We start from the raw sequence: 43,846 nt of genomic DNA on the forward strand, positions 1-43,846 counted from the left end.
GCCCTGCCGCCTGCTGCGGCGTCGTCGGCCTGAAGCCGACCCTTGGCGCGGTCCCGTACGACACGACCCGCGACGCCTTCGGCAACAACATCTATGCCGGCCCCCTCGCCCGCACCGTCACGGACGCAGCGGTGATGCATGCCGTGCTGACCGGAACGACGGCGAAGGACCCCTGGACGCAGGGCGGAACGGACCGGCGGCAGCTCTCGCCGGCCCTTGTCGGCGCGGATCTCTCCGCCATCCGGATCGGCTACATCGAGCGCTGCGCCAACCCGCGCGTCGCCGCCGACGTCGCTGCCAACACCCGGGCCGCGCTCGCCGCCTTTGCCGATCTCGGCGCCGAGGTGGAGGACGTCACCGACGCGGTCGACTGGATCGAGCTGGAGGGCCGCATCCTCTACCAGTCGAACTTCTCCGTCTTCTGCGCCCCTTTCCTGCCGAAGTGGCAGAACCAGATGGACCCGGTGACGCTCGCCTTCATGCAGCGCGGCGGCACCTTCTCCCTCGCGGACTTCCGCAATGCCCAGTTCGCCCGTACGCGCCTGTTCCGCCAGATCCAGGCGCTGTTCGAGCGCTACGACTTCCTCGTCATGCCGACGAACACCCGCAGCGCGCTGCCCGTCGGTTTCGACGCCGCCAACGACGAGGTGGAGGTCGACGGCGTGAAGTGCGGCATCACCCGCCAGGGCTGGACCTCCTACCAGTACCCCTTCAACCTGACCGGCCATCCCGCCGTCTCGGTGCCGTCCGGCTTCGCCGAAGACGGGCTGCCGACGGGGTTGCAGATCGTCGCGCGGTGGGGCGCCGACACCGACATGCTGCGGCTCGCCTCGCTCCTCGAACTGACGCGTCCCTGGGCCCAGCATCGCCCGCCCGCCCCATGAGGCAGCCATGATCGAAACCGACTGCTTCCTGACCATCGCGGAGCTCGGCGAGCGCTATGCCGCGGGCGCGACGACGCCGTCGGCCATCGCCGAACTGCATCTCCAGCGCCTCAGCCGCATCGATCCGGTCATCAATGCCATGCAGGTGGTCGATGCCGAGGGCGCGCTTGGCGCGGCAGAGGCGAGCGCCCTCCGCTGGCGCGAGGGCGCGCCGCTCGGGCCCCTCGACGGCATCACCGTCACGATCAAGGACAATGTCGACGTCGCCGGATTTCCGACACGCCACGGCTCGCTGACGACGCCAGACACGCCGGCAGCGAATGATTCACCCGTGGTGGCCCGGCTGCGCGAGGCCGGCGCGGTCATTCTCGGCAAGACGCGCCTCCCCGAGTTCGGTTGGAAAGGCCTGACTGACGGGCCGCTGCAGGACGGCCCCACCCGCAATCCGTGGAACACGGCGGTGTCGCCGGGCGGCTCCAGCGGCGGTGCGGCAGCCTGCGTCGCCGCCGGCATCGGCACCATCGCCTTCGGCAACGACGGTGGCGGCTCGATCCGCATTCCGGCCAATCTGTGCGGCCTCTACGGGATCAAGCCGACCTTCGGACGCGTTCCGCATCATCTGCAGGAGGGCATGTTCGCGACCCTCGTGTCCGGCGGGCCAATCGCGCGCACGGTCGCCGATGCCGTCACCACCCTCGGCGTGATGGCCCGGCCCGACGACCGCGACTGGTTCGCGCTGCCGCCCGTTCCGGACGACTGGCTCGCCGGCCTGACGCCGCGGCTCGAGGGCCTGCGCATCGCCTATGCCCCGGTCCTCGGCGGCATCGGCGCCGACGACGAGGTTCGGGCGATCGTCGATGGCGCCGTCGAGACGCTGCGGCGACAGGGCGCCACCATCACCGAGGTGCCCTCGCCCATCGGCGAGCTCAAGGGGCGCTTCGAGGCCTACTGGATCGGCGCCTTCGCGCGGCGCATGCGGCTGATCCCGCGCGAGCGCTGGGGCGAGCTCGACCCGACCTTCCGGGATGTCGCGGAGCGCGGCATGGCGGTGACGACCGACCAGCTCCTCGATGCCGAGGCCGCGCGCGCCGCCTTGGGGCGCGAGTTCGCGATGTTCCACCGCGACTGGGACCTTCTCCTGACGCCCACCATGCCGCATGTCGCCCCGCCGGTGGAGACGATCTACCATTGCCAGGCCTATGACCGCTGGCGCGACAGCGTGCCCTTCACGCTCCCCTTCAACCTGACGGGCCAGCCGGCCTCGACCGCGCCGTGTGGCCTCTCGGCCTCGGGCCTGCCGGTAGGGCTCCAGGTGGTCGGGCCGAAATACGCGGAGCGGCTCATCCTCGAGGCGGGACTCGCCATCGAGGCTGCACTCGGTTTCGCCCAGCCCCATCCCGTGCTGCTGAAGGCGCTCGGCTGATCTCAGCCGAGCCGCGCGACCGCGGCGAAACCTTCGTCTGCCGCCTCCAGCGCCCGGTCGATGTCCGCCTCGGTATGGGCGCAGGACAGGAACATGTTGTGCCGGGGGTGGAAATAGGCCCCGGCCCGCAGCGCCGCCGAACAGAAGGCGGATCCCCTGGCGAAACCCGCGTCCTCTGCGAACAGCACCAGCGGCATCTGCGGCGGCCCGCTCTGGCTGATCGGAACGCCGTGCCGGCCGGCGAGCCTGTCGAGCCCGTCGCGCAGGCGCTGGCCCATGCGGCCCATCAATGCGGGCCCGTCGATGCGGGCAAGTTCGGTCAGCGTGGCATGGGCCGCGGCCATGGGCACCGCCTCGCACCAGAACGAGCCGGTGGTGAAGATCTTCGTCGCCGCCTCGCGCCAGCGCTCGCCCCCCGTGATGGCGCCGAGCGGATAGCCGTTGGCGATGGCCTTGCTGAAGGCGGAGAGATCGGGCCGCACGCCGACCGTCTCCCACGAGCCGCCGAGGGCGAGGCGGAAGCCCGCGCGCACGTCGTCGAGGATCAGCGCCGCGTCGGCGTCGTCGCAGAGTTCGCGCATGCGCCGCGCGAAGGCGGCATCGGGCAGGTCCAGCGCCCGCCCCATGTCGTGCCGGAAGGCGGTGACGATGATCGCCGCGAGATCGCCGCCGGCCTGGTCCACTGCGGCCTCGAGGCTCGCGACGTCGTTGTAGTCGTAGTGGAGGATGTGGGCGCGATCCTCCGCCGTCACCCCCGCCAGGGACGGCGAGCACCACGGGACGGCGCCGTGATAGCTGCCGCGGGCGACGAGGAGCTTGCGCCGGCCGGTGCCCGCGCGCGCGATGGTGACGGCGGCCGTCGTCGCGTCGCCGCCGTTCTTCTCGAACATGCACCAGGCGGCGTGGGGGATCATCGCCACCATCAGCTCGGCGAGATCGACGAGGACCGGCGCCGGTCCGTTCAGCGTGTCGCCGAGCGCCGCCTGGCGCCGGGCCGCGGTCTCCACGGCGGGATGGTGGTGGCCGAGCACGATCGGCCCCCAGGAGCACATGAAGTCGACGAACTCCCGCCCGTCGACGTCGACGATGCGGCACCCCTCGCCCCGCTCGAAATACTGCGGGTAGCCGTCGGGAAGGCCGGCGGCGTTGAGGTGGCCCCATAGGCCACCGGGGATCACGCTGCGCGCCCGGCGGCGCAGGTCCGCATCGCGCGAATTGTCATGTGGGCGCGGTGTCGATGCGGACATGGCGGGTCCTTCCGGAAGCAGGCCGACGTTGGCCGAGCCTAGAGGAGATGGCGCGGCGCGACCATGGACCCCGTCGGGACGCCGGCCGGCGGGGCGCGCAGGGCAGGCCCGCCGCAACGCTGTCCCCCGACGGCCGCGATTGCGATGTGCGGGCCTCTGCCGCAGCATCGCCGCCCGTGCCGCGAAGGACCGTCGCCATGCCCAGTGAAGACCTGAAGGCCGAGGCCGCGGGCTGGCTCTCCACCCTCGAGCGCAGCCTCTCGGGGCCGGAGCCAAAGGGCGTCGCAGCGCTCTTCCGCGAGGATTGCCACTGGCGGGACTTCCTTGCCTTCACCTGGACGATCGTGACGCTCGACGGGCGGGACGAGATCGCCGCGATGGCGGCGGCCCGCGCGGCCGAGGCCGGCGCCCATGGCTTCGCCCTCGACGGCGAGCCGAAGCGGACGGCGGGCGGCCTCGAATTCTGGTTCACCCTGTCGACCGCAGCCGGCCGTGGCCGCGGTCATGCGCGCCTGCGCGAGGGTCGATGCTGGACCCTGCTGACGACGCTGCGGGAGCTGACCGGCCACGAGGAAAAGCGCGGCGATACGCGCCCCCTCGGCACCGTCCACGGCGCCGTCCGCGACCGCCGGACCTGGGCCGACGCGCGGGCCGAAGACGCCCGCCTCGGCCTCGACCGGCAGCCCTATGTGCTCATCGTCGGCGGCGGCCAGGGCGGCCTCGGCCTCGCGGCGCGGCTGAAGCAGATCGGCGTGCCCGCCCTCGTCGTCGATCGCCACGCGCGCCCGGGCGATGCCTGGCGCAGCCGCTACCGCTCGCTGTGCCTGCACGATCCGGTCTGGTTCGACCACATGCCCTACCTGCCCTTCCCGGACCACTGGCCCGTCTTCACGCCCAAGGACAAGATGGGCGACTGGCTGGAAGCCTACAGCACCATCATGGAGCTGGACCTGTGGAGCAGCACCGCCTGTCGCGGGGCGCGTTACGACGCGGCGCTCGGCCGTTGGACGGTGGAGGTCGACCGGGACGGCACGCCCGTCACGCTGCATCCGCAGCACCTCGTTCTGGCGACCGGCATGTCGGGCAAGCCGAACCTGCCCCGCGTGCCCGGGCAGGACCTGTTCCGCGGCGTGCAGCATCATTCGAGCGCCCATCCCGGCGGCGAAGCCTTCGCCGGCCAGCGCTGCGTCGTCATCGGCGCCAACAACTCCGCGCACGACATCGCCGCCGACCTCTGGGAGCATGGGGCCGACGTCACCATGGTCCAGCGCTCCCCAACCCTGGTGGTGCGGTCGGAGACGGTCCAGCGGCTCGGCTGGGCCCTCTATTCGGAGGCCGCGCTCAGGGCTGGCATCAGCGTCGACGACGCCGACCTCATCGTCGCCTCGACGCCCTTTGCGGTGCTGCCGCAGATGCTGAAGCCCGTCGTGCAGCGGATGAAGGAGGAGGATGCCGACTTCTACGAAAGCCTGCGCGCCGTTGGCTTCATGCTGACTTTCGGCGAGGACGAGACCGGGCTCGGCCTCATGTATCCGCGGCGGGGCTCCGGCTACTACATCGACGTCGGCGCGTCCGGCCTGATCGCCGGCCGCGAGATCGCCCTGCGCAGCGGCGTCGGCCTCGCCGGCCTGACGGAAGATTCGGTCGTCCTGGACGATGGCTCGACCCTGCCCGCCGACCTCGTCGTCTATGCCACCGGCTACGGCTCCATGACCACTTGGGCCGCCGAGCTCATTTCGCAGGAGGTCGCAGACAAGGTCGGGCCCTGCTGGGGCATGGGATCGGGAACGGCACGCGATCCCGGCCCCTGGATCGGCGAGTTGCGCAACATGTGGAAGCCCACGACCCAGGAGGGGCTATGGTTCCATGGCGGCAACCTTGCCCAGTCCCGCCACTACTCCCGCTACCTCGCGATCCAGCTGAAGGCACGCTTCGAGGGCATGCCCGTGACCGTCTTCGACCGGCCGGGTCTTTCCGCCTGAGAGGCCCTTGGGCGAGCGCCGGAGGTCACGTCCGGCCGGCGCCGCTCACCACATAGGTCGGCATTTCCATGCAGTCCCGGGCGCCCCAGCCGGCGGCGCTGGCCTCGTCGAAGACCTCCAGCGTGGCGGCGGCCACGGGCAGGTCGAAGCCGCGCGACTGCGCCTCGGCGATCATCGTGCGGAGGTCCTTGCGCATGCCGTCGCAGTCGAAGAGCCCGGACCCCAGCGACTTGCCGTCGAGCGCCTGCGCCACCGTCGCGCCGCGCGCGCGAAGGACGTTGGGAGCCCCCGACGTCTCCTGGAAGATCTCGATCATCTTGGCGCGGTCGATGGGCAGGTGCCTGCAGAGCGCGAAGGCCTCGCCCAGCGCCTGCCAGTAGATCGCCAGCGGCAGGTTGATCGCGAGCTTGAAGCTCGAGCCCGCCCCTACAGGCCCGACGTGGTCGAAACGGCGGCAGAGCGTCTCGAGCACCGGCCGCGCGCGGTCGATCGCAGCCGCGTCACCGCCGGCGAAACCGATCAACTGCCCCTTCAGCGCCGGCCCGACCGTCCCGCCGACGGGACACTCGACGAAATCGGCGCCCTTGCCCGCCACCGCGGCAGAGAGCTGCTCCTCCGTCTCCGGGCGCACGGTGCTCATCTCGACGAAGAGCTTGCCGGCGACCGCTGCCGTAAGGAGGCCCGCCGGACCCCGATAGACCTCGTCGATGGCCGCCGCATCGGTGAGAATGGTGATGACGACGTCGCAGGCGGCGGCCAGTTCGGACGGCGACGACGCGACCGTCGCGCCCATCGCCCGCAGCGTCTCCGCACGGGCCGCGGTGCGGTTCCACACCGTCACCGCATGTCCCGTCTCGACGAGGCGCTGCGCGATGGCGGCGCCCATCCGGCCGAGGCCTGCTACTCCGATGCTGGTCATGCGTTCTCTCCGGAATGCCGTTGCGGGGTGTGAAACGTCCGGGTCAGTTGCACAGACCGGAGACGAGAAGGATGGTCATGGTCGCCGTGAGATGCGCCCGCGTGGCCTCGACCGCATCGTCCGCCCGCCGGTCGAGCACGGCCTGCATGATGGCCCGGTGCTCCGCGTCGAGGTCGCGGATGGGGTTCTGCATGGGCACGGACAAGCGCCGGTAGCGCTCCGACTGGGCGAAGAGGAAGTCGCGGGTCTTCAGCAGCCAATGGTTGTCGCAGGCCGCGACCAACACGGCGTGGAACGTCGTATGGGCGTCGGCGTAGTCGTCGCTCAGGCGCTTGGCATCGTCCGGTGCGCGCTCGGGAACACGTGAGAGACGGTGATAGGCGGCGATGATTTCCGACTCCCAGGCCACGTCGCCGCGGGCGATGGCGAGGCGCAGGCAGCTCGCCTCGATCTCGATGCGGGCCTCGGTGATGGCCCTGAGATCGGCGGCCGCTATCGGCGGCACGCGGAAACCCTTCTGGGCCTCCATGGCGACGAGACCCTCGGCGGCGAGGCGCGAGAGGGCTTCGCGGATGACCCCGCTGCTGACCCCGGTTTCGGCGGCGATGTCCGCGATCTTCAGCTTGGCCCCGGGTGCCAGGCGGCACGACAGGAGATCGGCCCGCAGGCGATCATAGGCCCCTTCCGTCAGGCTGGCGGAGGGGCTGAGCGGGCGCAGGAGGGCGGCGGTGCGAGGCGACACGTGAAATCGATAGCACGCCAGAAAATTTGTTTCTTCTGGAAAATCGATTTTTGTGGTCTCCTGATGCGAGAGGCTCCGGGACAGGAGCCCATGTGAACGATCAGGGAGATGACAAATGCTCAATCGTCGCGGGCTTCTCGGCGCCGGCCTGTCGCTGGCCGCCATGACAGGGGCCGGCCAGGCCCAGACCGCCTACCCCAACCGCTCGGTGCGCATCATCGTCCCCTTCCCCGCCGGGGGTACGACCGACCTCCTGGCCCGGCTTCTCGCCGAACGGCTGCAGTCCTATTGGGGCCAGGCCTTCGTGGTGGAGAATGCCGGCGGTGCCGGCGGATCGCTCGGCGCCGACCGCGTCGCCAAGGCCGCAGCCGACGGGTACACCCTGCTCTTCCACAACCTGACCTTCTCGACCACCAGCGTCTCGCTGGAGCTCGCCGGCCGCGCAAACCACGACATGTTCCGCGATTTCCGTCCGGTCTCGCTCGCCGCCCACGTGCCGATGATCGTCCTCGGCAGCAAGGCGACCCCGGAGGGAACCCTCGCCGATTTCGTCGCGGCGGCGCGGAAATCCCCCGACAGCTCGCTCTACGGCTCCACCGGGCCGGGCAGCGTCATGAACTTCGCCATGGAGGTGTTCCGCCGGGACTCCGGCCTCAAGCTCGACCATGTGCCGTTCCGTGGCGCGGCCCCTCTCCTCCAGGAACTCGTCGCCGGGCGCCTCCACCTGGGCGGCGACCAGCTCTCCACCTCCCTCGAGTTCATCAGGTCGGGCGCCGTCCGCCCCCTGGCGACGCTGTCCTCGGAACGGCCGACGGCGCTGCCCAACGTGCCCACGGTCCGCGAACTCGGCTTCCCCAACATGGAGATGCAGGGCTGGAACGGCCTCTTCGCGCCCGCGGCGACGCCCGACGACATCGTCGCCAAGCTGACGGAGGGTGTCGCACGGGCCATGAAGGAGCCCGAACTGAGGGCCCGACTGACGGCGCTGGGGGCCGATCCCATCGGTTCCACCCCCGCCGAGTTCGCCGCCGTCCTCAAGCGCCAGGTCGACGGGGTGCGGCCGCTGATCGCGGAGCTCAAGCTCGTCGTCCAGTGACGCCGGGCGGGCCCGCTCCGAAGACAGTCCGGGGGTGGTTTCCCCGCCCGGGCGCTACTCCGAGAGTTGAACCTGCGTGCCGACCACGCCGATGGCGCTCGGAACCGGCACGTCGGTGGCCCCGTAGCGCGCGTTCATGACGAGGTTCGGGCCGGCGTCGAGTTCCATCCAGCGGGTGACGATGATGGTGTAGGCCGACTGGTCGGCGACCGGCTTGTTGGCGTCGACCCTCAGCCGCCCGTTGGGCAGGTAGATGGTGCCCAGCAGCATGCGCGCGTCGTCGCTGCTGATCAGGTGCCGCCGGCCGACGGGCGCCGAGCGGTCCTCGAAGAACAGCAGCGAGGCCAGGGCGCCGTCGCGCGGAGCGGACAGGCTGATGGTGCTGCGCGCCGTGAAGTTGATGACGCTCGCAGCCCCGGACAGGTAGAAGCCGACATAGGTCCCGCTCAGCGAAGCGCCCCCGTCGACCCGAAGCGGGCCGTCCTTGATGACGTATTCGCCCGGTGCCAGCCGCACGACGGCGCCTTGGGTGATCTTCAGACCGCCGCAATAGACCCCTGGCCGCAGCGTGGTCGTCGTGCCGGAGATGACCATGTTTGTCTGGTTGCAGCCACCGACGTGCGGCGGCGTGCGGGCGGCGAGCGGGTCGCGCAGCTGGGGGCAGTTGGTGATGGGATCGGGCGTGAAGTGGGCTTTCGCCCCCACCTTGCCCCCGGACGAGCAGATCACCTGCGCCGAGAGATTCGAGTAGTTGGCGCCGACCAGACCCTGTGTGTGGGCCGAGTTGGAATAGACCGCGCAGCCCGGAGCCGTCAGGTGGGCGCGGTTCTTCAGCCAGACGGAATGCGCCTGCGACGGCTCGAGGCCGATCAGGCAGATCGGCACGCCGGAGCCCACCTTGCCTACCGCGCGGACCTGCAGCTGTGCGGGGACAGGAATCACCGAAAGGCCGAAGACCGCGGCATAGGGCCTGCTGATCACCACCTCGACCGCCGTGCGGGCGGGGTCGATGGCGGGTTTGACGTCGGAACCGTCGGTGCCGAATTGCGAGACGATCTGGGTGCGCGCGAACCGCGCGGTGGTGTTGATGACCGCCGTCAGGTCGGCGTTCGCAAACCGCAACTCGCGTGCGCCGGCCAGCACCGCGGCATCGGCGGCGGCCTGGAGCTTGCCGCGTTCGCTGGCCATGGATGCGTATTCGGTGGCCGCACCGCCCGCGACGAGCAGCACCGGCATGCTCAGGGCGGCGATCGTGCCGACGCTCGCGTCGGCCCGGCGCCAGAACCCTGCGAGGCATCGTCTCAGCCGGCTCATGCCGCCGCCTCGGCGGCGCGGCGCAGCAGACGGCTCGCGGGAAGGCGGATGCTCACGAGGCCGCCGGCACCGCCACCGCTCTCGATGACCAGCGAGCCGCCGTGCAGCTCCGCCACCCGCTTGGCCAGCGGCAGCCCGAGGCCGAGGCCGCCGGCCTGCCGCGCCAGCCCGGCGCTCTGCTGGTGGAACGGCTCCAGGCAGGCGGCGACCTGCTCGTCCGTGAGTCCGGGGCCGCGGTCGCGCACGGCGATCACCAGCGATCCGTCCGCCGACGTCGCCACCGACACCGCCGCCAGCCCGCCGCCGTGCACGGCCGCGTTGCTCACGAGATGGAAGATCGCCCGCTCGAGCAGATCACGGTCGGCGATCACTTGCAGCCCCGCCTCGCAGTCACAGAGGCCGTGCAGCGGGCCATGTTTTTTCTCGACCTCGGCAACGGCGCGCCGGGTAATCGTGCCGAGCGCGTAGTCGTCCTCCCGCAGGTCCCGCTCCTGCGAGGACAGCGCGGCGTAGAGCATCAGGTCGCTGAACAGTCCCAGCAGCCCCTCCCCTGCGGTGCGGACGAACCGGGCATGCTCGACATAGCCGCTGGTCCCGACCGGCCCGATCGCCTGCGTCTCGATCATGTTGGAGAAGCCGATGATCGCGTTCAGCGGCGTGCGGAACTCGTGGCGCATCAGCGTCAGGATCTCGGACTTCATCCGGCTGACGTTGACCGCTTCATCGCGGGCATGCCGGGCCTCGCGCTCGTGGCGGGCGGCGCGCACCACGTAGCGGACGTGATGGCTGAGCTGCCGCCAGTTGACGGGTTTCACCGTGAAGGAATTGGCGCCGACGTCGAAGGCGCGGTCGATCGAGACGGCGTCCTCGCGGCCGGTGACCATGATGACCGGCAGGTCGCCCAGCCGCGCGTCGCTGCGGATGCGCGCCAGCAGTTCGTAGCCGTCGAGGCGCGGCATCTCGATGTCGATGAGAGCGATGTCGTAGGCGCCCGCGGCGAGCCGCGCCCACCCCTCCTCGCCGTCGGCCGCTGTGTCGATGGTGACATGCGGCGCCGAGAGATAGACGCAGGCGAACTCGCGCAGGATCGGATCGTCGTCGACGACGAGCACGCGCAGCGGCTCGTCGAGCACGAAACTCCAGCGTCCTGCGGCAGTGTGGGCCTCGCTCATGGCCGCACCTTCGACGCGGAAGATTAAAATCACGCTGACGGGTTGCAGTTAAGATCGCTTTCAGTCGGCGGCGTTAGCTTTCCCTTACCTAGGGCGGGGACAGACCGGCGAATGCAGGCACACCGATCGATCGGCCGGAAGCTCGGCCTGTTGGCGTTGCTGTCGGTCGCCGTCGCCGTGGTCATCGGCACGGCCTTCGCTCTGACCCAGGAAACCCGCCGCTACGTGGAGGCCAAGAGCGAGGCCTTCATCGCCACTGCCCAGGTCTTCGCCGCGGCCGTGGCGGACGCGGCCGCCGCAGGTGACGAGCAGGCGGCGCTGCGGGCGATGCGCGCCATCGCCTCGATGAACGGCATGCTGACGGCGCGCATCGAAACCGCCGGCGGCGCCGTGCTGGCCTCCATCGGCCTCGCCGCGCGCCTGGAACGGGACGCGCGCCTGACGCCCACCGAGCGCCCGAGTGCCTGGACCATCCTGGCGAGCGGCACCATCGAAACGACCGTGCCCATCCATCACAACGGCCGCGACATCGGCCAGTTCGTCATGGTTGCCGAGGCGAACGACCTGCTGCAGCGGCTGCTCGTCACGCTCGCGGTGACCCTGGCCGGCGCCGTCCTGGCCATTGCCGCCGGACTCGCCGTCGCGCGCAGGCTCGGAGGGTCGATCGTCCGGCCCATCACCGGGCTGACCACGGCGATGCAGGAGATCAGGGAACGCCACGACTTCTCCAGCAACGTCGCCGTCACCTCAGACGACGAGGTCGGCGCGATGGTCGAGGGCTTCAACGGGCTTCTCGCCGAGATCCGCGCCCGTGACGCGCGCCTCGCGGAGCACCTCAGGGACCTCGAGCGCCAGGTCGCCGACCGCACCGCGGACTTCCGCGCGGCGCGCGACGCCGCGGAGCGGGCCAACAGGGCCAAGAGCGACTTCCTCGCCGCGATGAGCCACGAGATCCGCACCCCGATGAACGGCATGATGGTCATGGCCGAGCTCGTTGCCGGGAGCGCGCTCGACGAACGGCCGAAGCGCCATGCGCAGACCATCGTCCGCTCGGGCCGCAATCTGCTCACCATCATCAACGACATCCTGGACCTCTCCAAGATCGAGGCCGGCCAGCTGACGCTCGAGGAGATTGCCTTCGATCCCGCCGAGATCATCGACCAGACGGTCGCCCTCTTCGCGGAGCGGGCGCGCGAGAAGGGCCTCGAGCTCTGCGCCTTCATCGACCCGGCCCTGTCAGGGACCATCACCGGCGACCCGGTGCGGGTGCAGCAGGTGGTGGCCAACCTCGTCAACAATGCGGTGAAATTCACCGAAAGCGGCTCGGTGCTGGTTGTGGCCGAGGCCGTCGAAGGGCCGGCACCCGCCCTGCGCATCAGCGTCGCAGATACCGGCATCGGCATTCCCGCCGATACGATCGGCACGCTCTTTACCGCCTTCTCCCAGGCCGACCAGTCGATCACCCGCCGCTTCGGCGGAACGGGGCTGGGCCTCGCCATCTGCCGGAAGATCGCCGACGCCATGGGCGCGACGGTGAGCGTCGAGAGCACGCCTGGCGCCGGCTCCACCTTCACCTTCACCCTGCCGACGGGCGCCCGTGGCCGCGGCGAGCTCTGGCCGCATGCGAAAGCTGCGCGGACCGCGATCGTCGGCATCGGCGGCCGCGACGGCGACGTCCTCGCGCTCTACCTCACGGCGGCGGGCTACCGGGTGGTGCGGGACATGCCGGACGCAACCGCCGACGTCGCGGCGGGCACGATCGTCTTCGCCACCATGGACAGGGTCTCGATCGACCGCCCCGGCGTCTCCCTCGTCCGCTGCGCGCCGCTTGCCGCGGGAGAAGACCAGCAGGGGGTGGCGCGGCTCGACCTTCCCGTCCAGCGCGGCGAGCTCCGCCGCCTCCTCGCCCGGCACCTCGCCGGCGAGGCGCTGGTCGAAGCCTCGGCGCCCGTCGTCGCCGAACAGCCGCGGCCGGACTTCGGCCATGTCCGCATCCTCGTCGCCGACGACAGTGCGGTGAACCGGGAGGTTGCACTGGCGGCCCTCGCCCATTTCGGAGCGACCGCCGACTGCGTCGAGGACGGGCTCCAGGCGATGAAGGCCGTTGCCGGCGGCACCTACGACCTCGTCTTCATGGACGGCAGCATGCCGGTGCTGGACGGCTTCGAGGCGAGCCGCCGCATCCGCGCCGAGGAGGCGGCGCGGGGCGTCGCGCGCATCCCCATCGTGGCGCTGACCGCCGACGTCATCGGGACGGCCGGCGAGGCCTGGCGGACCTGCGGCATGGACGACCTCCTCCTCAAGCCCTTCAGCCTCGACGACCTCGCCGCCATCCTGCGGCGTTGGGCCCCCGAGGGATCCGCGCCTGCCCTCAGCGCGGCAACGCCCCGCCCGCCCCTCCCCGAGCCTGGCGTGGCCCCCGCCGCCAGCGACGAGATCGACCTCCTCGCCCCAGCGAAGCTCACCGAGTTCGCCGAGATGGCGTCCCTCGGGCGGACGGATTTCGCGCAGCGCATCCTCGGGCTGTGGAAGACCCATGCCGGGCCCGCCCGTATCGCCGTCGACGAGGCCATGGCTGCGGGCGACCACCAAGCCTTGGGCCGCGCCGCCCACAGCCTGAAGTCCATGAGCCTCAATGCAGGCGCCGCCCGCGTGGCCGCGCTCGCCGGCAGGGTCGAGACCATCGCCCGTATTGAGGATCGTCTCCCCGAGGGTGACCTCATCACCGCGCTGGGAACGGCGGTGGATGCCACCGCGAAGGCCATCGACGCCCATCTGGCCGGCGCCCCGGCCGAAAGCGCCGTGCCAGTTGCCGCGATGACCCCGCCGCCGCCCGCGACAGGCGGGTCCGCGCCCGCCGACACGTTCGAAGGCGACCTCCTCAGGGCTATCGAAGCCGGCGAGATCCAGCCCTATTTCCAGCCCATCATGTCGCGCGGCGACACCCGCCTCGTCGGCGTCGAGGCCCTGGCACGCTGGGTGAAGCCGGACGGCACGACCATCGGGCCCGGTGAGTTCATCGCCCGGGCCGAAGCCTGTGGTCTGATCGTCCCGCTCGGCAGCCACATGCTGAAGCAGTCGATCCTCTGCGCGCGCGACTGGCCGGGCATCAACCTGTCGGTCAACGTCTCGCCCCTGCAACTGCAGGAGGAGGACTTCGAGGCGCTGGTCATGGGCACGCTGGCCGAGACCGGCTTCGCCGCAGCGGACCTCACGCTGGAGGTGACCGAGACGGCGCTGATCGGCAGCGAGGAGCGCGCCGCCGAGACGCTGAAGCGCCTCAGGGAGCGGGGCATTGGCGTCGCGCTCGACGATTTCGGCACCGGCTATTCCAGCCTCGCCTATCTGCGCCGCTTCCCCTTCTCGCGGATCAAGATCGACCGCTCCTTCATCGCCGAGGTGGACAGCGCCATGGACGCCGCGGCCATCGTCCACGCTGTGGTGGCGATCGGCCGCTCGCTCGGGCTCAAGGTCGTGGCGGAAGGCATCGAGACGGAAGCGCAGGAGCGGTTCGTGTCGGCGGCGGGCGTCCACATGCTGCAGGGCTATCGCTATGGGAGGCCCATGCCGGCACAGGACATCGCCTCGCTCGTAGCCACGCCCGCGAAAGCAGGCTGAGGCCGCCGGCCGGCGCAGGACCGGCAGACCTGGGTGCCCGCCGTCAGCGCAGGCCGGCGATGAGCGTATCCGACGACGCGACCGCACCGAAGACCCCACCCTGCATCTTCACCATCTTGATCGCGGCGAGGTGGTTGCCGTGGTCGGTCGCGCCGCAGCAGTCCTCGAGCAGCAGGCATTCGAAGCCGCGGTCGTTGGCTTCCCGCATGGTGGTGTGGACGCAGACGTCGGTGGTGATGCCGGTGAGGATCAGGTTGCGTATGCCGCGCTGGCGCAGGATCAGCTCGAGGTCGGTGGCGCAGAACGAGCCCTTGCCCGGCTTGTCGATGATGGTCTCGCCGCCGAGCGGCTTCAGCTCGTCGATGATCTCCCAGCCCGGCTCGCCGCGGACCAGGATCTTGCCGCAGGGACCGGGATCGCCGATGCCCGCTCCGATCTGCTGCGACCGCCAACGCTTGTTGGCGGGAAGGTCAGCGAGGTCCGGCCGGTGGCCCTCGCGGGTATGGATGACCCAATAGCCCTTGTCGCGCATGGCGGCGAGGACGCGCCTGATCGGCTCGATCGGCGCCCGGGTCAGCGACAAGTCGTAGCCCATGGCGTCGACATAGCCCCCCTTCCCGCAGAAGTCGGTCTGCATGTCGATGACGATGAGGGCCGTGTTGGCCGGGGTGAGCGCCCCGTCGAAGGGCCAGGCATAGGGGTCGGAAGCAATCGTCGGCATCGGCGGACCTCGGTGGAACAGCTCTGACGCCAGCCATGGAGCAAGCGCCGTGCCTCTTGGCATCGCTCTTGCGGTTTCACGGAAGGTCACAGCGCAAGAGCGCATGGCCGCCGCCACTTGCACAACTCTTGTGCATGAGGCGAGGCATAACGGAGCTGTTGTATGCAATCGGCCCGCCTTTCCCGCTACGCCTGGATGGCCGTGGGCCCCCTCGCCCTCTTCCTCGTCTGGTATGGCGTCCACCTCGGGGAACTGGTGACGCCGAAGCTGCTTCCCTCGCCGGTGCGCACCATCCAGTCGATCTGGACCCATGCCGTGTCGGGCGGCCTCGGGCCCGACTTCATGCGGACGCTGTGGCGGACGTTGCAGGCCTTCGGCATCGCCGCCGCCTTCGGCGTGCCGATCGGCATCGTCATCGGCGCCAGCGAGAAGCTCTACCGCTCGATCGAGTTCCTCATCGACTTCTTCCGGTCGACGCCGGCCACGGCGATGTTTCCGCTGTTCATGATCATCTTCGGCCTCGGCGACTTCTCGAAGATCGCGGTCGCGGCCTTCGCGGCGTGGCTCGTTGTCCTCTTCAACGTCGCCTACGGCGTGATGAACGCCCGCCAGACCCGCATCCTCGCGGCCAAGGTGATGGGCGCTTCCCGCGCCCGCATCTTCAAGGACGTGATGTTCTACGAGTGCCTGCCGCAGACCTTCGTCGGCCTGCGCACCGCCGTCTCGCTGGCCCTCGTCGTCATCGTCGTCGCCGAGATGTTCATCGGCTCCGACGACGGCCTCGGCAAGCGCATCATCGACAGCCAGATCACCTTCGACCTGCCGCAGCTCTACGGGACGATCCTCGTCAGCGGCATCCTCGGCTACGGCCTCAACCTCATCTTTCTCGGCCTCGAAAAGTGGCTGGTCCATTGGTCCGGCCGTGCCTGAAGCCCTGCACATCCCCAGGAGTGATCCATGACGAAGAGACGCGAATTCATCCTCGGCCTCGGCGCCGCCGTGGTGGCATCGGGCGCGCCGCAGGCGCCCGCCCTCGCGCAGGCGCGCGACAAGGTCGTCATGTCCTGGCTGCCGATCATGCAGACCATGGCCTTCTACGTGGCCCAGGAGGAGAAGCTCTTCGAGAAGGCCAATATCGAGATCGAGGCGGCGCGCTTCCAGGCGCCGAACCAGATCATCGACAGCCTCGTCTCGAACCGGGCGGACGTCGGCGCGCCGGGTGCGGCCGCCGGCATCTCGGTCCTCGCCGAGAGCCAGTTCCCCGGCACGTTCAAGGTCTTCGGCCTGCAGGGCGGCGGCATCGGCGTCAACCGGATCAACGACGGGCTCATCGTCGCCAACGCCTCTACCATCACCTCCTTCGCCGACCTCAAGGGCAAGACCCTCGGCCACCTGCCCGGCATCCAGTGGCGGACCATCTCCCGCCACATGGTGCGCAAGGCCGGCCTCGACCCGGACAAGGACGTCAGACTGGTGGAGCTTGCCGTCGGCCTCCAGGTCCAGGCCGTCATCGCGGGCTCGGCCGACGCCACCCTGTCGCTGGAGCCGGTCGGCTCGATCGCGGTCGCTCTGGGCGAAGCCAAGCGCGCCATGACCAATCCGGTCGCCGCGGTGATCGCCGATCCGTTCTATTCAGGCTGCTCGCTGCTCACGACCAAGTTCATCAAGGACCGGCCGGCGGTCGCGCGGCGCGTGGTCGAGGTGCTCGACGAGGCGACGCGTCTCGCCGAGACGCAGTACGAGAAGTATCGCCCGATCCTGCCGAAATACACGCCCGTCCAGGCCGGCCAGATCGGCATCGTCGCGCAGCCCTACCTGCGCGCCTGGCGCGACCTCAACGAGACCGACCTCAAGTCCTACCAGGCGCTCGTCGACGTCTTCTCCGCCGAGGGCGCACTGAAGACGCCGATGAAGGTGCAGGACATCATCCTGAAGCCCTCGGACCTCGGCTGATGATCAAGGCGCAGAGGCAGCGGCCGGTGGAGGCGCCTGAGGGCGCCTCCTACCCCGACCTGCGGTGGTTTCCGCCGGGCACGCACATCACCGTCCGCGGGCTGAAGAAGGCCTTCGACGGCAATCCGGTCTATGTCGGCTTCGATATCGACCTGCCGAAGGGCAAGATCGTGTCGGTCTTCGGGCCGAACGGCTGCGGCAAGTCGACCTTCATCAACATGGTGGCCGGGCTCCTGCCCATCGATGACGGACAGATCCTGTTCGAGGGCAAGACCATCGCCGACACCCGTATCGGCTACGTCTTCCAGAACTACCGGGAGGCACTCTTCCCCTGGCTCCGCGCCGTCGACAACATCCACTATCCCCTACGCCTGATGGGCATCCCCAGGGCCGAGCGGGACAGGCGGATCGAGGAGCTGGTGGCGGGCTTCGATCTCAAGTTCGACCTGCACCGCTACCCCTACCAGATGTCGGGCGGGCAGCAGCAGACGGTGTCCATCATGCGCTCGCTGGTGATCGAGCCGGAGGTGCTGTTCCTCGACGAGCCCTTCTCGGCGCTCGACTACGAGATGACGCTGATCATGCGCGACCAGCTCCAGAAGGTGCTGGTGGCGCGCGGCGTCACCACGGTGCTCGTCAGCCACGACCTCGAGGAGGCCGTCTATCTCGCCGACAAGGTGCTGATGCTCACCCGTCGCCCGTCGCGGATCGCCGACTACATGGATGTCGACCTGCCGCGTCCGCGCGATCCCTCGACCCTAACCGATCCGCGCTTCATCGAGCTGAAGGCGCGCACGCTCGAGGTCTTCCAGAACGCCGTGAGGGCCAGCTGACCATGACCGACCCTGCCGACAAGGGCCCGCCCTACCGCGGCTACCACGATATCGGCGGCCTGCCCGGCGGACCCGTCGCCTGCGTCGAGCGCCCCTTCGACGACTGGCAGAAGCTGTCGGAAGCCATCCGCGGCGCGCTGGAGCAGAAGAACCGCACGGTCTCGCTCGACGAGATCCGCCGCGTCTTCGAGAGCTTCGGCGAGCATCTCTACGAGACCCTCGGCTTCTACGAGCGGCGGGCCGAGGCGCTGACGATCCTCCTCACCGAGAAGGAGATCGTCACGCGGGAGGAGGTGCTTGCCCGCATGGACGCCATCGCCGCCCTTCGCGGCCAGCGGGTGGACCACACGGCACGGACGGTGGAGGCGCTGTGATGCCGCGTTTCTCAGCCGGTGACCGCGTGACGGTCCTCGACCTCGGCAAGCCCGGCCATGTGCGCATCCCCTGGTTCATCCGCCACAGGACGGGCCGGATCGAACGCTATTGCGGCGCCTATCCCAATCCGGAAGATCTCGCCTTCGGGCGGCCGGGGCTGCCTGCCATAGACCTCTATCGCGTCCACTTCCCGCAGACCGACCTGTGGCCCGACTATGCCGGTGCGGCGAGCGACACGCTCGAAATTGAAGTCTACGACCACTGGCTCGAGCCGGCGGAGCCCCTGACATGACACCCGAACCCATCGGCTACTCGGCGGATGCCGTCGACCCCTCGCGCCCCGTGGTCGAGGGCCATGAGGGGGCGGACTACTACGCCCTGATGACCGAGGCCCTCCACAAGATCCTGCTGGAGAGGCAGATCCTGGCGCCGGCCGACACCGACCGCGTCATCGCCGCGCTGGAGGCACCGAACGTCACCTGGGGCGCCCGCATCGTGGCGCAGGCCTGGAAGGACCCGTCCTACAAGGCGCGCCTCATCGCAGACGGATCGGCCGCCGCCCGCGAGATGGGCTATACGATCAAGGAGGCGAAGCTCGTGGTGGTGGAGAACACCGAGCGGCTGCACAACGTCATCGTGTGCACCCTGTGCTCCTGCTATCCGCGCTCCCTGCTCGGACAGCCGCCCTGGTGGTACATCTCCAAGAACTATCGCGCGCGCACCGTGCGGGAGCCGCGGGCAGTGCTCGCCGAATTCGGCACGTCCATCCCGGCCGACGTCGAGGTTCGCGTCCACGACTCCAACGCCGACATGCGGTACCTGGTCCTGCCGAAGGCACCGGCCGACGCGGACGGACGGGCGTTCGAGGACCTCGTCGGGGTCGTGACGCGCAACATGCTGATCGGCACGGAGATCGTGGAGCCCTACCCCTCACGGTGAACCGGTCAGGGTCTCCCTTGCGGCCGGCGGCTGCGCGGGCGAATCTCGGCCGCGAGCCTGGAGGGCGATCATGGATCTGATCATCGACGGCAGCCCGGACGCCTTCGCGACCATCCTCCTCGCCCATGGCGCCGGTGCCGCCATGGATTCGGCCACGATGACGTCCCTTTCGGCCGCCCTCGTCGCGACCGGCTTCCAGGTCGTCCGGTTCGAGTTCGCCTATATGGCGGCGCGCAGGACGGGCGGGCGCAAGCCACCGCCGCGGGCCGAAAAGCTCCTCGACGAATATCGCGCCGCCGTCGCGGCCGCTCCCACGGGCAGGCCCCTCGTCATCGGCGGCAAGTCCCTCGGCGGGCGGGTGGCCTCGATGGTCGCGGACGACCTCTTCGTGGCGGGGCATGCCGAGGGCCTCCTCTGTGTCGGCTATCCGTTTCATCCGCCCGGCCAGCCGGAAAAGCTGCGAACCGCCCACCTCGCCGCGTTGTCAACGCCGACCCTCGTCGCCCAGGGCACGCGCGACCCCTTCGGCACCCCCGCGGAGGTCGGCGGCTACGGCCTGTCGGATCGTATCGAGATGCTCTGGCTCGAGGACGGCGACCATGATCTGAAGCCGCGGAAGACGGTCTCGGGCTTCACCCACGCCGACCACCTGCGGACGGTCGCGGAGGCGGCACGGGACTGGGCGAGGCGGATCATCCGAGGATGACCGCCGCCAACGCGGGCCAGACCGGCAGTCAGCGCCACATGGTGCGCATCCGCGCCTTGAGGTCCACCTGCACGCCGGGACGATGCGAGGCCCCTGAAACCGCACCCGGCGGCGGCCACGACACCTGGCTGAACCGCTCCAGCATGGCAGCCGTGATGAAGCGGCTGCGCGAGGCGTAGACGTGGCGGTCGCCGCGCGCCGCCTGACCGTGCACGAAGAACCGCTGTGGCGTGACGATGTGGAGGCTGTCCCTGGCGCGGGTCATGGCGACATAGAGCAGCCGCCGCTCCTCCTCGATCTCCTCCTTCGTCCCCACCGCCATGTCGGAGGGGATGCAGCCGTCGACGCCGTTGAGGACGAACACCTTTGTCCATTCCTGCCCCTTGGCGGAATGGATGGTCGACAGGATCAGGTAGTCCTCGTCGAGGTGCGGAGGCCCCGCCTCGTCGCTCGTGGCGTCCGGCGGGTCGAGCGTGAGGTCTGTCAGGAACCTTTCGCGGGAGGCGTATCCCGCGGCGATCTGTTCGAGTTGCAGGAGATCCGCCCGGCGCGTGATGGCATCCTCGTGGCGACGCTCCAGGTGCGGTTCGTACCAGAGCCGCACCCGTTCGAGATCGGCAGGCCAGGCGGACTTCGCACGGAGCGAGGCGAACAGCTCGACGAAGCCCGCCCACTCGGCCTCGGCACGCGCCGGCGCCCGATAGACCTGGAGCCCCAGCACCGGGTCGAGCGCCCGGCTCATGGCCTCCATGGCGTTCGAGGCGGCGGTCGGGCCGATGCCGGGCAGGAGCTGCATCACGCGGAAGGCCGCCACCCGGTCCTTCGGGTTCTCGGCGAAGCGCAGGACGGCGAGCACGTCCTTCACATGGGCAGAATCGAGGAACTTGAGGCCGCCGAACTTCACGAAGGGGATGTTGCGCCGGGTCAGTTCCACCTCCAGCGGGCCGGAATGATGGGAGGCGCGGAACAGCACGGCCTGCGCCTTCAGCGCGATCCCCTCCTCGCGGGCGGCCAGTACTCTGGAGGCGACGAACTGGGCCTGGTCGGCCTCGTCGCGGACGGTGACGAGTTCAGGCTTCTCGCCTGAACGCCGCTCGGTCCAGAGGTTCTTGGTGAAGCGCTCCGACGCCTCGGAGATCACCTGGTTGGCGGCGGCGAGGATCGTGTCCGTCGAGCGGTAGTTGCGGTCGAGCGTCACGACATGTCCCGGTTCGGCGAAATGCGCCGGAAAGTCGAGGATGTTGCGCACCTCGGCCGCGCGGAACGAATAGATGGACTGGGCGTCGTCGCCGACCACCGTCAGCCCCCTGCCCTCGGGCTTCAGCGCCAGCAGGATCGAGGCCTGGAGACGGTTGGTGTCCTGGTACTCGTCGACGAGGATGTGATCGAAGCGCGAGCCGAGATGCTCCGCAATGGCGGGCTCGGCGCACATCTGGGTCCACCACAGCAGCAGGTCGTCGTAGTCGAGGACGTTCTGCGCCTGCTTGGCGTCCACATAGGCGGCGAAGAGCTGCCTGAGCTCGTCCGCCCAGCCGGCGCACCAGGGAAAGTGCCGGCCGAGGACGTCGGAGATGTCGGCCTGCATGTTCACGGCGCGCGAATAGATCGCAAGGCAGGTCGCCTTCGTCGGAAACCGGCTGTCGGTTCCGGAGAAGCCGAGGTCGTGGCGGACGAGGTTCATCAGGTCCGCCGAATCCTCCCGGTCATGGATGGTGAAGGCGGGATCGAGGCCGATATCCGCAGCATAATCCCTGAGGATGCGGGCGCCCATGGCGTGGAAGGTGCCCGCCCAGGTCAGCCCCTCCATCAGCGCCGCCGCCTTGTCGCCCAAGACGCGGACGGCGATCCTCTCGACACGGCTCTTCATCTCGGCGGCGGCCCGCCGCGAGAAGGTCATCAGGAGGATGCGGCGCGGGTCGGCGCCCTTCACGATGAGATGGGCCACGCGGTGGGCCAGCGTGTTGGTCTTGCCCGAACCGGCCCCGGCGATGATCAGCAGCGGGCCTGCGATACCACCATCCCCATACTCGACGGCGGCCCTCTGGGCCGGGTTCAGCGTGGCGAGGTGATCCACGACCTCCACCGCCTGCTGCACTGTCGAATCGATCCCGTCGGACATGGCTGCAATGAACGATGTTTCCGGTTCGTTCGCAACCACCGCGCCCCTGTGCCGGACGCCGGCGGCCGTCGCGGCCCGGCCCGCCCTTCGGCTCGCCCGGACCGCTGCCATACGCCCACGACCCCGCGGGTCATCCCTCGCCGTCAGTTGGCGGTGATGTTGTTGGCGCGGATGATGTCGCCCCACTTCTTCGCCTCGGCGGCCATGAAGGCGCTCAGCTCCGCCGGCGTCGACGTCGCCGGCTCGGCGCCGACCTCGACGATCCGCCGCCGGGTCGCGGGATCGGCCATCGCCTTCGTGTAGGCGGCATGAAGGCGGGCGATGACCGGCTGGGGCGTGCCTTTCGGCGCCAGCATCGCGAACCAGCCATAGGCTTCGTATCCGCCCAGGCCCACCTCCGCGACCGTCGGCACGTCGGGAAGCACCTCGGACCGCCTGTTCGCGGTGATCGCCAGCGGGCGCAGCTGGCCGCCCTGGATCTGCCCGAGCACGTTGGGAATGAGCTGGAAGCTGACCTGCAGCTGCCCGCCGACGAGATCCGTGACGAGCTGCCCCGTCACGCGATAGGGCACGTGCGTCATCCGCGTCCCGGTCACCTGCTCGAAATAGGCTCCCGCCAGATGCTGCGAACTGCCGTTGCCGATACTCCCGTAGTTCAGGCTGCCGGGGGCCTTCTTCGCCGCCGCGATCAGGTCGGCGACCGAGCGCAGCGGCTGCCCGGCATTGACGACGATCACGTTGGGCAGGGTCGCGAGGAGCGAGATCGGCTCGAAGTCCCTCAGGGGATCGTAGCCGATGTCCCGGAACAGCGACTGGTTCACCGCCAGCGGTCCGGAGGCCGAGATGAGGATCGTGTAGCCGTCGGGAGCGGCCCGCGCCACGGCCGCGGTGCCGAGATTTCCGCTGGCGCCCGCCTGGTTCTCGACCACGAAGCGATGGCCGAGGTCGCCGGCCATCTTCTCCAGGACGATGCGCCCGACAATGTCGGAGGCGCTGCCCGCGGCGAAGGGGACGACGACGCGGATCGGGCGCTCCGGGTAGGTGCCCTGGGCCTGCGACGGCAAGCCTGCGAGGCAGATGCCGGCGAGGGCGAGCCCGCCGGCCACGGTGCGGCGACGAATGTCCATGGGTGTCCTCCTGTCGTGTTTGTCGGAGCGGCCTTGGTGGCCGCTTTGTGGCGATGAGCGGCTGAGCCGCTCATTGCCGGATCGTCTTGGACCCGCGCCGTGCTCCGGGGCGCGGCTGCCGGACCGCCGGGCCGGCGGTCACGTGCGGATGATCTGGTCGACATAGCCCTTGTAGGACTGGGACTTCGGCTTCTCCCGGTCCTCCACATTGACGTAGGCGATGGAACTGCGGCCGAGGAGCGCGGCGGGCAGGACCATCACGCGGATGAAGCGGCTGGGCCGGTTCATCGCCGCCTGGGCGAAGACCGGATCGGGACCGCTCTCGAACCAGGCCGCACCAGGGCCGAAGCTCGCGGAATGTCCCGTCGCATCGATGCGGATTCCCCCGTCGATCAGGCAGCGGATGCCCGGTCCCTGGTGGGTGTGCAGGAAGGCGCAGCCGCCCGGCGGGAACGAGACGCTGTCCGCCCGGATCAGCACCTCGTCCGCGATCGGCCAGGCGAGGCGCTCGCGCAACTTCTCCCGCGTCGCCCCGGACGCCCCGTCGAGCGTGAGGACGGGCGACCCCTTCGGTGCCAGCTCGTAGCGCCAGACCGTCGCGCCGCAGGCGGCGGCGGTCACCTGCCCGGCCGTCGAGACGAGGACCGCCTGGTCGTCGCCCAGCCTCCCCTGACCGGCGTCGATCTCGCCGTGAACGACATAGAGGACGCGGTGGACCCCGTCGGCCGGCCATTCCAGCCTCGCCCCGGCGGCCATCACGTCCTCGACGAGCCTCAGTTCCATGACGGTGCCTCATTGCCCGGCCGGGTCCGGCGGTCCCCGACGCGCCCCAGGTTTCCGGCCGCGAGCCGCGCGCCGGCCTGGACACTATGCAACGGCGCGCCGTGGCGCTTACCGCAGCGTCCAGCAACTTACCTTTCCGTCCGATTTCGTAGATGATCACCGCCAAGGCCGTCTGACGAGAACGGCCGGGGAGGATGCCATGGTCGGGGTCATCGGCGTTCATCAGGGCCTGTTCGGCCGCGTGACGCTGTTCCGGACGAACCAGCCGGTGCATGTCCATGCCCACCCGCATGTGCACGCGCTGATCAAGGTGGAAGGCCGGGACGGCGCCTACGACGTCGACGGCACGCGCTGCCCGATCACCGACGACGAGATGGTGCTGATCAACCCCTGGGTCCCGCACGCCAACTGGCGGGACGTGACCGAGGCACCGATCACGATCCTCGCGCTCTACGTGGAAGCCGGCTGGCTCGCCCGCGACGGCGGCACGGTCGGACGCCGTCCCTTCACGCGGCAGTCGGCGCGGGTCGATCCCGCCATCCGGGCGCTGGTCGCCCGCATCGCGACGACCATGACGGATGCCGCCTCCCCAGGCGCCGAGGATGACCTCGAGGCCAGCATCCTCGCCCTGCTGCAACGCGTGCTCGCCGCCAATTCCTCGGTCGACCTGCCTGAGGTGAACGCACGGGCGGTGGATCACCGTATCCGCAAGGCGATCGCCCTCATGCGCGCGGCGCCCCAGACGCTGCAGAACCTCGACGGGCTCGCCCAGGGGGTGGGCCTGTCCCGCTCACGCTTCTTCGAGCAGTTCAGTGCCTCGACCGGGATGACGCCGGGTGTCTACAACGACACCCTGCGGCTCGAATATGCCATCGAGCAGCTGATCAGCAGCGACCGCCCGGCAGGCGACGTCGCGCTCGATCTGGGCTTCTCGGCGCCGGGCCATTTTTCCCGGTTTTTCAAGAACAGGATTGGCTTCACCCCGCGCGAGTACCGGCGGGTGGCGAACGTCGCCGGGCAGCGCGGGGCGGATTAGGCAGAGATCCCGTGGCTCCCTCGCGCGATGCCGGTCGGGACGGCAGGCAGGTCGAGGATGATCTGGGGGATGTGCGACAGGTCGAGGCACAGGGCATCGACGTCGGTCGCCGCGACCCCTTCGCCGAAGCCGACGACGCGCAAGCCTGCCTGTCGCGCCGAAATCGCGCCGGTGGCGCTGTCCTCGATGGCGACGACGCATCGCGGATCGAACCCGAGCTGCCGGCACGCCAGCCGATAGGGCTCCGGATCGGGCTTCCCCGCGGCGACGTCGTCGAGGCTGATGCTCCCCGCCAGGAACCGGCCGATGCCGAGCGAGGCCACATTGGCGTCGACCACCGCCCTGTTCGAGTTCGACACGCAGATCTGCGGGAGGCCGTGGCCGTGGATTTCGGCGATCGCCTGCCACGCGCCCGGCATCGGCGTGAGCGGTTCCGGGTCGGCGACATAGCTCGCGTTGATCATGTCGAGCCACCCGTCGCGCGCGACCGAGGGCGGATAGCGGTCGCGGAGGGCCTCCCAGACATCGAGCATGTGGATGCCGCGAAAGGCCTGATCGGGAAGGTCGGCGAGATCGACGCCGAGGGCGCGCGAGGCCGCCAGCAGCGCCCGGTGGTGACGCGGCTCGCTGTCGACGAGCGTCCCGTCGATGTCCCAGGCGACGGCGCGGATCAACGCCTTGTCTCCGACAGACGCTGATGTATGGCCCGATAGCGCGCATACCCCCGGCGATAGACGTCGGCGGTGGCGGGATCGGGCGCGTAGCGCCTGGCCGGCGAGACGAAGCGGTCGACGCCCGCCCAGTCCGTGGCGAGCCCGACGCCGACCGCAGCCGTCCAGGCCGCGCCGAGGCACGATCCGGGATGGCCCGCGAGCGTCTCGACGGGAGCTCCGATCACGTCGGCGACGATCTGCATCCACAGGTCGCTCTGCGCGCCGCCGTCGGAGGCGAGGAAGCGGCGCGGCTCATGGCCCATGTCCCGCAGGACCTCGAGGTGATGCAGGAGCGCGTAGGCATAGGACTCGAGCAGCGCGCGCCACAGGTGGCCGAGGTCGTGGCTCAGCGTCAGGCCGTCGATCACGCCGCGCGCGTCTGGATCGTGGATCGGCGTCTTTTCGCCGAGGAAATAGGGAACGATGGTCACGCCCTCGGCCCCGGCCGGTCTTGGCGCCGCCAGCCTGTCGAGGTGCTGATGGATGGTGATACCCGCCGCGGCCGCCGCATCCCTCTCGCCGCCGGCGAAGGTCCGCGCGAACCAGTTCAGCCCGGACCCGCCGGTGGACATGCACCCGTTCGGCATGAACAGGCCGGGAATGAGGTGATAGTCCAGATAGAGGCGCGGGTCCGGCTTCACCTGGTCGGTCGCCACGAGGATGTCGACCGACCCGCCGAACTTCAGCAGGACGTCGCCGGGTGCCTTGACGCCTGCGGCGAAGGCCGAGGCGATCATGTCGGCGGCCCCGCCCACAACCGGCGTCCCGGCGGCAAGCCCCGTCGCCCGCGCCGCCTCCGCCGTCACCGCGCCGATCACCTCGTGCGAGGCCGCCTTGGCCGGCACCGCGCCGCGCGCCACATGGGCCAAGCCGATCAGGTCGTCGGCGAGATCATGGGTGGTGATGTCGACGAACCCGGCCTCCAGCGCCCAGTTCTGCTCGATCCGGCGCTCGCCCGTCAGGCGGAAGTTGATGAAATCATAGGAGCCGAACACCGTGCCGATCCGGCGGAAGACGTCGGGCTCGTGCTTTTCGATCCAGCGCAGCTTCGCGGCGACCAGCTGCTGGTTGACGCCGTTGCCGGCCCGCCGGATGAAGCTCGCCTCGTCCACCTCGCGCCGGAGGTCCTCAACCTCGACCCCGCAGCGCCCGTCGCTCTGCTGGATGCTGGGGCGCAGGATCTCGCCGCCCTCCCCCAGGAGCACGACGGCGGGGAGCATCCCCGTCGTTCCCACCGCCTTGATCTCGGAGGGATCGATGCCGGACCGCCGGATGAGCTCCTGCGTGATGGCGCAGACATTGTCCCACCAGTCCGCCGGGTTCTCCTCGCTCCAGCCCGGATGCGGCGAATCTAGCGTCACCGGCCGCGAGGCGATCCCGAGCACCTCGCCCGGCAGCCGCACCAGAATGCCGATGGTCGAGGTGGTGCCGATGTCGAGGCCGAGGACGCAGGCCATGGGTCTTGCCTCAGCGCAGGGTTGCGACCACGTCCATGAAGCGCTTCACCCGTGCGCCGTCGACGGCGTTCCAGGTGTTGCCGTCCACCTTGAAATGCGTGCCGATGACGACGCCGCCCGCGAGGGAAAGAATGTCGCGGACGTTGTCGATGTTCACACCGGTGTTCGCGAAGACCGGCACGTCCTTCACCGTCTCGCAGACGGCCTTCAGGTGGGAGGCCTCCGCCGGCTGTCCGGTGAGCGGACCCGAAACGAGGATCGCGTCCGCCATGGACGAGAAGACGGCGCTGCGGGCGCGCAGTTCGATCGGCCGCTGGTCGAGCGAATGGGCGAATTCGGCGTTGATGTTGAAGAGCATCTTCATGTCGGGGCGCCCAAGATTGCGGCGCAGACGGGCCGCGGCGGCGCAATCGGGCTGCCACAGGCCCATGTCGGACGCGAAGAGCCCAGTGAAGATCTCCCGCACGAAGCTCGCACCCGTTACTGCGCCGATCGACACGCTGGCCGTCGGATCCCAGAGATAGTTCACCCCGAACGGCACCGTGAGGCTCGGCTTCACCGCCTCGACCACCGCCGTCATCGCGGCGATGCCCTCCGGCGGCGCCTTGAAGACATAGGGCCGGTCATTCTCGTTGCCGAACATGATGGCGTCGACGCCGCCCGCCTGCAGCTTCTCGACATCGGCGAGCACGCCCTCCACAAGCTTGCCCATGCCGCCGGCCGCATCGTAGTTCGGGGTCCCCGGCAGGGCCCCGATATGGGCCATGGCGATGACGACTTTCTTCTTGTCGCCGAAGCACGCGAAGACCATCGGTTCACTCCTTCAATGCGCGGCGCCGCAGTTCAGGCGGCGCCCGCCGACCTCTCGGCGATACGAACGTCGACGCCCGTGGCCGCGAGGACGGCCGCGAGGGCCGGCGGCGGGGGGGCGTCGGTGACGAGAATGTTGACCTGCGACAGGGCGCCGATGGCCACCAGCGACATGCGCTGGAACTTCGAGGCGTCGCACAGAACGATGCGCAGTCCGGAGCGGCGCAGATAGACCCGCTTCAGCTCGGCATCCTCGACCGAATAGTCGAAGAGCCCTTCCGGGGTGACGCCGGAGACGCCGATGACCGCGACGTCGAACCAGAGCGCCTCGAACTGCCCGACGGCCGCAGGGCCGTAGGTGGACATCTCGTCGGGGCGCAGGAGGCCGCCCGCCACGTAGACATCGGGCTCGGCCCCGTCCAGCGCCGTGGCGATGCGCAGGCTGTTGGTGAAGATCTTGGCGTGGGCGAGCGTCCGAAGATGCGAGGCCATCAGGTAGGTCGTCGTGCCGACGTCGAGGGCGATGGTCCGGTAGCGCGCGACGATCTCCGCGGCCGTCGCCGCGATCGCCTCCTTGCCCTGCTGGTTGCGACGCAGCCGCGAGGCGAAGCTCGGCTCCTCGCTGTCCATCGCCACCGGCGGCATGTTGGCGGCAGGAACGGCTCCCCCGTGGACGCGCCTCAACCGCCCCTCGCCCTCGAGATCGACGAGGTCGCGGCGGATGGTCATCTCCGACACGTCGAGGCGTGCCGACAGGCCGCGCACGGTCACCGTCCCCTGCGAGGCCAGCGCCTCCAGGATGGCGGCCCGCCGCGCCGGCGCGAAGAGGCCCGCACCTGCCCGCCCGGCCGGGGTCGCCGGCCGATCATCCAGTTCCGCGATCATTCGAAGCTCCGCATGGCCTCTTCAGTCATAGCCTCAGAACGCACATTATCAAACATAAAATTCGGGGCTTGATGAACGTTATTGTTTGATATGTAGTGGGAGGAAAGGACCCCTTCGCCCATGCCGGTTGCGCCGATCTATCCTGAACTCGAAGGCCGCAAAGCCCTGGTCACCGGCGCCGCCGCTGGCATCGGACGGGCCATCGCGAACGCTCTCGCGGCGCAGGGCATGACGGTCGGAGTGGCCGACATCGACGAGCCGGCCGCGCGCGCCACCGCGGCGGCCATCGGCCCCAAGGCTCTGCCGCTGCGGATCGACGTCACACGCCGCGACGAGGTTCAGGACGCCTTCGACGCCTTCTGCGCCATGGCGGGCGGCTGCGACCTCCTCGTCGGCAACGCCGGCGTCTCGACCATGCGCCGCGCCGTCGATCTGACCGACGAGGACTGGGACTTCAACTTCGCCGTCAACACGAAGGGCATTTTTCTGACGAACCAGATCGCAGCGCGCCACTTTCTGGCGCAGGGATCGGGTTGCATCGTCAATACGGCCTCGCTCGCGGCGAAAGTCGGGGCACCGCTTCTCGCCCATTACTCCGCCTCGAAATTCGCGGTGCTGGGCTGGACGCAGGCGCTCGCGCGCGAGCTCGCCCCTGCCGGCATCCGGGTGAACGCGGTCTGCCCCGGTTTCGTGAAGACCGGCATGCAGTCGCGGGAGGTCGCCTGGGAGGCGGAGCTTCGCGGCATGACCCCCGAGGCCGTGATCCGGGACTATGTCGGCCAGACGCCCCTCGGGCGCCTCGAGGAGCCGGAGGATGTCGCCGGCGTCGTCGCCTTCCTCGTCTCCGACAGCGCCCGCTTCATGACCGGGCAGGGCATCAACGTCACCGGCGGCGTCTACATGACGTGACGCCCAAACGAACAAGAACGCTCACACGGATCGGCGCTGGTGAGCGAAACGGATGACAACAAACGCCACCCACGAAGAACCAGAGGGATCCAAGCGTCATGTCGAATTCGAACCAGCACACCCCGGGCGGCCGGGGCAAGGCCATCGGACGGCGCACCGTCCTCGCGGGGATGACGGGCGCCCTCGCCTCGCCGCTTCTCGGCAATGCGGTGATGGCGCAGGCGCGCTTCCAGCCGCCCGCGGCCCTCGCCGCCAAGGGCGTGATCACCTATTGCGCCACCATCGATAATCCGCCCCGCGCCTTCTACGATAACCAGCAGCGGCCGACCGGCTTCGAGGTCGAGCTCGGCACCGAGATCGCGTCGCGCATGGGCCTCAGGGTCAACTGGGTCCAGCTCCGCTTCGTCGGCCTCATCCCCGCCCTCCAGGCGCAGCAGTGCGACGCGCTGATGCAGGAGCTGTTCATCCGGCCCGAGCGCCTCGAGATCATCGACATGATCCCCTTCTCGCGCACCGGCCAGCGGATCGTGACGACGAAGGCGAGCACGCTCCAGGCGACGTCGCTGGAGGACCTCTCCGGGCGCAAGATGGCCGTGCCGAATGGCACCACCATCCACAACCTGGTGAAAGAGGCCAACGCCAAGCTGAAGGCGGCCGGCAAGCCGGAGATCAACCTCGTGGTCCTGCCGACCACCACCGAGACCTTCCAGCAGCTCGCCACCGGGCAGATCGAGGTGCTGGGCACCACCACCACCGCGGCATCCTACTATATCGGCCTGCGCCCCAACGACTTCCGGCCCCTCGGCGAACCCTTCGGCCTGATCGGCACGGGGATCGGCCTGCGCAAGGGCAACACGGAGCTCTTCAACCCGATGAAGCAGAGCTTCGACTCAATGGTCGCCGACGGCACTTATAAGCGCCTTATCGAGAAGTGGAACATGCAGGGCTCGGAACTCTGATGGGTTTCGACTGGACCTTCTTCTGGAGCCGCCTGACGGATCCGGGAGACCTTTACCTCATCGCCCTGGGCAGGACGGTCGTCATGGCCGTCCTGGCCATGGCCCTCGGCCTGGTGATCGGCGTGGTCGTCGGCTTCGGCCGGCTGTCGCGATTCATGGGCATCCGGGCCGTCTGCGGCTTCTACATCTGGCTGATCCGCGGCATCCCGGTCCTCGTTCTCCTGGTCTTCTTCTTCTCCGGGCTCGCTGCGGCCGGCTTCTTCCGCTTCTCGGACGTCGTCGTCTTCGGCTACACCCTCTCCGCCTCCTTCCAGGCGGCCGTGATCGGCCTCGCGATCCACGAGGGCGCCTACATGGCCGAGATCGTCCGCAACGGCATCCAGGCGGTGCAGCGCGGCCAGATCGAGGCCGCCAAGTCGCTCGGCATGGGCACCTTCCAGCTGACGCGCCGGATCATCCTGCCGCAGGCGACGCGGGTCATCGTTCCCCCGCTCGGCAACGACTTCAACCATCTCCTGAAGACCACGTCGCTCGCCAGCGTCATCGGCGTCCAGGAGATATTCCAGCTGACCGAGAGCATGTCCGCGACCACGTTCAAGACCTTCGAGCTGCTCATCGTCCTGTCGATCACCTATCTGCTCCTGACGACCGTCTGGAACGTCATCCAGGGCATGATCGAGACGCGCCTGCGCCGCCACGAGCGCGACGACGGTCCTTCGGGCTTCATCGAGAAGGCGCTGTTCTACCTGCGGCCGCGGGTCGACGCCGCTGTGGAACGCCGGTGATGGCGGATCCCCGGGAGACCCTGGTGCGCGCCGAGAACGTGCGCAAATGGTTCGGGCCGCTGGAGGTCCTCAAGGGCGTGAGCCTTCAGGTGGCGAAGGGCGAGGTCCTGTCGATCATCGGACCGTCCGGATCGGGCAAGAGCACGTTCCTGCGCTGCATCAACCAGCTGGAGACCTATCAGGACGGGCGCATCTTCGTCGGCGACGACCTGATCGGCTACAACCTGCAGGGAGACCGCCTCGTGCCGCTGCCCCAGCGGCGCGTCGTCGAGCAGCGCCGCAACATCGGCATGGTCTTCCAGCAGTTCAACCTGTTCTGGCACATGACCGTTCTCGAGAACATCATCGAGGCCCCCATGCTGGTGCTCGGCCAGCGCCGCGAACAGGCCGTCGACACCGCCATGGGCCTGCTGCGGCGGGTGGGCCTCGCCGAGAAGGCGAATGCCTATCCCATGAAGCTCTCCGGCGGCCAGCAGCAGCGGGCCGCCATCGCGCGGGCCCTCGCCATGAAGCCTGATCTGATGCTGTTCGACGAGCCGACCAGCGCTCTCGATCCCGAGACGACCGGCGAGGTGCTGAACGTCATCGCCGACCTCGCGGAGAGCGGCATGACGATGATCGTGGTCACCCACGAGATGGCCTTCGCCCGGCGGGTCTCGGACCGCGTCGTGCTGATGGACAACGGCAAGGTCGACTGCGAGTCCGATCCCGAGACGTTCTTTCGCGACCAGCCGAGCGCGCGGCTCAAGGAGTTCCTGGCGACCATCCACTAGCGCGCCGGGGCGTTTCCAGGCGCTGTCCGGGGCAAGGTCCGGCTCTCCTGAGCCCTCAGGATCGGCCGCCGTCCACCGACAGGATCTGGCCGCTGATCCAGCTCGCCTGGTCGCTGGCGAGGAACAGTACGGCATGGGCGATGTCCTCGGCCGTGCCGAGGCGCCGGACGTGGATGGATTCGACCAGGCGCTTCTGACCGTCCGGTCCATAGGCCTTCCATTGCCGCTCCGTCGCAGGGTTGGAGCGCACGAAGCCCGGCGCGACCGCATTGCAGGTGATCCCGGATGGGCCGAGGTCCTGGCTGAGCTGCTTGGTGAGGCCGACCAGCGCGTGTTTCGCGGCCGTATAGGCCTGAATGCCGGTGAGGCTCGGGCGCAGGCCCGCCCCCGAGGCGATGTTGACGATGCGGCCGTGGCCGGCCTTCGCCATTGGCCCGCTCGCGGCCTGCGCGAGCCAGAAGACCCCGTCGACATTGGCCTGGAACAGCACCCGCCAATCGTCCTCCGACACCTCGGCGATCGGTCGGCCGATCTGGCCGCGCACCCCGCCGGCGGCATTGACGAGGATGTCGAGCCGTCCGTGCGACGCCACCACGTCCGCCACGGCCCCATGCGCGGCGGCCCTGTCCGAGACGTCGATCGCATGAGCGGAGAAGTCGTGCTCCGCGGCGAAGGCCGCGAGCCCCTCGCCGTCGACGTCGGCGACGGCGACGGTCGCGCCTGCCGCGCGCAGCCCCAGCGCGATGGCCTTGCCGATGCCCTGTGCCGCGCCCGTGACGAGGGCGACCCGGCCGGTCAGGTCGATGTGCATGTGTCGATCAGCTCCTGGAAGGTCGCCATGGCCATGGGCCGGGTGCCGTCCTCGATGGCGTGGATGAGCTCCACAAGCTTGGCGATCGCCGGCGTGGCGACACCGGCCTCGGCGCCGAGCTGCGCGATGACGCCGATCTGCGGATCGACCTCGGTGCGGCGCTTGCGAACCGCGAGGTCGCGCCAGATGCCGGAATGGGTCTTGGCGGTGTGGCGGTTGAATTCCGCCAGTGCGGCGATCGACCGGCGCGCGCCCTCCGCCGGCGCCCCCGGCGCAAAAAGCGCGGGGTCGAAGCCGTTGAAGCCGATGGGCGTGATGCCACGCGCCTTGGCGACCGCCATCACCTCCCGCCCGAGCGCCTCGAAGACGACGGTGCGGCGCGGGTCGGCGAAATTCTCCGACATGGAGTCGTTGGTCAGCGCCGTGGCGAAGAGCATGGCGCCATAGGCGAGCTTGCCCCAGAGATAGCCCCAGATGTTGTCGGTGAGCACCGCCTCGGGCTCGAAGAGCTTCAGCCGCTCGTGCATGGCCCGAGTCCGGTCGCGGATCGTGCCGTCGATCTCGCCGACCACGACGGCGGCGCGGTTGCCGAAGAGAACCTCGCCCGGTCCGTGCCAATCAGCGCCGAAATTGACGAAGCAGCCCATGGTCCGCTCGTCGCCGACCGCTTTCGCGATGGTCAGTTCGTTCAGCCCGTTCTGCGCCGAGAGCACGTATCCATCAGGCGACAGATGCGGCGCGAGCTGCGCCAGCGCCGTCTCCGTGGCCTGCGCCTTCACCGCGAGGACGACGATGTCGAAGGTGCCGTTCACCGCGTCGGGAGTGACGCCCGGGACGACCTGCGTGAAATCCTCGATGGGCCCGGAGATGTGGAGGCCGCGCGTCCGGCAGGCCTCGACGTGTTCGGCCACCTGGTCGACCAGCAGCACGTCGAGCCCAGCACGCGCCCAATAGGCGCCGAGGGTGCCGCCGATGGCGCCGGCGCCCCAGATCAGGATGGGCTTGTCGGTCATGACGGCTGTTCCGGGGTGGCCTGCGGAGAAGGCGCGGGGCGGACCTGCCGCCCCGCGGATGGCGTCAGCGCGCCGGCCGGATGTCCATGGCGAGCGTGTCCTCGTCGACACGCGGCGACAGGGTGACCTTGGCCTTGTTCATTGCCCAGGCCGAGGAGACCGCGACGATGGGCAGGCGCTGCTTGTCGGCGTCGACCAGCGCGTTGGCCTCTTCCAGCAGGCGGCGGCGCTTGGCCTCGTCCATCTCGACCGCGGCGTCCTGCAACAGCTTGTCCATTGCCGGATTGTTGTAGCCGAGCACGTTGAAGGCCCCCATGCGCCGCTCGCGATCGTTGGAATGGGCGAGCGAGGACAGGGTGTAGTGCGCCTCGCCGGTCAGCGTGCCCCAGCCCGACATGGACACGGAGAGCTCGCCGCGGGTGCGGGCCGGGAAGAAGACCGCCGCCGGAATGGCATTCGGCTGGGCGTCGATGCCGATCGCCGCCAGCATCTGGGCGATGGCGGTCCCGACCTCGCGATCCCCCGGCAGGCGGTCGCTGGTGAAGGAGAACTGCATCCGGAACCCGTTGGGATATCCCGCCGCGGTCAGCAGGCGCTTGGCCTCGGCGGGGTCGTGGCGACGGGCCGGCAGCGCCTTGTTGAACCCGAAGATGGTGTCCGTGACCATCTGGTTCACCGGCGCGCCGAGGCCCTCCATGGCGACCTCGGCCAGGGCCGTGCGGTCGATGGCGAGGTCGATCGCCTGGCGCACCCGCAGGTCGCGCAGCGGATTGGCCGGCAGCGCCGAGCCGTCCTTGGCGGTGACGTTGTTCGCGCGCTCGCGGACGTCCATCTCCAGGTTGAAGACATAGACGGTGGGAACCGTCTGGACGGTGAGCCGGCTGTCACGGCGCAGCGTCGCCACGTCCGAGGCGGGCGCGCGCGTGATCAGGTCGAGCTGACCGGCCCTGAGCTGCGCGACGCGGGCGGCGTCGTTCGGAATCTCGCGGCGGACATGGCGCTCCCACGGCTCCTTCGGCCCCCAGTAACCGTCGAAGCGGGCGAGCACGAGTTCACCGCGCGGCTGCCAGGAGACATAGCGATAGGGCCCGGTGCCGACGGCGGCGCGGCCGGAATTGAAGGCCTCGTTGGCGTTCTCGCGGGTGAGCCCGGCGGCGGCCTTGGACGAGACGATGAACAGGCGGATGAAGTCGTTGGGGAGGTTGGGCGCAGGACCGTCGGTGACCACGTGGATCGTGTGGGAATCGATGACCTTCGTTTCCTTGACACGACGGACGTAGATCGTCGTCGGGTTCGGGCCCGAGACCGTCGGAATGCGCTCGATCGAGAACTTCACGTCCTCGGCGGTGAAGTCCGATCCGTCATGGAATTTCACGCCGCGGCGCAGCTTGAACTCCCATGTGGTCGCGTCGATGGCGCGCCAGCTCTCGGCGAGGCGCGGCTCCAGCTCCAGGCCCCGGCCCGACCAGACCAGGGTGTCGAAGACGTGCTTCAGCGCCTCGGCGTGGGTGCCGGTCGCGGTGAAGTGGGGATCGATCGATTCCGGTCCGCCGCGCACGCCGATGGTCAGCGTCTGGGCGACCGCGGAGGGGGCGGACAGCGGACCGAGGGCGGCGACGCCGAGGAGACCGAGCATGAGGGAACGTCTGAGAATACGCATGGAATCCTCCGGAACAGGGCGGCCGGCCGCCCGTGGAGCTGGCGCCGACACTGCCCATTCAAATGGCGTGCACAGCCTTCAGTCAATCCCTTGTGGAACCATCTTGCACCGATATAGTGGGCTCCTGCCGAGAGGAAGTTCGATTTGGAACTGGTTGGACAATCGCCGGACGTTGCCGAACCCGAGGTCGCGGGCAGCCAGCGGCGCCTCGACACCTTCACCCACGCCCGCCTGTGGAAGAACCCCTGCGGCTTCGCCGCGCGCTTCAACTACCTGGCGCTACGCTACAATCAGCCGCTCTACGGCTGGGTTGAGGAGCGTTTCGGCCTGGCCCGGATCGAGTTCGTCGTGATCTACAGCCTCGGGCTGATGGACGGCGTCACCGCCTCCGAGATCGCCTCCTCGACCGCCTTTCCGAAGAACTCGCTGAGCCGTGCCGTCAACCGGCTGGTGAAGCTCGGCCTCGTCCTGCGCGGCACCGATGCCGCGGACCGGCGGGCCCAGCCGCTGTCGTTGACCCCGGCCGGCCGGGCGCTGCTGGACGAGGCGATGCCGCGGTTCGTCGCGTTCGAGGAATCCATGCTGCAGCCGCTCTCCCTCGTGGAGCGCGAGCAGCTCTCGACCCTCATGGCGAAGGTGGTGCTCGGCATGTTCCATGCAGACGATGTCAGGGATTGAGGAGGGCTCGCCGTGCGCATCGCCGAGATGAACTGGATGCAGGTCGAGGCCCATGTGAAGGGCGACGACCGTGCCGTGCTTCCGATCGGATCGACGGAGCAGCACGCCGGCCTGAGCCTGTGCGTCGACGCGATCCTGGCGGAGAAGGTGGCGGTGGAGGCCTGCGCGCCGATCCATGTCCCGGTCTTCCCCGTCCTGAACTACGGCCTGACCCCGAGCTTCGTCGATTATCCGGGGACTGTGACGCTGCGCCTCTCCACGCTCTGCGCCGTCGTCACGGACTGCCTCGACGGCATCGCGCGCTCGGGCTTCCGCCGCATCACCATCGTCAACGGCCACGGCGGAAACTCGCCCGTCCATGGCGCCGTCCTCGAATGGCTCGACCACCATCGCGGCTGCCAGGTGAAGTGGCACAACTGGTGGAACGCGCCGAAGACCTTCGCGACGGTCCAGGCGATCGATCCCGTGGCCTCGCATGCCTCGTGGATGGAGAACTTCCCCTGGACCCGCCTGCCCAATGTCGGGGCACCGGCGCACCAGAAGCCGATGCTCGACCTCGCCCGCTTCCAGCAGCTCGACCCTGGCGCCAAGAAGGCGCTGCTGGGTGACGGCAATTATGGCGGCCTCTACCAGCGGCCCGACGAGGAGATGCAGGCCATCTGGGACGTGGCGGTGGAGGAAACGCGGGCCGTCATCGCCGACGGCTGGGCCTGAGCACGCCATGCTCGGCTACGTCATCCAGCGGCTGATGCAGGCCTTCGTCGTGATGCTCGTCATCTCCCTGCTGGTGTTCTGCGGCGTCTATGCCGTGGGCAACCCCATCGACGTGCTGCTCTCGCCCGACGCGACCCAGCAGATCCGCGAGCAGGCCATCCGCACCTACGGCCTCGATCAGCCACTCTGGAAGCAGTATCTCGATTTCCTCGGCCGCCTCCTGCAGGGCGACTTCGGCCGGTCCTTCGTCTTCGGCACCCCGGTCCTCCCGCTGATCCTGTCGCGCCTGCCGGCGACGCTGGAGCTGACGCTGGTGGCGGTGGTCGGCGCGACCATGATCGGCGTCCCGCTCGGCATGTATGCGGGCTACCGGCCCCAGGGCCTCGCCTCCCGCGCCATCATGGGCGTCTCGATCCTTGGCTTCTCGGTGCCGACCTTCTGGATCGGCCTCGTTCTCATCTTCATCTTCGCCGTGCAGCTGGGCGTGCTGCCGGCCGGCAACCGGGGCGAGACCCGCGAAGTCTTCGGCGCCGAATGGAGTGTGCTCACCCTTTCGGGCTGGCAGCACCTGTTCCTGCCGGCCCTGAACCTCGCCCTGTTCAAGTTCGCCATGATGGTCCGCCTCGCCCGCGCCGGCACCCGCGAACTCATGCTCACCGACACGGTCAAGTTCGCCCGCGCCGCCGGCGAGAGCGAGGCAACGATCCTGCGCCGCCACGTGCTCCGCCTCATCGCCATTCCCATCGTCACCGTCTTCGGACTGGAATTCGGCTCGACCCTGGCCTTCGCCGTCGTGACCGAGACGATCTTCTCCTGGCCCGGGGTCGGCAAGCTGATCATCGATTCCATCAACACGCTCGACCGGCCGGTGATGGTCGCCTACCTCATGCTCGTCGCCTTCTTCTTCATCGTCATCAATCTCCTGATCGACATCGCCTATGTCGCCCTCGACCCCCGCCTCAGGCTGCGGAGGGCGACGTGAGGGACAGTCCGCTCGCCCGCTTCTGGGAGGAATTCCGCGCCAACCGCGTGGCCGTCGTGGCGCTGGCCGTGGTCGTCGTGGTCATCGTGCTGTCGCTGCTGGCACCCTGGATCACGCCGCAGAACCCCTACGACATGGCGACTCTGCGCCTCGCCGACGCCCGCCGCCCGCCTGGCTTCGTCAGCCCCGGCACCGGCATCACCCACTGGCTCGGCACGGACGGCCAGGGCCGGGACGTCCTCTCGGCCATCCTCTACGGCCTGCGCGTCTCCATCGAGATCGGCCTCGCCGCCGGCGTCATCGCCTTCTCCCTCGGCGCGACGCTCGGCACCTTCGCGGCCTATTTCGGCGGGCGGATCGAGGCGCTGATCATGCGCTTCATCGACCTGCAGCTGTCCTTCCCCGCCATCCTGCTGGCGCTCGTGCTGGCGGCCGTGCTGGGACAGGGCAAGTGGCAGCTGATCGCCGCGCTCGTCACCGCGCAATACGCCTACTTCGCCCGCACCGCCCATGGCGCGGCCTCCGCCGAGCGGTCCAAGGAATATGTCGAGGCGGCGCTGTCGACGCCGCTGAAACCGAGCACCGTGGTGTTCCGCCACATCCTGCCGAACTGCCTGCCGCCGCTGATCGTGGTGGCGACGGTGCAGGTCGCCAATTCCATTGCGCTGGAAGCCACCCTCTCCTTCCTCGGCCTCGGCCTCCCGGTGAGCGAGCCCTCGCTCGGCATGCTCATCGCCAACGGCTTCCAGTACCTCCTCTCAGGCCGCTACTGGATCTCGATCTATCCCGGCATCGCGCTGATCGTGCTCATCGCCTCCATCAACCTCGTCGGCGACCAGGTGCGCGACCAGCTCAACCCGAGGCTCCGGCGATGAGCGAGCCCCTTCTCGTCGTCGACCGCCTGACCACCGAATTCCCCACGCGCGCCGGCGTGGTCCGCGCCGTCCGCGAGGTCTCGTTCCACGTCCATGCCGGCGAGATCGTCGGGCTCGTCGGTGAGTCGGGCTCCGGCAAGAGCGTCACCGGCTTCTCCATCCTGGGGCTCATCGACCCGCCGGGACGCATCGCGGGGGGGTCGGTGAAGCTCGCCGGGCGGGAGCTGATCGGCCTTCCCTCCCGCGACCTGCGCGCCGTGCGCGGCCGCGAGATCGCGATGGTGTTCCAGGACCCCGCCGCAACGCTCAACCCGGTGCTCCGGATCGGCGACCAGATGGCCCTCGCCATCCACGCCCATGAGCGGGTGGGCGAGACCGCAGCCCGCGCGCGGGTGGCCGAGGCGCTGACCCTCGTCGGCATCCCCGACGCCGCCCGCCGGCTCGACGCCTATCCGCACCAGTTCTCCGGCGGCATGCGGCAGCGCGTCGCCATCGCCACCGCCCTCCTCAACAGGCCGAAGCTCATCATCTGCGACGAGCCGACCACGGCCCTCGACGTCTCCGTGCAGGCGCAGATCCTCACCGAGATGCGCTCGCTCGCCCGCGACATGGGCACGGCGATGATCTGGATCAGCCACGACCTCGCGACGGTATCGTCCCTCGCCTCGCGCATCCTCGTCATGTATGCGGGCCGCGTGATCGAGGAGGGGCCGATCCGGGACGTGCTGTCCGCGCCCCGCCACCCCTATACCCGCGGCCTGCTGGACTCGCTTCCCGCCAAGGCCGTCGCCGGTCAGGACCTCACGCAGATCCCCGGCGCGCCCCCGTCCATGGTGGCGCTCCCGCCCGGTTGCGCCTTCGCGCCCCGCTGCCCCCGCGCCGATGCGGCCTGCGACAGCGAGCCCGGCCTGTCCGGCACCGCCGCGCGGCGCTGGCGATGCCATCATCCCCACCAGGAGGCGGCGGCATGAGCGAGGTCCTCGTCCGGGTCGACAACGTCTCCCGCCGCTTCACGCCCTCCGTCACGCTCGGCGAGCGCATCGCCGCGCTTCTTGGCGCCCCCGTGGAGACGCGGACGGTTCACGCGGTCGACCGCGTCTCGCTCGACATCGTCGAAGGCGAGGTTCTGGGGCTGGTGGGGGAATCCGGCTGTGGCAAGTCCACCCTCGGCCGCGTCATCGCCGGTATCCATGCCCCGAGCGAGGGCGAAGCCTATGTCCACGGCGAGCCGGTCATGGGCGGCGCGCGCAAGCGGGTGAAGACCACGACGCGCGTGCAGATGATCTTCCAGGACCCCTTCGGATCGCTCGATCCGCGCGTGCGGATCGGTGAGACCATCGCCGAGGGTCCGGTAGCCCACCGTTTCGTCGCCCGCGCCGACGCCAGAGCCGAGGTGGCGCGCTGGCTCACCGCCGTCGGCCTTCCGGCGGACGCCGCCGATCGCTTCCCGCACCAGTTCTCAGGCGGCCAGCGCCAGCGCATCGCCATCGCGCGGGCCCTCGCCATGCGGCCGGACATCCTCGTCTGCGACGAACCCGTCGCCTCGCTCGACGTGTCCATCCAGGCGCAGATCATCAACCTGTTCCTGAAGCTGCGGCGCGAGCTGAAGCTCACCATGCTGTTCATCAGCCACGACCTCGGCGTCGTGAGGCATATCTGCGACCGGGTCGCCATCATGTATCTCGGCCGCATCGTCGAGATCGGCCGGACCGAGGATATCTACGAGCGGCCGGCGCACCACTACACGCGCGCCCTGCTCGACAGCGTGCCGAAACTGGTGACGGAGGGCGACGGCTTCGTCACCTTTCGCCCGATCCAGGGGGAACTGCCCTCCCCGCTCAGTCCACCGCCGGGCTGCCATTTCCATCTGCGCTGCCCGGGGGCGACCGAACTCTGCCGCACAGAAGCCCCGGCGCTGCGCGACATCGCGGCGGGTCAGCACGCCGCCTGCCACTATCCGCTGACCGACGACACAGGAGAGGACCGCCATGGAACCGTGGGAATGGCCTGAGGGCGAGTGGCGCGGACGGGTCGACCGGGTGCGCGCCGGCAGGTCCCTGAAGCCGGCCGCCTGGCCGGGCGGGGCCCGCTGCGCCGTGGCGCTCTCCTTCGATTCCGACCACGAGACCAACGAGCTCCGCGACGGCGGAAACTCCATCGGCCGCATGTCCTGGGGCCAGTACGGCGCGCGCAAGGGCATCCCGCGCATCCTGTCGATCCTCGCGAGGGAGTCGGTGCCCGCCACCTTCTTCGTCCCGGCCATCGCCGCCCTCCTCCATCCGGACGAGCAGCGCCGCGTCATCGCCGAGGGTCACGAGATCGGTCTCCACGGCTGGATTCACGAGCTCAACTCGGTCCTGCCGGAGGCCGTCGAGCGCGACCTGCACTTTCGCGCGGCCGACCAGCTCGAGGCGATCACCGGCGTGCGCGCCGTCGGCATGCGGACGCCGTCCTGGGACTTCTCGCCGTCCACCCTGAAGATCCAGCGCGAGCTGGGCCTTCTCTACGATTCCTCGCTGATGGCCGACGACGACCCCTATGAACTCGAGGAGAACGGCGTGCCGACGGGAATCGTCGAGCTGCCCGTCGAATGGATCCGGGACGACGCGCCCTATTTCAACATGGATCGCTTCAAGGGCCTCAGGCCGCACACGCCGCCGCCCGCCGTCCTCGACATCTTCATCCGCGAGTTCGACCGCGCCCACGAGGAGGGCGGACTCTTCCTCCTCACCATGCATCCGCACGTCATCGGCTACCGCTCGCGCATCTTCATCGTCGAGGAACTGATCCGGCACATGAAGGCCCGCGGGGGCTGCTGGTTCGCCACCCACGCCGATGTCGCGGGCCATTGCGCGGCCGGGCTCTCGGGCAAGGCCTCGTCCTAGGCGAAGCTTCTCGCGGTCTGCCCGGGAGCGCCGGCCCCTGCTGGTCGGAGCGCTCGGCGGTACGCTCGGCGCTCCGTCGCCACACGCAAGGAACGCGGACGGTTTCCCTCCCGGCGTTGGGCGATCTCTCCATCATCGACAGCGACACGCTGGCCACCGGCGACGCCCTCGACCTCGACCCGGCGGCGCCCTACCGCTTCGTCCGCGAACCGGCACAGTTCATGCTGCATCACTGGCGGCCGGGGGAAGGCGTGGTCAGCCACGTCGCCTTCGTCGATGATCACCCGGCGCTCTGATCCGCGGCACACCGCGTCGGGGCCGGACGCATGAGGACCGAACCCGTGACCTTCCGTCAAACCATCGGACAGCGGACCCATCTCTTCCGCGATCTCGCCGACCTCATGGCCAAGGCGACGCCCTTGCGCTCCGGCGACCAGCTCGCCGGCATCGCCGCGACCTCGGCCGAGGAAATGGTGGCGGCACGGATGACGCTGGCCGACCAGCCGCTGAAGCTGTTCCTCAGCCAGCCGCTCGTGCCCTACGAGTCCGACGAGGTGACGCGGCTCATCCTCGATGGCCACGACGCCATGGTCTTCGCGCCCGTTTCGCACCTCACGATCGGCGGGTTTCGCGACTGGCTGCTCTCCGACGCCGCGACGGCCGAGCGCCTCGCCGCGCTGGCGCCGGGGATCACGCCGGAAATGGCGGCGGCCGTCTCAAAGGTCATGCGCAACCAGGACCTCATTGCCGTCGCCCGCAAGTGCCGGGTGGTGACCCGGTTCCGCAACACGATCGGCCTGCCCGGCACCATGGCGGTGCGTCTCCAGCCGAACCATCCGACGGACGACGCCCGCGGCATCGCCGCCTCCATCGCCGACGGCCTGCTCTACGGGACGGGCGACGCGACCATCGGCATCAACCCGGCCTCCGACAGCCTGTCGGCGCTCTCCGACCTCCTGAAGCTGCTGGACGAGATCATCACCCGCTTCGACATCCCGACCCAGGGCTGCGTGCTGACCCACGTCACCTCCTCGATCCAGCTCATCGAGCGCGGCGCGCCCGTCGACCTCGTCTTCCAATCGGTGGCGGGGACGGAAGCCGCCAACAGGTCGTTCGGCGTCGACCTCGCCGTGCTCAGGGAGGGCCTCGACGCCGGCCGCTCGCTGAAGCGCGGGACGCTCGGCGACAACGTCATGTATTTCGAGACGGGCCAGGGTTCGGCGCTCTCGGCGGAGGCCCATCACGGCGTCGACCAGCAGACGCTGGAGGCCAGGGCCTATGCGGTGGCGCGGGCGTATCAGCCGCTGCTGGTCAATACGGTCGTCGGCTTCATCGGTCCGGAATATCTCTACGACGGCAAGCAGATCATCCGCGCCGGCCTCGAGGACCATTTCTGCGGCAAGCTCATGGGCCTGCCGCTCGGCTGCGACGTCTGCTACACGAACCACGCCGAAGCGGACCAGGACGACATGGACACGCTGCTCACCGTCCTCGGCGCGGCCGGCGTCACCTACATCATGGGCGTGCCCGGCGCCGACGACGTGATGCTGAACTACCAGTCCACCTCGTTCCACGACCAGCTCTACATCCGCGACGTGCTCGGACTGAAGCGGGCGCCGGAGTTCGAGGACTGGCTGCGCCGCCAGGGCATCACCGGGCCCGACGGCCGCCTGACGCCGCGGGCGGAGAACGCGCCCCTCCTCGCGCAGCTGTCGGGCCTCGCGGCATGAGCCGGGCGATCTGGCAGGAACTCGCGGCCCTCACCCCGGCGCGCATCGGTCTCGGGCGCACGGGTTCGGCGCAGACGACGGCCGAGACGCTGCGCTTCGCCCTCGCCCATGCCACGGCCCGCGACGCCGTCCACGCCCCCTTCGTTGCGGAGGGGGTGGCCGCAGCCATCGCGGCGCTCGGCCCGGCCACGGTGCTGGTGGAGCGCGCCGCCGACACC

At 69.5% G+C, this 43,846-nt stretch carries 43 protein-coding genes; 27 read left to right on the forward strand and 16 right to left on the reverse strand.

The genetic code is table 11. The annotated features are described in order from the left end of the window. Together ACT6XY_RS10055 and ACT6XY_RS10060 are read left to right on the forward strand one after the other, a co-directional pair. A partial coding sequence (locus ACT6XY_RS10055; protein WP_444748198.1) for an amidase occupies positions 1-884 on the forward strand: 884 nt, incomplete at its 5' end. Positions 885-891: 7 nt separating this feature from the next. Beyond that, positions 892-2,307 (forward strand): amidase family protein, encoded by a 1,416-nt coding sequence (locus ACT6XY_RS10060; RefSeq protein ID WP_444748199.1) that lies wholly within the window; start codon positions 892-894, stop codon positions 2,305-2,307. Positions 2,308-2,309: 2 nt separating this feature from the next. On the opposite strand, the gene ACT6XY_RS10065 is transcribed toward ACT6XY_RS10060, so the two are convergent. Then, positions 2,310-3,554, reverse strand: coding sequence for an aminotransferase class III-fold pyridoxal phosphate-dependent enzyme (locus ACT6XY_RS10065; protein ID WP_444748200.1), 1,245 nt, complete (start codon positions 3,552-3,554; stop codon positions 2,310-2,312). 197 nt (positions 3,555-3,751) lie between these two features. Here ACT6XY_RS10065 and ACT6XY_RS10070 point away from each other — a divergent pair, with 197 nt between their 5' ends. Beyond that, a complete protein-coding gene (locus ACT6XY_RS10070) occupies positions 3,752-5,536 on the forward strand; it encodes a flavin-containing monooxygenase (protein WP_444748201.1) in 1,785 nt (594 codons plus the stop codon). Positions 5,537-5,561: 25 nt separating this feature from the next. Here the strand turns inward: ACT6XY_RS10070 and ACT6XY_RS10075 are convergent, their stop codons facing one another. Together ACT6XY_RS10075 and ACT6XY_RS10080 are read right to left on the reverse strand one after the other, a co-directional pair. After that, positions 5,562-6,455, reverse strand: a complete 894-nt coding sequence (locus ACT6XY_RS10075) for an NAD(P)-dependent oxidoreductase (RefSeq protein ID WP_444748202.1) — start codon at positions 6,453-6,455, stop codon at positions 5,562-5,564. A gap of 43 nt (positions 6,456-6,498) precedes the next feature. Then, positions 6,499-7,197, reverse strand: a complete 699-nt coding sequence (locus ACT6XY_RS10080; RefSeq protein ID WP_444748203.1) for a GntR family transcriptional regulator — start codon at positions 7,195-7,197, stop codon at positions 6,499-6,501. A 115-nt stretch (positions 7,198-7,312) separates the two neighbouring features. Here ACT6XY_RS10080 and ACT6XY_RS10085 point away from each other — a divergent pair, with 115 nt between their 5' ends. Next, on the forward strand, positions 7,313-8,293 hold the full coding sequence (locus ACT6XY_RS10085) for a Bug family tripartite tricarboxylate transporter substrate binding protein (RefSeq protein WP_444748204.1): 981 nt from the start codon (positions 7,313-7,315) through the stop codon (positions 8,291-8,293). Positions 8,294-8,347: 54 nt separating this feature from the next. On the opposite strand, the gene ACT6XY_RS10090 is transcribed toward ACT6XY_RS10085, so the two are convergent. Both ACT6XY_RS10090 and ACT6XY_RS10095 read right to left on the reverse strand, forming a co-directional pair. Then, positions 8,348-9,607: a pilus assembly protein TadG-related protein gene (locus tag ACT6XY_RS10090; protein WP_444748205.1), complete on the reverse strand. Its 1,260-nt coding sequence runs from the start codon at positions 9,605-9,607 to the stop codon at positions 8,348-8,350. Then, a complete protein-coding gene (locus ACT6XY_RS10095; protein ID WP_444748206.1) occupies positions 9,604-10,779 on the reverse strand; it encodes a hybrid sensor histidine kinase/response regulator in 1,176 nt (391 codons plus the stop codon). The genes ACT6XY_RS10090 and ACT6XY_RS10095 overlap by 4 nt, the downstream gene beginning before the upstream one ends. Before the next feature lie 111 nt (positions 10,780-10,890). Here ACT6XY_RS10095 and ACT6XY_RS10100 point away from each other — a divergent pair, with 111 nt between their 5' ends. Then, positions 10,891-14,397 (forward strand): EAL domain-containing protein, encoded by a 3,507-nt coding sequence (locus ACT6XY_RS10100; protein WP_444748207.1) that lies wholly within the window; start codon positions 10,891-10,893, stop codon positions 14,395-14,397. 43 nt (positions 14,398-14,440) lie between these two features. Here ACT6XY_RS10100 and biuH read toward each other — a convergent pair whose 3' ends face one another. Beyond that, a complete protein-coding gene (gene biuH, locus ACT6XY_RS10105) occupies positions 14,441-15,118 on the reverse strand; it encodes a biuret amidohydrolase (RefSeq protein WP_444748208.1) in 678 nt (225 codons plus the stop codon). Between the two features lie 162 nt (positions 15,119-15,280). Between biuH and ACT6XY_RS10110 the strand changes: the two genes are divergently transcribed. The 7 genes from ACT6XY_RS10110 (at position 15,281) to ACT6XY_RS10140 (ending at position 19,924) form a co-directional block, all read left to right on the forward strand. After that, positions 15,281-16,048, forward strand: a complete 768-nt coding sequence (locus tag ACT6XY_RS10110) for an ABC transporter permease (protein ID WP_444748209.1) — start codon at positions 15,281-15,283, stop codon at positions 16,046-16,048. Between the two features lie 27 nt (positions 16,049-16,075). Then, a complete protein-coding gene (locus tag ACT6XY_RS10115) occupies positions 16,076-17,071 on the forward strand; it encodes an ABC transporter substrate-binding protein (RefSeq protein ID WP_444748210.1) in 996 nt (331 codons plus the stop codon). After that, complete coding sequence (locus ACT6XY_RS10120) at positions 17,071-17,904, forward strand: ABC transporter ATP-binding protein (protein WP_444748211.1); 834 nt, start codon at positions 17,071-17,073, stop codon at positions 17,902-17,904. Before ACT6XY_RS10115 ends, ACT6XY_RS10120 begins: the two co-directional genes overlap by 1 nt. A gap of 2 nt (positions 17,905-17,906) precedes the next feature. Beyond that, positions 17,907-18,278 (forward strand): nitrile hydratase, encoded by a 372-nt coding sequence (locus tag ACT6XY_RS10125; RefSeq protein ID WP_444748212.1) that lies wholly within the window; start codon positions 17,907-17,909, stop codon positions 18,276-18,278. Beyond that, on the forward strand, positions 18,278-18,571 hold the full coding sequence (locus ACT6XY_RS10130) for an SH3-like domain-containing protein (protein WP_444748213.1): 294 nt from the start codon (positions 18,278-18,280) through the stop codon (positions 18,569-18,571). The genes ACT6XY_RS10125 and ACT6XY_RS10130 overlap by 1 nt, the downstream gene beginning before the upstream one ends. Then, positions 18,568-19,218 (forward strand): nitrile hydratase subunit alpha, encoded by a 651-nt coding sequence (locus ACT6XY_RS10135; RefSeq protein WP_444748214.1) that lies wholly within the window; start codon positions 18,568-18,570, stop codon positions 19,216-19,218. Before ACT6XY_RS10130 ends, ACT6XY_RS10135 begins: the two co-directional genes overlap by 4 nt. 70 nt (positions 19,219-19,288) lie before the next feature. Then, positions 19,289-19,924, forward strand: coding sequence for an alpha/beta fold hydrolase (locus ACT6XY_RS10140; RefSeq protein ID WP_444748215.1), 636 nt, complete (start codon positions 19,289-19,291; stop codon positions 19,922-19,924). A gap of 28 nt (positions 19,925-19,952) precedes the next feature. Here the strand turns inward: ACT6XY_RS10140 and ACT6XY_RS10145 are convergent, their stop codons facing one another. The 3 genes from ACT6XY_RS10145 to ACT6XY_RS10155 form a co-directional block, all read right to left on the reverse strand. Further along, positions 19,953-22,043 carry an ATP-dependent helicase gene (locus ACT6XY_RS10145; protein ID WP_444748216.1) on the reverse strand — a complete coding sequence of 697 codons (2,091 nt, stop codon included), beginning with the start codon at positions 22,041-22,043 and terminating at the stop codon, positions 19,953-19,955. A 143-nt stretch (positions 22,044-22,186) separates the two neighbouring features. Continuing rightward, complete coding sequence (locus ACT6XY_RS10150; protein ID WP_444748217.1) at positions 22,187-23,170, reverse strand: Bug family tripartite tricarboxylate transporter substrate binding protein; 984 nt, start codon at positions 23,168-23,170, stop codon at positions 22,187-22,189. A gap of 138 nt (positions 23,171-23,308) precedes the next feature. Continuing rightward, positions 23,309-23,953: a hypothetical protein gene (locus tag ACT6XY_RS10155; protein ID WP_444748218.1), complete on the reverse strand. Its 645-nt coding sequence runs from the start codon at positions 23,951-23,953 to the stop codon at positions 23,309-23,311. A 199-nt stretch (positions 23,954-24,152) separates the two neighbouring features. Here ACT6XY_RS10155 and ACT6XY_RS10160 point away from each other — a divergent pair, with 199 nt between their 5' ends. After that, a complete protein-coding gene (locus tag ACT6XY_RS10160) occupies positions 24,153-24,989 on the forward strand; it encodes an AraC family transcriptional regulator (protein WP_444748219.1) in 837 nt (278 codons plus the stop codon). Here ACT6XY_RS10160 and ACT6XY_RS10165 read toward each other — a convergent pair. Genes ACT6XY_RS10165 through ACT6XY_RS10180 form a run of 4 tightly spaced genes read right to left on the reverse strand, consistent with a single transcriptional unit; the run spans position 24,986 to position 28,854 of the window. After that, positions 24,986-25,663, reverse strand: a complete 678-nt coding sequence (locus ACT6XY_RS10165) for an HAD family hydrolase (RefSeq protein ID WP_444748220.1) — start codon at positions 25,661-25,663, stop codon at positions 24,986-24,988. The two genes, ACT6XY_RS10160 and ACT6XY_RS10165, sit on opposite strands and share 4 nt — an antisense overlap. After that, positions 25,660-27,159: an FGGY-family carbohydrate kinase gene (locus tag ACT6XY_RS10170; RefSeq protein ID WP_444748221.1), complete on the reverse strand. Its 1,500-nt coding sequence runs from the start codon at positions 27,157-27,159 to the stop codon at positions 25,660-25,662. The genes ACT6XY_RS10165 and ACT6XY_RS10170 overlap by 4 nt, the downstream gene beginning before the upstream one ends. A 10-nt stretch (positions 27,160-27,169) precedes the next feature. Beyond that, positions 27,170-27,970 (reverse strand): BtpA/SgcQ family protein, encoded by an 801-nt coding sequence (locus ACT6XY_RS10175; RefSeq protein WP_444748222.1) that lies wholly within the window; start codon positions 27,968-27,970, stop codon positions 27,170-27,172. Between the two features lie 32 nt (positions 27,971-28,002). Further along, entirely contained in the window at positions 28,003-28,854 is an 852-nt protein-coding gene (locus tag ACT6XY_RS10180) for a DeoR/GlpR family DNA-binding transcription regulator (protein WP_444748223.1), read from the reverse strand. A gap of 120 nt (positions 28,855-28,974) precedes the next feature. Here ACT6XY_RS10180 and ACT6XY_RS10185 point away from each other — a divergent pair, with 120 nt between their 5' ends. From ACT6XY_RS10185 to ACT6XY_RS10200, 4 genes are all read left to right on the forward strand, one after another. Next, complete coding sequence (locus ACT6XY_RS10185) at positions 28,975-29,763, forward strand: SDR family NAD(P)-dependent oxidoreductase (protein WP_444748224.1); 789 nt, start codon at positions 28,975-28,977, stop codon at positions 29,761-29,763. A gap of 98 nt (positions 29,764-29,861) precedes the next feature. Beyond that, positions 29,862-30,722, forward strand: coding sequence for an ABC transporter substrate-binding protein (locus ACT6XY_RS10190; protein WP_444748225.1), 861 nt, complete (start codon positions 29,862-29,864; stop codon positions 30,720-30,722). Beyond that, positions 30,722-31,507: an amino acid ABC transporter permease gene (locus ACT6XY_RS10195; RefSeq protein ID WP_444748226.1), complete on the forward strand. Its 786-nt coding sequence runs from the start codon at positions 30,722-30,724 to the stop codon at positions 31,505-31,507. Before ACT6XY_RS10190 ends, ACT6XY_RS10195 begins: the two co-directional genes overlap by 1 nt. Continuing rightward, positions 31,507-32,280 carry an amino acid ABC transporter ATP-binding protein gene (locus ACT6XY_RS10200; protein WP_444748227.1) on the forward strand — a complete coding sequence of 258 codons (774 nt, stop codon included), beginning with the start codon at positions 31,507-31,509 and terminating at the stop codon, positions 32,278-32,280. The genes ACT6XY_RS10195 and ACT6XY_RS10200 overlap by 1 nt, the downstream gene beginning before the upstream one ends. A 55-nt stretch (positions 32,281-32,335) precedes the next feature. Here the strand turns inward: ACT6XY_RS10200 and ACT6XY_RS10205 are convergent, their stop codons facing one another. From ACT6XY_RS10205 to ACT6XY_RS10215, 3 genes are all read right to left on the reverse strand, one after another. After that, positions 32,336-33,091 carry an SDR family NAD(P)-dependent oxidoreductase gene (locus ACT6XY_RS10205; RefSeq protein ID WP_444748228.1) on the reverse strand — a complete coding sequence of 252 codons (756 nt, stop codon included), beginning with the start codon at positions 33,089-33,091 and terminating at the stop codon, positions 32,336-32,338. Further along, complete coding sequence (locus ACT6XY_RS10210; protein ID WP_444748229.1) at positions 33,076-34,104, reverse strand: ketopantoate reductase family protein; 1,029 nt, start codon at positions 34,102-34,104, stop codon at positions 33,076-33,078. Before ACT6XY_RS10210 ends, ACT6XY_RS10205 begins: the two co-directional genes overlap by 16 nt. 64 nt (positions 34,105-34,168) lie before the next feature. Further along, positions 34,169-35,764: an ABC transporter substrate-binding protein gene (locus ACT6XY_RS10215; protein WP_444748230.1), complete on the reverse strand. Its 1,596-nt coding sequence runs from the start codon at positions 35,762-35,764 to the stop codon at positions 34,169-34,171. A 144-nt stretch (positions 35,765-35,908) separates the two neighbouring features. Between ACT6XY_RS10215 and ACT6XY_RS10220 the strand changes: the two genes are divergently transcribed. The 10 genes from ACT6XY_RS10220 to ACT6XY_RS10265 form a co-directional block, all read left to right on the forward strand. Beyond that, a complete protein-coding gene (locus tag ACT6XY_RS10220) occupies positions 35,909-36,442 on the forward strand; it encodes a MarR family winged helix-turn-helix transcriptional regulator (protein ID WP_444748231.1) in 534 nt (177 codons plus the stop codon). Positions 36,443-36,454: 12 nt separating this feature from the next. Next, entirely contained in the window at positions 36,455-37,156 is a 702-nt protein-coding gene (locus tag ACT6XY_RS10225) for a creatininase family protein (protein WP_444748232.1), read from the forward strand. A gap of 7 nt (positions 37,157-37,163) precedes the next feature. After that, the gene (locus ACT6XY_RS10230) at positions 37,164-38,138 is read left to right on the forward strand and encodes an ABC transporter permease (protein WP_444748233.1); all 975 of its coding nucleotides are present in this window, start codon (positions 37,164-37,166) and stop codon (positions 38,136-38,138) included. Beyond that, a complete protein-coding gene (locus ACT6XY_RS10235) occupies positions 38,135-39,013 on the forward strand; it encodes an ABC transporter permease (RefSeq protein ID WP_444748234.1) in 879 nt (292 codons plus the stop codon). The genes ACT6XY_RS10230 and ACT6XY_RS10235 overlap by 4 nt, the downstream gene beginning before the upstream one ends. Continuing rightward, on the forward strand, positions 39,010-39,984 hold the full coding sequence (locus tag ACT6XY_RS10240) for an ABC transporter ATP-binding protein (RefSeq protein ID WP_444748235.1): 975 nt from the start codon (positions 39,010-39,012) through the stop codon (positions 39,982-39,984). The genes ACT6XY_RS10235 and ACT6XY_RS10240 overlap by 4 nt, the downstream gene beginning before the upstream one ends. Next, entirely contained in the window at positions 39,981-41,024 is a 1,044-nt protein-coding gene (locus ACT6XY_RS10245; protein ID WP_444748236.1) for an ABC transporter ATP-binding protein, read from the forward strand. The genes ACT6XY_RS10240 and ACT6XY_RS10245 overlap by 4 nt, the downstream gene beginning before the upstream one ends. Next, the gene (locus tag ACT6XY_RS10250) at positions 41,002-41,898 is read left to right on the forward strand and encodes a polysaccharide deacetylase family protein (RefSeq protein ID WP_444748237.1); all 897 of its coding nucleotides are present in this window, start codon (positions 41,002-41,004) and stop codon (positions 41,896-41,898) included. The genes ACT6XY_RS10245 and ACT6XY_RS10250 overlap by 23 nt, the downstream gene beginning before the upstream one ends. A gap of 116 nt (positions 41,899-42,014) precedes the next feature. Next, complete coding sequence (locus ACT6XY_RS10255) at positions 42,015-42,194, forward strand: hypothetical protein (protein ID WP_444748238.1); 180 nt, start codon at positions 42,015-42,017, stop codon at positions 42,192-42,194. Positions 42,195-42,239: 45 nt separating this feature from the next. Continuing rightward, a complete protein-coding gene (locus tag ACT6XY_RS10260) occupies positions 42,240-43,628 on the forward strand; it encodes an ethanolamine ammonia-lyase subunit EutB (RefSeq protein WP_444748239.1) in 1,389 nt (462 codons plus the stop codon). Continuing rightward, the coding region (locus ACT6XY_RS10265) for an ethanolamine ammonia-lyase light chain EutC (RefSeq protein WP_444748240.1) at positions 43,625-43,846 on the forward strand (222 nt) is incomplete at its 3' end. The genes ACT6XY_RS10260 and ACT6XY_RS10265, both read left to right, overlap by 4 nt.

The sequence above is a fragment of the Phreatobacter sp. genome, assembly GCF_052440005.1.
In the GTDB taxonomy this organism is placed as follows: Bacteria; Pseudomonadota; Alphaproteobacteria; order Rhizobiales; family Phreatobacteraceae; genus Phreatobacter.

Excerpts from the sequence above, each read along its gene's own strand:
- ACT6XY_RS10065 (WP_444748200.1), bottom strand. The coding sequence starts at position 3,554 with ATGTCCGCATCGACACCGCGCCCACATGACAATTCGCGCGATGCGGAC.
- ACT6XY_RS10085 (WP_444748204.1), top strand. The coding sequence starts at position 7,313 with ATGCTCAATCGTCGCGGGCTTCTCGGCGCCGGCCTGTCGCTGGCCGCC.
- ACT6XY_RS10180 (WP_444748223.1), bottom strand. The coding sequence starts at position 28,854 with ATGATCGCGGAACTGGATGATCGGCCGGCGACCCCGGCCGGGCGGGCA.
- ACT6XY_RS10250 (WP_444748237.1), top strand. The coding sequence starts at position 41,002 with ATGGAACCGTGGGAATGGCCTGAGGGCGAGTGGCGCGGACGGGTCGAC.
- ACT6XY_RS10090 (WP_444748205.1), bottom strand. The coding sequence starts at position 9,607 with ATGAGCCGGCTGAGACGATGCCTCGCAGGGTTCTGGCGCCGGGCCGAC.
- ACT6XY_RS10150 (WP_444748217.1), bottom strand. The coding sequence starts at position 23,170 with ATGGACATTCGTCGCCGCACCGTGGCCGGCGGGCTCGCCCTCGCCGGC.
- ACT6XY_RS10185 (WP_444748224.1), top strand. The coding sequence starts at position 28,975 with ATGCCGGTTGCGCCGATCTATCCTGAACTCGAAGGCCGCAAAGCCCTG.
- ACT6XY_RS10130 (WP_444748213.1), top strand. The coding sequence starts at position 18,278 with ATGCCGCGTTTCTCAGCCGGTGACCGCGTGACGGTCCTCGACCTCGGC.
- ACT6XY_RS10215 (WP_444748230.1), bottom strand. The coding sequence starts at position 35,764 with ATGCGTATTCTCAGACGTTCCCTCATGCTCGGTCTCCTCGGCGTCGCC.
- ACT6XY_RS10210 (WP_444748229.1), bottom strand. The coding sequence starts at position 34,104 with ATGACCGACAAGCCCATCCTGATCTGGGGCGCCGGCGCCATCGGCGGC.
- biuH (WP_444748208.1), bottom strand. The coding sequence starts at position 15,118 with ATGCCGACGATTGCTTCCGACCCCTATGCCTGGCCCTTCGACGGGGCG.
- ACT6XY_RS10100 (WP_444748207.1), top strand. The coding sequence starts at position 10,891 with ATGCAGGCACACCGATCGATCGGCCGGAAGCTCGGCCTGTTGGCGTTG.
- ACT6XY_RS10095 (WP_444748206.1), bottom strand. The coding sequence starts at position 10,779 with ATGAGCGAGGCCCACACTGCCGCAGGACGCTGGAGTTTCGTGCTCGAC.
- ACT6XY_RS10245 (WP_444748236.1), top strand. The coding sequence starts at position 39,981 with ATGAGCGAGGTCCTCGTCCGGGTCGACAACGTCTCCCGCCGCTTCACG.
- ACT6XY_RS10115 (WP_444748210.1), top strand. The coding sequence starts at position 16,076 with ATGACGAAGAGACGCGAATTCATCCTCGGCCTCGGCGCCGCCGTGGTG.
- ACT6XY_RS10110 (WP_444748209.1), top strand. The coding sequence starts at position 15,281 with ATGCAATCGGCCCGCCTTTCCCGCTACGCCTGGATGGCCGTGGGCCCC.
- ACT6XY_RS10135 (WP_444748214.1), top strand. The coding sequence starts at position 18,568 with ATGACACCCGAACCCATCGGCTACTCGGCGGATGCCGTCGACCCCTCG.
- ACT6XY_RS10145 (WP_444748216.1), bottom strand. The coding sequence starts at position 22,043 with ATGTCCGACGGGATCGATTCGACAGTGCAGCAGGCGGTGGAGGTCGTG.
- ACT6XY_RS10240 (WP_444748235.1), top strand. The coding sequence starts at position 39,010 with ATGAGCGAGCCCCTTCTCGTCGTCGACCGCCTGACCACCGAATTCCCC.
- ACT6XY_RS10070 (WP_444748201.1), top strand. The coding sequence starts at position 3,752 with ATGCCCAGTGAAGACCTGAAGGCCGAGGCCGCGGGCTGGCTCTCCACC.
- ACT6XY_RS10200 (WP_444748227.1), top strand. The coding sequence starts at position 31,507 with ATGGCGGATCCCCGGGAGACCCTGGTGCGCGCCGAGAACGTGCGCAAA.
- ACT6XY_RS10175 (WP_444748222.1), bottom strand. The coding sequence starts at position 27,970 with ATGGTCTTCGCGTGCTTCGGCGACAAGAAGAAAGTCGTCATCGCCATG.
- ACT6XY_RS10060 (WP_444748199.1), top strand. The coding sequence starts at position 892 with ATGATCGAAACCGACTGCTTCCTGACCATCGCGGAGCTCGGCGAGCGC.
- ACT6XY_RS10195 (WP_444748226.1), top strand. The coding sequence starts at position 30,722 with ATGGGTTTCGACTGGACCTTCTTCTGGAGCCGCCTGACGGATCCGGGA.
- ACT6XY_RS10120 (WP_444748211.1), top strand. The coding sequence starts at position 17,071 with ATGATCAAGGCGCAGAGGCAGCGGCCGGTGGAGGCGCCTGAGGGCGCC.
- ACT6XY_RS10190 (WP_444748225.1), top strand. The coding sequence starts at position 29,862 with ATGTCGAATTCGAACCAGCACACCCCGGGCGGCCGGGGCAAGGCCATC.
- ACT6XY_RS10170 (WP_444748221.1), bottom strand. The coding sequence starts at position 27,159 with ATGGCCTGCGTCCTCGGCCTCGACATCGGCACCACCTCGACCATCGGC.
- ACT6XY_RS10125 (WP_444748212.1), top strand. The coding sequence starts at position 17,907 with ATGACCGACCCTGCCGACAAGGGCCCGCCCTACCGCGGCTACCACGAT.
- ACT6XY_RS10160 (WP_444748219.1), top strand. The coding sequence starts at position 24,153 with ATGGTCGGGGTCATCGGCGTTCATCAGGGCCTGTTCGGCCGCGTGACG.
- ACT6XY_RS10230 (WP_444748233.1), top strand. The coding sequence starts at position 37,164 with ATGCTCGGCTACGTCATCCAGCGGCTGATGCAGGCCTTCGTCGTGATG.
- ACT6XY_RS10155 (WP_444748218.1), bottom strand. The coding sequence starts at position 23,953 with ATGGAACTGAGGCTCGTCGAGGACGTGATGGCCGCCGGGGCGAGGCTG.
- ACT6XY_RS10075 (WP_444748202.1), bottom strand. The coding sequence starts at position 6,455 with ATGACCAGCATCGGAGTAGCAGGCCTCGGCCGGATGGGCGCCGCCATC.
- ACT6XY_RS10140 (WP_444748215.1), top strand. The coding sequence starts at position 19,289 with ATGGATCTGATCATCGACGGCAGCCCGGACGCCTTCGCGACCATCCTC.
- ACT6XY_RS10205 (WP_444748228.1), bottom strand. The coding sequence starts at position 33,091 with ATGCACATCGACCTGACCGGCCGGGTCGCCCTCGTCACGGGCGCGGCA.